The sequence below is a fragment of the Tatumella terrea genome, assembly GCF_039523755.1.
Classification (GTDB): domain Bacteria; phylum Pseudomonadota; class Gammaproteobacteria; order Enterobacterales; family Enterobacteriaceae; genus Tatumella; species Tatumella terrea.
Genome location: NZ_BAAAFX010000011.1, coordinates 1 through 57,671 on the forward strand (window position 1 = coordinate 1; position 57,671 = coordinate 57,671).

The 57,671-nt window shown below is 51.2% G+C and carries 47 protein-coding genes; 46 read left to right on the top strand and 1 reads right to left on the bottom strand.

The genetic code is table 11. From position 1 onward, the window contains the following. Positions 1 to 358 precede the first annotated feature (358 nt). On the top strand, positions 359 to 1,762 hold the full coding sequence (mdtD, locus tag ABD035_RS06720; RefSeq protein WP_343868774.1) for a multidrug transporter subunit MdtD: 1,404 nt from the start codon (positions 359 to 361) through the stop codon (positions 1,760 to 1,762). Between the two features lie 153 nt (positions 1,763 to 1,915). On the opposite strand, the gene kup is transcribed toward mdtD, so the two are convergent. Beyond that, positions 1,916 to 3,784 carry a low affinity potassium transporter Kup gene (gene kup, locus ABD035_RS06725; RefSeq protein ID WP_343868776.1) on the bottom strand — a complete coding sequence of 623 codons (1,869 nt, stop codon included), beginning with the start codon at positions 3,782 to 3,784 and terminating at the stop codon, positions 1,916 to 1,918. Between the two features lie 265 nt (positions 3,785 to 4,049). On the opposite strand from kup, the gene ravA reads away from it, so the two are divergent. From ravA to ABD035_RS06950, 45 genes are all read left to right on the top strand, one after another. Beyond that, positions 4,050 to 5,546, top strand: coding sequence for an ATPase RavA (ravA, locus tag ABD035_RS06730; protein WP_343868778.1), 1,497 nt, complete (start codon positions 4,050 to 4,052; stop codon positions 5,544 to 5,546). Beyond that, on the top strand, positions 5,543 to 7,003 hold the full coding sequence (gene viaA / locus ABD035_RS06735; protein WP_343868780.1) for an ATPase RavA stimulator ViaA: 1,461 nt from the start codon (positions 5,543 to 5,545) through the stop codon (positions 7,001 to 7,003). The genes ravA and viaA overlap by 4 nt, the downstream gene beginning before the upstream one ends. A gap of 61 nt (positions 7,004 to 7,064) precedes the next feature. Further along, on the top strand, positions 7,065 to 9,197 hold the full coding sequence (ovoA, locus tag ABD035_RS06740; RefSeq protein WP_343868782.1) for a 5-histidylcysteine sulfoxide synthase: 2,133 nt from the start codon (positions 7,065 to 7,067) through the stop codon (positions 9,195 to 9,197). A 105-nt stretch (positions 9,198 to 9,302) separates the two neighbouring features. Further along, positions 9,303 to 9,764: a transcriptional regulator AsnC gene (gene asnC / locus ABD035_RS06745; RefSeq protein WP_025901637.1), complete on the top strand. Its 462-nt coding sequence runs from the start codon at positions 9,303 to 9,305 to the stop codon at positions 9,762 to 9,764. Positions 9,765 to 9,917: 153 nt separating this feature from the next. Next, on the top strand, positions 9,918 to 10,358 hold the full coding sequence (gene mioC / locus ABD035_RS06750; protein WP_343868784.1) for an FMN-binding protein MioC: 441 nt from the start codon (positions 9,918 to 9,920) through the stop codon (positions 10,356 to 10,358). Between the two features lie 440 nt (positions 10,359 to 10,798). Then, on the top strand, positions 10,799 to 12,688 hold the full coding sequence (gene mnmG / locus ABD035_RS06755) for a tRNA uridine-5-carboxymethylaminomethyl(34) synthesis enzyme MnmG (RefSeq protein WP_343868786.1): 1,890 nt from the start codon (positions 10,799 to 10,801) through the stop codon (positions 12,686 to 12,688). Positions 12,689 to 12,745: 57 nt separating this feature from the next. Then, positions 12,746 to 13,366 (top strand): 16S rRNA (guanine(527)-N(7))-methyltransferase RsmG, encoded by a 621-nt coding sequence (rsmG, locus tag ABD035_RS06760; RefSeq protein WP_212713644.1) that lies wholly within the window; start codon positions 12,746 to 12,748, stop codon positions 13,364 to 13,366. A 621-nt stretch (positions 13,367 to 13,987) separates the two neighbouring features. Further along, positions 13,988 to 14,278: a hypothetical protein gene (locus tag ABD035_RS06765; protein WP_212713643.1), complete on the top strand. Its 291-nt coding sequence runs from the start codon at positions 13,988 to 13,990 to the stop codon at positions 14,276 to 14,278. A gap of 623 nt (positions 14,279 to 14,901) precedes the next feature. Next, entirely contained in the window at positions 14,902 to 15,282 is a 381-nt protein-coding gene (gene atpI, locus ABD035_RS06770) for a F0F1 ATP synthase subunit I (protein WP_212713642.1), read from the top strand. 8 nt (positions 15,283 to 15,290) lie between these two features. Next, complete coding sequence (atpB, locus tag ABD035_RS06775) at positions 15,291 to 16,109, top strand: F0F1 ATP synthase subunit A (RefSeq protein ID WP_212713641.1); 819 nt, start codon at positions 15,291 to 15,293, stop codon at positions 16,107 to 16,109. A 50-nt stretch (positions 16,110 to 16,159) separates the two neighbouring features. Further along, positions 16,160 to 16,399, top strand: coding sequence for a F0F1 ATP synthase subunit C (gene atpE, locus ABD035_RS06780; protein WP_212709097.1), 240 nt, complete (start codon positions 16,160 to 16,162; stop codon positions 16,397 to 16,399). Between the two features lie 116 nt (positions 16,400 to 16,515). Beyond that, complete coding sequence (gene atpF, locus ABD035_RS06785) at positions 16,516 to 16,986, top strand: F0F1 ATP synthase subunit B (RefSeq protein WP_025901629.1); 471 nt, start codon at positions 16,516 to 16,518, stop codon at positions 16,984 to 16,986. A 14-nt stretch (positions 16,987 to 17,000) separates the two neighbouring features. Continuing rightward, on the top strand, positions 17,001 to 17,534 hold the full coding sequence (gene atpH, locus ABD035_RS06790) for a F0F1 ATP synthase subunit delta (protein WP_212713640.1): 534 nt from the start codon (positions 17,001 to 17,003) through the stop codon (positions 17,532 to 17,534). A gap of 14 nt (positions 17,535 to 17,548) precedes the next feature. Next, positions 17,549 to 19,090: a F0F1 ATP synthase subunit alpha gene (gene atpA / locus ABD035_RS06795; RefSeq protein WP_212713639.1), complete on the top strand. Its 1,542-nt coding sequence runs from the start codon at positions 17,549 to 17,551 to the stop codon at positions 19,088 to 19,090. A 52-nt stretch (positions 19,091 to 19,142) separates the two neighbouring features. Further along, positions 19,143 to 20,009 carry a F0F1 ATP synthase subunit gamma gene (gene atpG / locus ABD035_RS06800; protein ID WP_212713638.1) on the top strand — a complete coding sequence of 289 codons (867 nt, stop codon included), beginning with the start codon at positions 19,143 to 19,145 and terminating at the stop codon, positions 20,007 to 20,009. Positions 20,010 to 20,039: 30 nt separating this feature from the next. Then, positions 20,040 to 21,437: a F0F1 ATP synthase subunit beta gene (atpD, locus tag ABD035_RS06805; protein ID WP_025901625.1), complete on the top strand. Its 1,398-nt coding sequence runs from the start codon at positions 20,040 to 20,042 to the stop codon at positions 21,435 to 21,437. Positions 21,438 to 21,461: 24 nt separating this feature from the next. Further along, positions 21,462 to 21,881, top strand: coding sequence for a F0F1 ATP synthase subunit epsilon (locus ABD035_RS06810; RefSeq protein ID WP_212713637.1), 420 nt, complete (start codon positions 21,462 to 21,464; stop codon positions 21,879 to 21,881). Between the two features lie 293 nt (positions 21,882 to 22,174). After that, entirely contained in the window at positions 22,175 to 23,542 is a 1,368-nt protein-coding gene (gene glmU, locus ABD035_RS06815) for a bifunctional UDP-N-acetylglucosamine diphosphorylase/glucosamine-1-phosphate N-acetyltransferase GlmU (RefSeq protein ID WP_212713670.1), read from the top strand. Positions 23,543 to 23,704: 162 nt separating this feature from the next. Beyond that, positions 23,705 to 25,531, top strand: a complete 1,827-nt coding sequence (gene glmS, locus ABD035_RS06820; RefSeq protein ID WP_212713636.1) for a glutamine--fructose-6-phosphate transaminase (isomerizing) — start codon at positions 23,705 to 23,707, stop codon at positions 25,529 to 25,531. Positions 25,532 to 26,542: 1,011 nt separating this feature from the next. After that, on the top strand, positions 26,543 to 27,700 hold the full coding sequence (locus ABD035_RS06825) for an amine dehydrogenase large subunit (protein WP_212713635.1): 1,158 nt from the start codon (positions 26,543 to 26,545) through the stop codon (positions 27,698 to 27,700). A 1-nt stretch (position 27,701) separates the two neighbouring features. Beyond that, positions 27,702 to 28,259 carry a MauE/DoxX family redox-associated membrane protein gene (locus tag ABD035_RS06830; RefSeq protein ID WP_343868798.1) on the top strand — a complete coding sequence of 186 codons (558 nt, stop codon included), beginning with the start codon at positions 27,702 to 27,704 and terminating at the stop codon, positions 28,257 to 28,259. Next, entirely contained in the window at positions 28,256 to 28,855 is a 600-nt protein-coding gene (locus tag ABD035_RS06835) for a thioredoxin domain-containing protein (protein WP_249213523.1), read from the top strand. Before ABD035_RS06830 ends, ABD035_RS06835 begins: the two co-directional genes overlap by 4 nt. 25 nt (positions 28,856 to 28,880) lie before the next feature. Beyond that, a complete protein-coding gene (locus ABD035_RS06840) occupies positions 28,881 to 29,417 on the top strand; it encodes a methylamine dehydrogenase light chain (protein ID WP_212713633.1) in 537 nt (178 codons plus the stop codon). Then, positions 29,410 to 29,853 (top strand): c-type cytochrome, encoded by a 444-nt coding sequence (locus ABD035_RS06845; RefSeq protein WP_212713632.1) that lies wholly within the window; start codon positions 29,410 to 29,412, stop codon positions 29,851 to 29,853. The genes ABD035_RS06840 and ABD035_RS06845 overlap by 8 nt, the downstream gene beginning before the upstream one ends. Next, positions 29,853 to 30,302 carry a c-type cytochrome gene (locus ABD035_RS06850; RefSeq protein ID WP_343868803.1) on the top strand — a complete coding sequence of 150 codons (450 nt, stop codon included), beginning with the start codon at positions 29,853 to 29,855 and terminating at the stop codon, positions 30,300 to 30,302. Before ABD035_RS06845 ends, ABD035_RS06850 begins: the two co-directional genes overlap by 1 nt. Positions 30,303 to 30,320: 18 nt before the next feature. After that, positions 30,321 to 31,802: a multicopper oxidase family protein gene (locus tag ABD035_RS06855; protein ID WP_343868805.1), complete on the top strand. Its 1,482-nt coding sequence runs from the start codon at positions 30,321 to 30,323 to the stop codon at positions 31,800 to 31,802. Between the two features lie 287 nt (positions 31,803 to 32,089). Next, positions 32,090 to 33,271, top strand: coding sequence for a voltage-gated potassium channel protein (kch, locus tag ABD035_RS06860; protein ID WP_343868807.1), 1,182 nt, complete (start codon positions 32,090 to 32,092; stop codon positions 33,269 to 33,271). 196 nt (positions 33,272 to 33,467) lie between these two features. Then, complete coding sequence (locus ABD035_RS06865) at positions 33,468 to 34,001, top strand: phospholipase D family nuclease (RefSeq protein WP_343868809.1); 534 nt, start codon at positions 33,468 to 33,470, stop codon at positions 33,999 to 34,001. 715 nt (positions 34,002 to 34,716) lie between these two features. Further along, positions 34,717 to 35,289, top strand: a complete 573-nt coding sequence (fimA, locus tag ABD035_RS06870) for a type 1 fimbrial major subunit FimA (RefSeq protein WP_343868811.1) — start codon at positions 34,717 to 34,719, stop codon at positions 35,287 to 35,289. 76 nt (positions 35,290 to 35,365) lie between these two features. Beyond that, complete coding sequence (locus ABD035_RS06875) at positions 35,366 to 35,902, top strand: fimbrial protein (protein WP_343868814.1); 537 nt, start codon at positions 35,366 to 35,368, stop codon at positions 35,900 to 35,902. Between the two features lie 21 nt (positions 35,903 to 35,923). Further along, complete coding sequence (locus ABD035_RS06880) at positions 35,924 to 36,661, top strand: fimbria/pilus periplasmic chaperone (protein WP_343869001.1); 738 nt, start codon at positions 35,924 to 35,926, stop codon at positions 36,659 to 36,661. Positions 36,662 to 36,734: 73 nt separating this feature from the next. Then, entirely contained in the window at positions 36,735 to 39,344 is a 2,610-nt protein-coding gene (locus ABD035_RS06885; protein ID WP_425579714.1) for a fimbrial biogenesis usher protein, read from the top strand. A 12-nt stretch (positions 39,345 to 39,356) separates the two neighbouring features. Continuing rightward, a complete protein-coding gene (gene fimF, locus ABD035_RS06890) occupies positions 39,357 to 39,890 on the top strand; it encodes a type 1 fimbrial adaptor subunit FimF (protein ID WP_343868818.1) in 534 nt (177 codons plus the stop codon). A 12-nt stretch (positions 39,891 to 39,902) separates the two neighbouring features. Continuing rightward, entirely contained in the window at positions 39,903 to 40,406 is a 504-nt protein-coding gene (fimG, locus tag ABD035_RS06895; protein ID WP_343868820.1) for a type 1 fimbrial minor subunit FimG, read from the top strand. Positions 40,407 to 40,487: 81 nt separating this feature from the next. Next, on the top strand, positions 40,488 to 41,393 hold the full coding sequence (locus tag ABD035_RS06900) for a fimbrial protein (RefSeq protein WP_343868822.1): 906 nt from the start codon (positions 40,488 to 40,490) through the stop codon (positions 41,391 to 41,393). A 419-nt stretch (positions 41,394 to 41,812) separates the two neighbouring features. Then, positions 41,813 to 42,727: a fimbrial protein gene (locus tag ABD035_RS06905; RefSeq protein ID WP_343868824.1), complete on the top strand. Its 915-nt coding sequence runs from the start codon at positions 41,813 to 41,815 to the stop codon at positions 42,725 to 42,727. A gap of 106 nt (positions 42,728 to 42,833) precedes the next feature. After that, a complete protein-coding gene (locus tag ABD035_RS06910; protein WP_343868826.1) occupies positions 42,834 to 44,135 on the top strand; it encodes a nitrate- and nitrite sensing domain-containing protein in 1,302 nt (433 codons plus the stop codon). Between the two features lie 355 nt (positions 44,136 to 44,490). Beyond that, a complete protein-coding gene (locus ABD035_RS06915; protein WP_343868828.1) occupies positions 44,491 to 45,750 on the top strand; it encodes a CmpA/NrtA family ABC transporter substrate-binding protein in 1,260 nt (419 codons plus the stop codon). An 11-nt stretch (positions 45,751 to 45,761) separates the two neighbouring features. Further along, complete coding sequence (gene ntrB / locus ABD035_RS06920) at positions 45,762 to 46,640, top strand: nitrate ABC transporter permease (RefSeq protein ID WP_343868830.1); 879 nt, start codon at positions 45,762 to 45,764, stop codon at positions 46,638 to 46,640. Positions 46,641 to 46,650: 10 nt separating this feature from the next. Beyond that, positions 46,651 to 47,445: an ABC transporter ATP-binding protein gene (locus ABD035_RS06925; protein ID WP_212713618.1), complete on the top strand. Its 795-nt coding sequence runs from the start codon at positions 46,651 to 46,653 to the stop codon at positions 47,443 to 47,445. A gap of 53 nt (positions 47,446 to 47,498) precedes the next feature. Next, on the top strand, positions 47,499 to 50,408 hold the full coding sequence (gene nirB / locus ABD035_RS06930) for a nitrite reductase large subunit NirB (protein WP_343868833.1): 2,910 nt from the start codon (positions 47,499 to 47,501) through the stop codon (positions 50,406 to 50,408). A gap of 24 nt (positions 50,409 to 50,432) precedes the next feature. Then, positions 50,433 to 51,269: a uroporphyrinogen-III C-methyltransferase gene (gene cobA, locus ABD035_RS06935; RefSeq protein WP_343868835.1), complete on the top strand. Its 837-nt coding sequence runs from the start codon at positions 50,433 to 50,435 to the stop codon at positions 51,267 to 51,269. 29 nt (positions 51,270 to 51,298) lie between these two features. Beyond that, the gene (locus tag ABD035_RS06940) at positions 51,299 to 55,417 is read left to right on the top strand and encodes a bifunctional nitrate reductase/sulfite reductase flavoprotein subunit alpha (RefSeq protein WP_343868837.1); all 4,119 of its coding nucleotides are present in this window, start codon (positions 51,299 to 51,301) and stop codon (positions 55,415 to 55,417) included. A 289-nt stretch (positions 55,418 to 55,706) separates the two neighbouring features. Continuing rightward, positions 55,707 to 56,597 carry a TauD/TfdA dioxygenase family protein gene (locus tag ABD035_RS06945; RefSeq protein ID WP_343868839.1) on the top strand — a complete coding sequence of 297 codons (891 nt, stop codon included), beginning with the start codon at positions 55,707 to 55,709 and terminating at the stop codon, positions 56,595 to 56,597. Positions 56,598 to 56,845: 248 nt separating this feature from the next. Continuing rightward, positions 56,846 to 57,646, top strand: coding sequence for a MetQ/NlpA family ABC transporter substrate-binding protein (locus ABD035_RS06950; protein WP_212713613.1), 801 nt, complete (start codon positions 56,846 to 56,848; stop codon positions 57,644 to 57,646). Positions 57,647 to 57,671 lie beyond the last annotated feature (25 nt).

The window sequence follows — 57,671 nt, forward strand, 5'->3', positions numbered from 1 at the left end:
GGCGTATATTACGCTTTTCACCTCAGGAGTCAACCACTATTTCGTGATTTTTTCTCCCGGACCGAATCACTTCAGTCCCTGTCACGCCGCTGCGCATCGCGCTTTGCCGTGTCAGTGGGAGCGCATTATAGGGAGATAATTTTTTCTGACAAGGGTTTATTTCAAATAAATTGCCGAGTGTCGCTTTTTTGCCCACTTTGCTAATTTATGTGCTGTTTTGAGTAAAAAAGACACTAATAAACGCTATTTTTTCTACATACTTATTACTCTTTCCGGAATCAGCACTGAATAATGGCTGTATGCTCAGCCTGAGACTAAGGTAAATGCCGCAGCTTATCTGAAAATAAAAGGATACTTAATGGTTCGCTCTGCACGCAGTATGTCTGGCCTGCCCTGGATAGCAGCGATGGCTTTCTTTATGCAGTCTCTGGACGCCACGATTCTGAATACCGCCCTGCCAGCTATCGCACACAGTATGGTTCGCCCTCCGTTAGCCATGCAGTCGGCGGTCATCAGTTATACATTAACCGTAGCCATGCTTATTCCGGTGAGCGGCTGGCTGGCTGATCGCTTCGGTACACGGCGGATTTTTATTCTGGCCGTCAGTCTGTTTGCCTTAGGTTCCTTAACCTGTGCCCTTTCCGGCACACTGCCTATGCTGGTGGTTTCCCGGGTCATCCAGGGGATAGGGGGTGCCATGATGATGCCCGTCGCCCGACTTGCGTTACTGAGAGCCTATCCCCGCAGTGAATTACTGCCTATCCTGAACTTTGTCACGATGCCCGGATTAATCGGCCCGGTGCTGGGCCCGGTGCTGGGTGGGATACTGGTTACCTATGCAACATGGCACTGGATATTTCTTATTAATATCCCGATAGCGTTAGCCGGTGTCTTTTTTGCCCGGAAATATATGCCTGATTTCACAACCCCGAAACGGCGGTTTGATGCGCCAGGCTTTTTACTGTTTGGTCTCGGGCTGGTGCTGATCTCTGTCGGTATTGAGTTGTTTGGTGAACAACTGGTACGTAGTTCACTGGCCGCTGCTATTCTGATTAGCGGGGTCGTCCTGCTATTACTCTATATAAAGCATGCCAGAAATCACCGCGCACCTCTGATAGGTCTGCCGATGTTTAAGACGAGAACCTTTTCTATCGGGATCATCGGCAATATAGCCTCACGGTTAGGGACAGGCTCGGTTCCTTTCCTGATGCCACTGATGCTTCAGGTAGGCTTTGGGTATTCCGCTCTGCTTGCTGGCTGTATTATGGTACCGACGGCACTGGGCTCTATCCTCGCAAAATCACTTGTGACCCGGGTACTCAGAAGCCTGGGCTATCGCCGGACCCTGGTGATTGTTACCGGTGTCATCGGGCTGTTCGTCGCAAGCTTCTCACTACAATCACCGACTCTCCCCTTCTGGGTACTGCTGGTACCGCTGTTTATCATGGGGATGTTTATGTCAATGCAATTTACTTCCATGAACACCATTACCCTGGCCGATCTCACGGATGACAATGCCAGCTCAGGGAACAGTGTACTGGCCGTGACTCAGCAACTGGCCATCAGCTTTGGTGTTGCAGTCAGTGCAGCCGTCTTACGTTTCTGGCAAAACATTTCCGGCGAGGCTCTCTGGGACTTTCATGCCACCTTTCTGAGTATGGGGATCGTGACGCTGTTATCCGCCCTGATCTTCCTGCTACTGAAACCGGAGGATGGTAAACACCTGATTCACGACCGCGTGAAGAAAAAAGCGAAAACTTAACCTCTGCCAACAGAAGCACGCTCCATCAGCTCCGGTGTCAGACAGCAAGTAATCACAGCTATCGGTAGCAGTAAGAAGAGCGAGTCCTGTGCCTTCGGTGACCAGATAGCGGGCCGATACAAAAAGGGGGGCAGATAACCTGCCCCCCTTTTCTCAGAACTCTACCTGGGTTCCCAGTTCAATGACCCGGTTAGGCGGGATTTCAAACTGATCCGGAGCCCGTAACGCGTTACGTTGCAGAGCCATAAATAACTTACCGCGCAATCGCAGATACCATGGACGTTTCCCCAGAATCAGCGACTCTCGTGACATAAAGAACGAAGTATCCATCATTCTGCAGTTCAGACCTTCCAGTCCGCACCGATGAAAGATTTCTTCTACGTTTGGCGTTTCACGCCAGCCATAGCTGGCGACCACCCGCCAGAAGGTCGGAGAGAGTTGTTCTATAGTGACACGACGTACATTATGAACATACGGGGCATCTTCAGTACGTAACGTCAGCAACACTACCCGCTCGTGTAATATCTTGTTGTGTTTGAGGTTATGCAGCATCGCGAATGGAATGACATTCAGCACTCTGGACATAAATACGGCCGTTCCGGGCACCCGCAGTGGCGGGTTTTTCTCCAGTGAGGCGATCATCGCTTCCAGAGAATTACCGTGTTCATGCATCCGGCGCAGGACCCGGAATCGTTCGCTTTTCCAGGTCGTCATAATAATAAACATAACCAGTGCCAGACACAGTGGCAGCCAGCCACCTGAGAAGATTTTTATCAGGTTTGCACTGAATAAAGGCACATCAATACACAGCAGGACGATGAAAATCATTCCCACCAGGAATATATTCCAGTGCCAGTTCTTGCGTGCCACCGTACAGGACAAAATGGTGGTCAGGATCATCGTGCCGGTGACGGCAATACCATACGCTGCGGCAAGATTGCTGGAATGTTTGAAACAGATAATCACCACCAGCACCGCCGAATACAGTAACCAGTTGATCATAGGGATATAGATCTGGCCGGATTCCATTTCAGACGTATGGATGATTCTCATTGGCGACAAATACCCGAGACGTACCGCCTGCCGGGTCAGTGAAAATACCCCGGAGATCACTGCCTGCGAGGCAATCACGGTGGCCAGGGTCGCCAGCAATAACATCGGGATCAGCGCCCAGTCCGGAGCCAGCAGAAAGAACGGGTTTTTAATGGCTTCAGGATGAGCAAGCAGCAAAGCCCCCTGTCCAAAATAGTTAAGTACCAGTGAAGGCAGAACAACACTAAACCAGGCAATACGTATCGGCAATTTCCCGAAATGTCCCATATCGGCATATAAGGCTTCAACCCCGGTGATCGACAGAACCACCGCCCCCAGGGCAAAAAAGGACACCGTCTTGTAATGCAGGAAAAATTCCACGGCATGCCAGGGATTCAGCGCCTGTAATACGACAGGGTTCCGGATAATACTGTTAACACCCAGGACCGCCAGTACCAGAAACCAGATGAGCATGACGGGGGCAAACATTTTCCCCACCAGCCCGGTACCATGTTTCTGGATCAGAAAGAGGAGTGTCAGAACAGCAATAGAAAGAGGAACAATATAGGCATCCAGCGAAGGGGCCGCAATTTCCAGACCTTCCATTGCAGACATCACCGAGATGGCTGGCGTAATGACGACCTCGCCATAGAAGAAACTCCCGCCCACCAGCCCCATGATAAGCAGGATGGCCGTCGCCCGGGCACCGGTATTTCGTCCGGCAAGCGACATCAGCGTCAGTATTCCACCCTCACCGGCATTATCCGCCCGCATGACGTAGCTGATGTACTTCAGAGAAACGACAAGGATTAATAACCAGAAAATCAATGACAGAAAGCCAAACACGGACTCCTGCTCGATGCCAAAACCAAATTGCCCCGAAAGGCACTCACGTAGTGTATACAGCGGGCTGGTTCCTATATCACCATAAACCACACCGATAGCTGCTAGCGTCAATGCGCCGGTTGATTGTTTGTTATTTGAGCTCATATCATTTTATCTTGTTTTTAACCAATCCCGTAAAAACGTGCCTTATTAACCGCCAAAGTGGCACAGTATGCACTTATTCATCAGAAAACCCACCCGGTTATCGATAAAAGGTATCTAAAATTGATTATTAACCCGTTGCAGAACCCTGCGGTGATGGGACAATCTTAAAGATTATCATTTCGCGCCTCCTCTGCCGGTTTATCATGGCAGGATGCCGGAAAGACAGCAGCATCCCGACGGTTATTACAAGGACTCAATTATTATTATGGCATTGACTCATCTTTTAGCTGACAGAATTACGCGCCTCAGCGATATGCTGGAAAAAGGGCTGTATGAAAGACACCACACTATCCGGTTGTGTCTGCTGGCTGCTCTTTGTGGTGAAAGCGTATTCCTGATGGGTCCGCCGGGGATTGCCAAAAGTCTGATTGCCCGCCGGCTGAAGTATGCATTTCAGGATGCCCGGGCTTTTGAATACCTGATGACCCGCTTTTCAACACCGGAAGAGGTCTTCGGTCCGCTCTCTATTCAGGCGCTAAAAGATGAAGGACGTTATCAGCGCCTGACCCGTGGCTATCTTCCTGAAGCCGAAATAGTGTTCCTGGATGAAATATGGAAAGCCGGACCGGCCATCCTGAATACATTACTCACCGCCATTAATGAACGCCGGTTCCGCAACGGTGACAGTGAAACCACTATTCCTATGCGATTACTGATCACCGCATCCAATGAGTTCCCGGAAGAAGACAGCGGGCTGACAGCCCTCTATGACCGTATGCTGATACGACTATGCCTTGATAATGTCAGTAGTAAAAACAATTTCCGCAATATGCTGACCGCATCAGGAGAAGAGCCCGTCACTCCGTCGGGGGAGTCTTTGCGTATTACCCATGACGAATATCAGCAATGGCAAAAAAATATTCCCCGCATCGCCCTGCCGGATACCGTCTTTGAACTGATTTACCGGTTACGTCATCAGCTGGAAAATCAGGCTGATGCTCCCTATATCTCAGACCGCCGCTGGAAGAAAGCCACCCGGCTACTGCAGGCCAGTGCCTTCTTCAGTGGCCGTGATGCGATTGCACCGGTAGACCTGATATTACTGAAAGACTGTTTATGGCACGACACAGCTTCTATGCAACTGATTGAGCAGGAAATTCAGTCACTGGTCACCGGTTACGGATGGGAGCAACAGGCTATTTTACTCAAACTGCGCCAGCTGCAAGCCCGTAAAGTAACGCTGCAACGACAGATGAATGAGCAACAAATATTAACGCTGGACAAACAAAGCACATTGTTTGGCCGTAAGGCTCATCCGGCTTTACCTAAGGATCTGACAGAGGAACAGCTGACGCTGATTTTGCTCTCCCCGCTGACACTGCATAATTTAAACGTATCGCATCTGGTGATCAGCAGAGAAGACCTGAGCCAATGGCTTCAGAAAGGCGGAGAGATTAAAGGAAAGCTCAACGGCATGGGCTTTGCACAATCGCTGGATTTGTATATTGATGACCGGAACCGGTTGAACATCCGGGATATCAGTCTGCAATCCTCCGGGCTGAGCGCCTCCGTCCGCAGTCCGCAAACGCCATTACCCGAAGAAATCACCCTCGGCCTGCAGGCGCTTAAGGAGCAGCTACAGACACAACGTTTACTTTTCCGTCAGCATCAGCACTGCCTTTTCATCGATGATAAGTGGCTGGCACTTATTGAACACAGTCTGCAGGATGTGGCGGATCAGATAGAACAGGCAATGCAATGATTTCTATCGATACGCTGTTAAGTCTGCTGACATTTAATGATTACGACTCACTTAATGACTTTCTGACGACACTCCTGGCAGCCCCGCAGCTGGTGATGTTTCTGGAGAAAAGCCCTGCGTTGAAAAAGGCTCTGCTGCGTGATTTACCTGCGATTAAAGCCGCCATCAACGAAGAGCAGAAAAATACACCGGTACCGGCTGCGCTGGCTCAGGAATTTTCACTCTATACGCGACAAAAAGGACTCAGCCTGTATACCTTCAGTCAGCAGTTACCTGAAACCCTGCAGGCACTGGAACAGCTCAACTCTCCGTTTACCGAAGAAGCAGAAAATCTGAAGAGGCAGGCCGATGACACTCTGTTTACTCCGGCACAACAGAGTCTTTTTTTTCAACGCTGGCGGCTGAACCTGACATTACAGACGGCGACCCTGAATGAAGACCTGCTGGAACAGCACAGAGAACGCATAATCAATGAATTACAGCAGCGGATTTCCTTAGCCGGTCAACTGTCCCCCTTACTGGAAGAAGACGAGGAGGCCGCCGCCGGCCATTTATGGGATTGGAGTAAAGCGCCGTTACAAAAGGGGGATGCGGATTTAATCGTGGAATACAGCGAATTCCTGAAAACACATCCTGAGCTTTCTTCTCTGGCTGCACAATTAGGGCGTAGCCGCGAATCTGCGGCAGAACCTGCCGAAAATACCGCCACGGGTATACAAAAGGTCCGGGTTCCCCATACGGAGTCCGTTCCTGAAGAGGTCAGCGGCATCCACCAAAGCGATGATATTTTACGTCTGCTGCCTCCGGAACTGGCCGCGCTGAGCATCACGGAACTTGAACTGGAATTTTATCGCCGGCTGGTGGAGAAACGTCTGCTGACCTATCAGCTCCAGGGGGAGTCGTATCACGAAGAACTACGGCACCACCCCGTGACCGGACATAAGAAAGATCCAACCCCGGCAGGCCCTTTTATTGTCTGTGTGGATACATCCGGCTCGATGGGCGGGTTTAACGAACGCTGCGCCAAAGGATTCTGCCTCGCTTTACTTAAAATCGCGCTCACCGGAAAGCGCCGTTGCCACGTGATGTTATTTGCCAGCGAAGTTATCCACTATGAACTGACCGCGGAAGATGGTCTGCAGCAGGCTACCCGTTTTCTGAGTCAGCGTTTCCGGGGCGGAACCGACCTGGCGCAGTGCCTGAATACCGTCGCTGATCAGCTGGAAACAGAGGCCTGGCGGGATGCCGATGCCGTCATTATCTCCGATTTTATCGCCCAGCGGTTGCCGGGAGAGTTGATCCAGCGGCTGGAGAAGATCCGCCAGCAACGGCAACAGCGGTTCCATGCCGTGACGCTTTCCCCGCACGGTAAACCCGGGATCCTGAGACTCTTTGATCATATCTGGAAATTTGATACCCGGTTACGGATGCGATTACTGCGACGTCTGAAGAGGTAAGGCTATGATTCTCTGCTATAGTCAGTACATACCGGCCTAAGCATAGCGGAGCCCTTCAGTAATGATACCCGACCGTCAGCCACATCTCCCTTTACCGTCTTATACGGTTCCTTTAACCGGCGAAAATGTCTCAGAAAAACGTCAACAGATCCTGGAGTATTTTCTCCACAGCTGGGAACTGTATGAGAGTCTGTTTGAATGTCTGGACAGTGCGGATGCCTGGACGACAAAGGCAATTTCTCTGCGCCATCCGCTTATTTTCTATTATGCCCATACGGCGACCTTTTATATTAATAAGCTGATGGCTGGCGGATACCTGGACACCCGTATTGATGCCACCATCGAATCGATGATGGCTATCGGTGTGGATGAAATGAGCTGGGATGACCTGGATGACCAGCACTACTCATGGCCACCGGTCAGCGATGTCAGAGCGTACCGTCAGAAAGTAAAGCAGCAGGTACTTCATTTTATTGAAGAGATGCCGCTGGAACTGCCAATCCACTGGGATAGCCCGGCATGGGTTATCCTGATGGGGATCGAACATGAAAGGATCCACCTTGAAACCTCCAGTGTGCTTATTCGCCAGCTTCCCCTCAGCCAGGTAAAGCCCTCGCCGTTCTGGCCCCATAGCCCTCAGGCAAGACACCATCGTTCACAGGTTCCTGAAAATAGCCTGGTGGCGATTGAAGGAAGCAGGGTGTCACTGGGTAAAGAAGACGAGACGTATGGCTGGGATAATGAATATGGCTTTCAGCAAACCGAAGTCAGTCCCTTTCAGGCCAGTAAAATGCTGGTCAGTCATGGGGAGTTTCTGACATTCGTGCAGGCCGGCGGCTACCACACCCGCCGTTTCTGGGACGAGGAAGGCTGGCAATGGCGTGAGTTTGCCGGTGCCGAACATCCGACCTTCTGGGTCGGTGATGTATTGCACCCCGATCAGCTTAAATTACGACTGATGACGGAAGAAGTCCCGATGCCCTGGGACTGGCCCGCCGAAGTGAATCAGCTTGAAGCTGCCGCATTTTGTCGCTGGAAAGCAGAAGTCCTGGGGGAACCGGTCCAGCTCCCTTCTGAAACGGAGTGGTACCTGTTACGTCAGCGGATAGAGGAGCCTGCGGCAGGTGAACCTCTGCCGGCGAATATCAATCTGAGCTACGCAGCCTCGCCGTGTCCGGTCGATCTTTTTCCGCAGGCGGGGCTATACGATATCGTCGGGAATGTCTGGCAATGGACGACGACACCTATCAGTGGTTTTCCGGGCTTCAAGGTGCATCCGCTCTATGATGATTTTTCGACACCGACATTTGACGGAAAACATAATCTGATCAAAGGCGGTAGCTTCATTTCAACAGGAAATGAGACACTGAAATCGGCCCGTTATGCCTTTCGACGACATTTCTTTCAGCATGCCGGCTTCCGGTATGTGATCTCATCTCACCAGGAAACGCAGAAAGTGAATCCTTATGAAACAGACCTGATGGTCTCACAATATCTGGATTTCCAGTACGGGCCGGATAAATTCGGTATCGCCAATTATGCGAAGGTACTGGCAGAGAAAGTACTGCCCTGGTGTGAGTCACGGGCGCATGCCCTGGATATCGGTTGTGCGACTGGCCGCGCAACATTTGAGCTGTCACGTTATTTCTCTCAGGTGACCGGCATGGATTATTCGGCACGTTTTATTGATGTGGCGGAAAAGCTTTCTGCGGGAGAAGAATTACGCTACCAGCTCCCGAGTGAGGGTGAGCTGGTGGATTACCGGACATTAAGGCTGACCGATGCCTTAGCAGACTATGCTGCACAGGGGCCGGTACATTTTACACAGGGTGATGCCTGTAACCTGAAGGCCCGGACGGGCATGTTTGACCTTGTTTTCGCCTCAAACCTGCTGGACAGACTGCGTGAACCTCGCCGTTTTCTGCAGGACATCACGCCGATGCTGCGTACAGGAGGCGTCTTACTACTCTCATCACCTTATACATGGCTTGAAGAATATACACCTAAAGATAACTGGCTGGGCGGGCTCCGTGAAAACGGAGAAGCCGTAACAACCTTACAGGCATTACGGCGCATTCTGCAGGCCGATTTTGAGGAAATCGCGCCGCCGGAAGATGTCCCCTTTGTGATCAGGGAAACGTCCCGCAAATATCAGCATACGGTGGCCCAGCTGACGCTGTGGCGTAAAAAATAATCCCCCCGGCAGGAATAGCTGTCGCAGGTCAGCTATTCCTTGCCAGCCTGCGCGCAGGAGATTACTGTCACTGTTTACCTTACACCTGACAGATAAGGAAACAGGATGGCTGATACACTGCAACTCGATCAACTTGATCGCGATATCCTCAACGCCCTGCTGAATAACGCCAAAACGGCCTATGCTGAGCTCGCAAAGCAGTTCAGTGTCAGTGCCGGTACGATCCATGTTCGTGTCGAAAAAATGCGTCAGGCCGGGATTATCCTCGGTACCCGTATTGACGTTGATCCGAAAAAACTCGGATTTGATGTCTGCTGTTTTATCGGCATTATTCTAAAAAGTGCCCGTGATTATCCTGCCGCCCTGAGCAAGCTGGAAGCACTCGACGAAGTTGTGGAAGCCTGGTACACCACCGGCCATTACAGTGTGTTTATCAAAGTAATGTGCCGCTCCATCGATGCGCTTCAACAGGTGCTTATCAATAAGATACAGACCATTGATGAAATTCAGTCTACCGAAACGCTTATCTCTTTACAGAACCCGATCATGAGAACCATCAAGCCCTGATCCCCGGGGCATTGTGGATAACCTTATTCATCACTCTCTCCTGTGCTGGCAGCCCCTTCCGAAGAAAATAAAAAATGAATAACCTTGTTGTCCACAGGTGGATCACTGCTTGATCACAGCGTACAATGCTCGCCTTTAACAGAGGGAAGATCGATGGCGGATATTACGTTTATCACAGGCAGTACCCTGGGCAGTGCCGAATACGTCGCTGAAGACCTGGCTGAAATTGCAGAGGCAAAAGGGCTTTCTGCCGAAATTCTGCACGGACCTGCTTATGATGACGTCCCGGCAACAGGGATCTGGCTACTGATCAGCTCAACGCATGGCGCCGGTGAAATTCCGGACAACCTGTTACCGTTTTATCAGACGCTTTCAGAGACACAACCGGATCTTTCTGCCGTCCGTTACGGTGCCATCGGTATCGGTAACCATGAATATGACCTGTTCTGCGGTGCGATCCGAACCCTGGATCAACAATTACAGACTCTGGGCGCGACACGGATCGGCGATCGGCTGGAAATAGATGTCCTGGAACACGATGTCCCTGAGGATCCGGCCACAGAATGGTTTCAACAGTGGATATCACTGATTTAGATCCCCTCAGCCACGGTGATTGATCGTTTATTTCTAATGATCCGTGGTGATTAGTCCTGTTTTGTGATCTTTTTTTCCGGTTTTTCTGTGTATAACTCACCCTGAAACGTGCGTATAACCGGTAGTTATCCAATGAATAACCCCGGATGCTTTTTTGACCTGTGTATAAGTCCTTATTTTGATCTCAGCTTATACGTGAAAGGATCACCGATCATTCACAGCATACGATCCTCATTAGATCTCTGTTAAGTAACAGGAAAAATCCCTTATCCACAAGATCAGTGGATCCTAATAAGAGATCTAACAGAAAGATCATACATAAAATAAAGATCTTTCTTTTAAACCCCTAACGATCCTGCCACTTTCGCCGGTCAGGGAATTTAAGTAGAATCCTCCACCGGGATAGACTCCCAACCGTTAATCTACTGAGGTACTGCTCCATGTTTTATCCAGATCCTTTTGACGTCATCATCATCGGTGGTGGTCATGCAGGGACAGAAGCAGCAATGGCTGCTGCCCGAATGGGTCAGCAAACCCTGCTACTGACACACAATATCGATACGCTGGGACAAATGTCATGTAACCCGGCGATTGGTGGTATCGGAAAAGGACATCTGGTTAAAGAAGTCGATGCAATGGGCGGCCTGATGGCGCAGGCCATCGACAAAGCAGGGATCCAGTTTAGAATACTAAACAGCAGTAAAGGTCCTGCGGTCAGAGCAACCCGTGCACAGGCGGATCGCGTACTCTATCGGCAGGCAGTACGTACTGCTCTTGAAAACCAGCCTAACCTGATGATCTTCCAGCAGGCTGTGGATGATCTTATCGTCGAAAACGATCAGGTCGTGGGTGCAGTGACTCAGATGGGCTTACGCTTTCGTGCAAAGGCCGTGGTACTGACTGTCGGAACCTTCCTTGACGGTAAAATTCATATTGGCCTGGATAACTACAGCGGTGGCCGTGCCGGTGATCCCCCTTCGGTTCCGCTGGCTCGTCGCTTACGTGAGCTTCCGCTGCGTGTGGACCGCCTGAAAACCGGAACACCTCCCCGTATCGATGCCAGAACGATCGATTTTTCGGTGCTGACGCCGCAACACGGTGATACACCGATGCCGGTCTTTTCGTTCATGGGGAAAGCCAGCGATCATCCGCAGCAGATGGCGTGTTACATCACCCATACCAATGAAAAAACGCATGACGTGATCCGTAATAACCTCGATCGCAGCCCGATGTATGCCGGGGTGATCGAAGGGATCGGCCCCCGTTACTGTCCGTCGATTGAAGACAAGGTGATGCGCTTTGCCGATCGCAATGCTCATCAGATCTTTCTGGAGCCGGAAGGGCTGACCAGTAACGAAATTTATCCGAACGGAATATCGACCAGCTTACCGTTTGATGTACAGATGCAGATTGTCCGCTCGATGAACGGACTGGAAAATGCCAAAATTATCCGTCCGGGATATGCCATTGAGTACGATTTCTTTGACCCACGGGATCTGAAACCGACGCTGGAGAGTAAATACATCAGCGGATTGTTCTTTGCCGGACAAATTAACGGCACCACCGGATATGAAGAAGCCGCTGCTCAGGGATTACTGGCCGGCCTGAATGCCGGACGTTTCTCTGCCGATAAAGAAGGCTGGACCCCGCGCAGGGATAATGCTTACCTCGGTGTTCTGGTCGATGACCTGTGCACTCTGGGAACCAAAGAACCGTACCGGATGTTTACCTCCCGTGCCGAATATCGTCTGATGTTACGTGAAGACAATGCGGATCTTCGTCTGACTGCTATCGGTCGTGAACTGGGGCTGGTGGATGATGAGCGCTGGGCCCATTTCAACCGGAAGCTGGAATCGGTGGAACAGGAGCGTCAGCGCTTACGTGATATTCATGTACATCCCAAGTCCGGGAATGTGGAAGAGATCAATGCGGTACTGAGTGCCTCGCTCACCAAAGAAGCGAACGGGGAAGATCTGCTGCGCCGACCGGAACTGACGTACGAAAAATTAATGACATTACCCGGCTTTGGTCCGTCGCTTGCTGATCCGTCAGCCGCTGAGCAGGTGGAAGTTCAGGTAAAATATGAAGGCTATATTGCCCGTCAGCTGGAAGAGATCTCCCGCCAGCAGCGTAATGAAAATACGGTATTACCTGCCGACCTCGATTACCGTAACGTGAACGGGCTTTCAAATGAGGTGATCGCGAAGCTTAACGATCATAAACCCTCTTCCATCGGTCAGGCTTCACGTATTTCCGGTATTACCCCCGCAGCCATCTCTATCTTACTTATTTACCTGAAAAAGCAGGGTTTGCTTCGTAAAAGCGCCTGAGTCTTCAGTAACTGCAGGGGAAACCATTCGGTTTCCCCGCTAACAGGAATGTCCTTCGTGATAAATACACTTTCCTCGCTACTTCAACGGGCTGGTATTTCGCTCTCCGATCAGCAAAAACATCAACTGGTCAGTTATGTCGGTATGCTGGACAAATGGAACAAAGCTTATAACCTGACATCGGTTCGTGACCCTCAGCAGATGCTGATCCGCCATATTATGGACAGTATTGTGGTTGCCCCTTATCTGGAAGGTAATAAATTTATTGATGTCGGTACCGGGCCCGGATTACCGGGGATTCCGCTCTCGATTGTTTGTCCGCACGCACATTTCACCCTGCTGGACAGTCTGGGTAAACGCGTCCGTTTTTTACGTCAGGTACAGCACGAACTGAAACTGGAAAATATCACCCCGGTGCAGAGCCGTGTTGAAGCCTTTACTGATGAGCCACTGTTTGACGGGGTCATCAGCCGTGCATTTGCGTCTTTGCAGGATATGGTGAGCTGGTGTCATCACCTGCCGGCGGCGGGGCAGGGCCGTTTTTATGCACTGAAAGGCCAGATACCGGATGAAGAGCTCTCGGCACTTCCTGAACATCTGAGTCTGGAGTCCGTCATATCATTACAGGTGCCCGATCTGGAAGGTGAGCGTCATCTGGTGATTCTGAAGCAGAAATAAGATCTGAACTCTCATACCGGCAACCCTTGCCGGTAATGTTCCTTCCCCGATGCTGACTATCCTATTTTCACTTTTTTATGTGATATCTATCACATAAAAAAGGTTGTTAAGTCCTGACTGACGCCGTCAGGATAGTAAAACTCTCAAAAAACCACCGCTCCTGCAGGTTAACTCTTTATGAACTTTCAACAGATAGTGTGCTATCGGTGATGGCGCTGATTATCGATACTGGAGTATTTGTCATAATCACCGGGTCGGATAACTTCAGGGCCAATGAGTAAATCTCTTTTACAGAATTTCTGACGGAAGTCTTAACAGTAAATAGCGTTACTCTGATGATTGCATTGAGGTTTTAGTTAAATTTCACGGTTCAGTTTTTGTTTATTTTTACAGGGAAGGGTTCTTTAGTTTTTTAAAGTATTTATTTTTCTTATTTGATTCTTCCCTGACGGTATGTTGTTAAGTAAATGATTTAGTTGTATATACCCTGTTGTTTACTAAGGTTTTTTTTTGATGTAGATTAAAGATGTGGTGTATTTATTACACCTGGTCCTGGCTTCCCTTCGGGAAATTGTCGGGAAATGTCATCAAAATATAGCAGCTTATATATAAGGATATATTATGAAAGAGCTTTCAGTGATCGAAACAAATCAGGTCAGCGGGGGTCTGTTCACTTTCTTCACGGGCCCTATCGGCGCAACGATGGGTTTTGCCATCGGTTCAGTGGTTGATGCCGGATGTGCGAGCCTGAACCTGAAATCTAACTTTAAACTGTCAGGGGCTCTGTTAGGGGGAGGGATCGCCGCTATCGTCGGATTCTCACCCATTCTGGCTACCGCCGGAATAGGCATGGGCGTGACGGGCATTGTACAAAATGCGCTCAGCATTATCAGCCAGCGCAAGTCCGCCTGATAAGCCGTTTTAAGTGTTATTAATCCCTTTTGTCACACACTGACGGTTATTCAGTCTTTGGGGGGAGTTCGCACAATCCCCCTTTTTAATCGTCCCTGCATTCCCAATGATCAATTCTATTTATCCCCGCAAATCTGCGCAATACCATTCCGGGCCCCTGGCATTCGGGGTCGAATAAATTACAGCGTTTTTTTATAAATTCTTCTTCTTTTTTAACCGGCATCGGCGGCGCTTATTTTTTATATTTATCCAGTTTGTAAAATAATTGATAAAAAAATGAAATAACAGAAGCTTAATTAACAACACTAAATGTGAGGTTAAAGGTCTTTTTCGGGAGTACTATTCGCTTTACCGCAAAAATAGTGGCGGTCTCCGGAGAAAAAGACTGACGTGAAGCGAACTGAAAAGCGGTAGTTCCGCGATTTTTAGCGAAGATTATCGGGAAAAACTCCTTTTCAGAAAGAATTTTAAATAATTGTTCACCTTTTCTCTACTTACAGATTGAAATCGTAGGAGTGCCCCGTATAATTTGCACGGCTTTTGCTGTTCACTCCTTTGGAGTGGTAACAGTAGTTTGTGTAACACACGATATACCCAACTTAAGTAAGGGAGAGTAAGCCGTCATGTCTGTATCTCTTTATAGTTTGAGATTAGCGCGGACAGTGCTGCTTATTCAACTGGTGACTTTTTTGCTCGTCAGTTGTTTCTTTACTTTGAAAAGCATTCACTGGGGAGCTTCTGCTCTGGCAGGAGGGATAGCGGCATGGCTGCCGGCTGTCCTGTTTACGTTTCTGGCCTGGCGCCTGCAAGGGCAATTCCCGGCTAAAGGGCGTGTTGCCTGGAGTTTTGCCTTAGGTGAAGTCCTGAAAGTCTTCATCACCATCGGATTGCTTGTTGTGGCGTTGGGTGTGTTCGGGGCGGTGTTTTGGCCTCTTGGACTGAGCTGGTTATCGGTGCTGGTGGTGCAAATCATTGCACCGGTTGTAATTAACAAAAAAGGGTAAGATGCATCATGGCCGCAGGAGAAATCTCAACCCCACAGGAATATATAAGTCATCACCTGCAGCATTTGCAGCTTGATTTACGTACATTCCAGTTGGTGAATGCGCACGACGCTCCGGCAACTTTCTGGACGTTAAACCTGGATTCCATGTTTTTCTCTGTCGTACTGGGTCTGGTCTTTCTGGTACTGTTCCGCAAAGTAGCTAAACAAGTTACCAGCGGTGTCCCGGGAAAACTGCAGGCGGCTATTGAACTGGTTGTTGGTTTCGTCGATAGCAATGTTCGTGATATGTATCACGGCAAAAGCAAACTTATCGCCCCGCTGGCACTGACAATTTTTGTCTGGGTCTTTTTAATGAACCTGATGGATCTGTTGCCAATCGATCTGCTGCCTTACCTGGGTGAGCATGTCCTTGGTTTGCCGGCATTGCGTGTTGTGCCGTCTGCAGATGTGAATGTGACATTATCTATGGCGCTGGGCGTATTTATTTTGATTCTGTTCTACAGCATCAAAATGAAAGGCGTAGGTGGTTTTGCTAAGGAACTGACTTTACAGCCTTTCAATCACCCGATCTTCATCCCCATCAACCTGATTCTTGAAGGTGTTAGCTTACTGTCTAAGCCGGTTTCTCTTGGCTTGCGACTGTTCGGTAACATGTATGCGGGTGAACTGATCTTTATCCTGATTGCGGGTCTGTTACCGTGGTGGTCACAGTGGGTTCTGAATGTGCCATGGGCCATTTTCCACATTCTGATCATCTCGTTACAGGCTTTCATTTTCATGGTCCTCACGATTGTCTATCTCTCGATGGCATCTGAAGAACATTGATATTTTTATCTCAACACTACTGATTTAATTGAAACAAACTGGAGACTGTCATGGAAAACGTGAGTATGGATCTGCTGTACATGGCTGCCGCTGTGATGATGGGTCTGGCGGCAATCGGTGCTGCGATCGGTATCGGCATCCTCGGGGGTAAATTTTTGGAAGGTGCTGCTCGTCAGCCTGACCTGATTCCTCTGCTGCGCACACAGTTCTTTGTCGTAATGGGTCTGGTGGATGCTATCCCTATGATCGCTGTAGGTCTGGGTCTCTACGTGATGTTTGCTGTCGCCTAGTAACGCCTGGTAATACGGTTGTTTGTTCGGTGATTTTCAGCGAATAAACGAACTCTGCCGTTTATCACCTCTGTGATGACGGCAGATCAAGCTAACTTAATAAGAGGCATTGTGCTGTGAATATTAATGCAACAATCCTCGGCCAGGCCATCGCGTTTATCCTGTTCGTTGCGTTTTGTATGAAGTATGTATGGCCGCCGATCATGGCTGCTATCGAGAAGCGTCAGAAAGAAGTTGCTGATAGCCTCGCTTCTGCAGAACTTGCTAAAAAAGAGCTGGATATCGCTCAGGCTAATGCGTCCGACGAGCTGAAAAAAGCCAAAGAAAACGCTCAGGTTATTATTGAGCAGGCTAACAAGCGTCGTGGCCAGATTCTGGATGAAGCGAAAGCGGAAGCGGAAACTGAACGTAACAAAATCATTGCACAGGCTTACTCTGAAATTGATGCCGAGCGTAAACGTGCACGTGAAGAACTGCGTAAGCAGGTTGCGTTGCTGGCTGTTGCGGGTGCCGAGAAGATTATTGAGCGTTCCGTGGATGAAGCTGCTAATAGCGACATCGTTGATAAACTGGTCGCTGAACTGTAAGGAGGGAGGGGCTGATGTCTGAATTTACCACTGTAGCTCGCCCCTACGCCAAAGCAGCTTTTGACTTTGCTGTTGAGCATCAAAGTATTGATCGCTGGCAGAATATGCTGGCTTTTACCGCTGAAGTCGCAAGTGATAAGCAGGTTTCAGGGATCCTTTCCGGTGCTCAGGCACCTGAGACCGTTTCCGCTGCTTTCATTGCTCTCTGCGGTGATCAACTCGATGAGAACGGCCAGAACCTGATTAAGGTGATGGCAGGATATAAACGTTTGAAAGCGCTTCCGGCTGTGCTGGAGCAGTTCATTCAATTACGTGACGCTTATGAAGCGATTGCCGAAGTTGACGTTACTTCCGCCAACGAGTTGAGTGAAGAGCAGCTGAATAAAATCAGCGCGGCGATGGAAAAACGTTTGTCACGCAAAGTTAAGCTGAATTGCAAAATCGATAAGTCTGTCATTGCAGGCGTAGTCATCCAGGCTGGTGACATGGTTATTGACGGCAGCGTCCGCGGCCGTCTGGATCGTCTGGCAGACGACTTGCAGTCTTAAGGGGACTGGAGCATATGCAACTGAATTCCACCGAAATCAGCGAACTGATCAAGCAGCGCATTGCTCAGTTCAATGTCGTGAGCGAAGCTCACAATGAAGGTACTATTGTTTCTGTAAGTGACGGTATCATCCGCGTCAACGGCCTGGCCGATGTGATGCAGGGTGAGATGATTGCCCTGCCGGGTAACCGTTACGCGATTGCACTGAACCTGGAGCGTGACTCTGTAGGTGCCGTCGTTATGGGCCCATACATGGATCTTGCCGAAGGCATGAAAGTGAAATGTACTGGCCGTATTCTGGAAGTGCCGGTTGGTCGTGGTTTACTGGGGCGTGTTGTTAACACCCTGGGTGAGCCTATTGATGGCAAAGGCCCGGTTGAAAACGACGGCTTCTCTCCTGTAGAAGTTATCGCACCGGGTGTTATCGATCGTCAGTCTGTTGATCAGCCTGTGCAGATCGGTTACAAAGCGGTTGATGCCATGATCCCTGTCGGTCGTGGTCAGCGTGAGCTGATCATCGGTGACCGTCAGACTGGTAAAACTGCGATGGCTATCGATGCTATCATCAACCAGCGCGATTCAGGCATTAAATGTGTCTACGTAGCGATCGGCCAGAAAGCGTCAACGATTTCTAACGTTGTGCGTAAACTGGAAGAGCACGGTGCACTGGCAAATACCATTGTCGTTGTTGCCTCTGCTTCTGAGTCTGCTGCCCTGCAATACCTGGCGCCTTATGCCGGTTGTGCGATGGGTGAATACTTCCGTGACCGTGGTGAAGATGCTCTGATCGTTTATGATGACCTGTCCAAACAGGCCGTTGCTTACCGTCAGATTTCACTGCTGCTGCGTCGTCCGCCGGGCCGTGAAGCCTTCCCTGGTGACGTTTTCTACCTCCACTCCCGTCTGCTGGAGCGTGCATCTCGCGTCAATGCTGAGTATGTTGAAGCATTCACCAAAGGTGCAGTGAAAGGTAAAACCGGTTCTCTGACAGCTCTGCCTATCATTGAAACTCAGGCAGGTGACGTTTCTGCGTTCGTTCCGACTAACGTAATCTCGATTACTGATGGTCAGATCTTCCTGGAATCTAACCTGTTCAACTCCGGTATCCGTCCTGCGGTTAACCCTGGGATCTCTGTATCCCGTGTGGGTGGTGCAGCACAGACTAAGATCGTCAAGAAACTGTCCGGCGGTATCCGTACTGCTCTGGCACAGTACCGTGAACTGGCAGCTTTCTCTCAGTTCGCGTCTGACCTTGATGATGCGACCCGTAAACAGCTGGAACACGGACAGAAAGTAACTGAACTGCTGAAGCAGAAACAGTACGCTCCAATGTCTGTTGCACAGCAAGGCCTGGTCCTGTTTGCGGTTGAGCGCGGTTACCTGGGTGATGTTGAGGTTTCTAAAATCCTCAGCTTTGAGTCTTCTCTGCTGGCATTCGCGGATCGCGAACATGCTGAACTGATGCAGGAAATCAACCAAGCGGGTAACTTTAACGGCGAAATCGAAGCGAAGCTTACCGCTCTGCTCGATTCGTTTAAAGCAACTCAGTCCTGGTAATGTCTTGCGGCTTGCCTGACCTGGCAAGCCGCCTGACTTTGAGGAGAAGCTCATGGCCGGCGCAAAAGAAATACGTAGTAAGATCGGAAGCGTAAAGAATACGCAGAAGATCACCAAAGCGATGGAAATGGTCGCCGCCTCCAAAATGCGTAAAACGCAGGAACGCATGGCGGCCAGCCGTCCGTATGCAGATGCTATTCGCAAAGTGATTGGTCACTTGGCGTTAGGGAATCTGGAATACAAGCACCCTTACCTGGAAGAGCGTGACGTTAAGCGCGTCGGCTATCTGGTCGTTTCTACCGACCGCGGGCTTTGTGGTGGTCTGAACATTAACTTGTTCAAAAAATTGCTGGCAGATATGAAAGCCTGGTCCGAAAAAGGGGTTCAGAGCGATCTGGCCATTATCGGATCGAAAGGCCTGTCTTTCTTTGGATCTGCAGGTGCTAATATTGTGGCTCAGGCGACAGGCTTAGGTGATAAACCGGAACTGTCCGATCTGATTGGCCCGGTAAAAGTCATGCTGCAAGCCTACGATGAAGGCCGCATCGACAAACTTTATGTCGTTAGCAATAAATTTAACAACACCATGTCCCAGACTCCGGTCCTCAATCAGCTGTTACCGTTACCGGCAACAGACAATGATGAAGAACTGAAGACAAAAACATGGGATTACCTGTACGAACCCGATCCAAAAGCGCTGCTGGATACTCTGCTGCGTCGTTATGTCGAGTCTCAGGTTTATCAGGGTGTTGTAGAAAACCTGGCCAGCGAGCAGGCAGCCCGTATGGTGGCAATGAAAGCTGCAACCGACAACGGTGGCGAGCTGATCAAAGAGCTTCAGTTGGTTTACAACAAAGCCCGCCAGGCCAGCATCACCCAGGAACTTACCGAGATTGTCTCGGGAGCCTCCGCGGTTTAACCAGGTAACGAATTAGGTAGAGGATTCAAGATGGCAGCTGGAAAGATTGTCCAGATTATCGGCGCCGTAGTTGACGTCGAGTTCCCTCAGGACGCTGTACCACAGGTGTACAACGCTCTCGAGGTTGAAAATGGTGATACCCGTCTGGTGCTGGAAGTTCAGCAGCAGCTGGGCGGTGGTGTCGTTCGTACGATTGCAATGGGAACCTCTGACGGCCTGAAACGTGGCCTTAAGGTGACCGATCTGCAAAAACCGATTCAGGTACCGGTCGGTAAAGCGACTCTGGGCCGTATCATGAACGTACTGGGTCAGCCAATCGATATGAAAGGCGACCTGAAGAACGAAGATGGCAGCAATGTTGAGGTGAACTCAATTCACCGTGCAGCACCAAGCTACGAAGAACTGGCTAACTCTACTGAGCTGCTGGAAACGGGTATCAAGGTTATCGACCTGATCTGTCCGTTTGCAAAAGGCGGTAAAGTCGGTCTGTTCGGTGGTGCGGGTGTGGGTAAAACCGTCAACATGATGGAACTGATCCGTAACATCGCTATCGAGCACTCCGGTTACTCTGTATTTGCAGGGGTAGGTGAGCGTACCCGTGAAGGTAACGACTTCTACCACGAAATGACCGAGTCTAACGTTCTGGATAAAGTTGCTCTGGTTTATGGCCAGATGAACGAGCCACCAGGAAACCGTCTGCGCGTTGCGCTGACCGGTCTGACTATGGCTGAAAAATTCCGTGACGAAGGCCGTGATGTACTGCTGTTCGTTGATAACATCTATCGTTATACCCTGGCCGGTACTGAAGTATCAGCACTGCTGGGTCGTATGCCTTCTGCGGTAGGTTATCAGCCAACACTGGCCGAAGAAATGGGTGTTCTTCAGGAACGTATCACGTCAACCAAAACCGGTTCAATCACTTCCGTACAGGCAGTGTATGTTCCTGCGGATGACCTGACTGACCCGTCTCCGGCAACGACCTTTGCTCACCTGGACTCAACAGTCACCCTGAGCCGTCAGATTGCATCCCTGGGTATTTACCCGGCCGTTGACCCGCTGGATTCCACCAGCCGTCAGCTGGATCCAATGGTTGTTGGTCAGGAGCACTATGATATTGCCCGTGGCGTGCAGTCTATTCTGCAACGTTATCAGGAACTGAAAGATATCATTGCTATTCTGGGTATGGACGAACTGTCTGAAGACGACAAACTGCTGGTTTCACGTGCACGTAAAATTCAGCGCTTCCTGTCTCAGCCATTCTTCGTTGCAGAGATCTTTACCGGTGCGCCTGGTAAGTACGTTTCTCTGAAAGACACCATCCGTGGCTTCAAAGGTATTATGGACGGTGAGTTTGACCATATGCCTGAGCAGGCTTTCTACATGGTTGGTTCTATTGACGAAGCGGTAGAAAAAGCTAAGAAACTGTAATTACAGTTTCCCGGGAGGATTGATATGGCTAAGACTTATCACCTGGACGTTGTCAGCGCTGAACAGCAGATGTTCAGCGGTGAAGTACAACATATCCAGGTGTCAGGTAGTGAAGGTGAACTGGGAATTTTTCACGGTCACGCCCCGCTCCTGACTGCCATCAAACCTGGTATGGTTCGTATCGTCAAAGAGAATAACAGCGAAGAGTTTATTTATCTCTCCGGTGGCATTCTGGAAGTTCAGCCAACTGCTGTCACAGTCATGGCTGATACCGCCATCCGTGGCGACGATCTGGACGAAGCTCGTGCACTGGAAGCAAAACGTAAAGCAGAAGAACACATGAACAAAAGTCACGGCGACGTGGACTATGCTCAGGCCTCTGCTGAACTGGCGAAAGCCATTGCTAAACTGCGCGTGATCGAACTGACCAGGAAAGCGATGTAAGCAATGTAGCTCGATGGCATTGCATAAAGCCGGTAAGTGAAAACTTACCGGCTTTTTTACGTTTTAGTCTTCCTGTTGCCGCATCGTCGGTGACCTTGTTCTGAACCACCGTTGCGGTCAGTGAGTGATGAGGCCCCCGCAACAATGTGGCCGGAGTGGGGACGGGATCACAGTTAAGGATTTTGATAATAAAAACAGAGAGGATTCTGACTGTAGATAATCGGGTCAGGTATCATTATCCTTATGCGTTATACTGTGTTTTTTTCGAATTTAAAGAAAAGCGATGGCTGATGATGGCAGATAATGAAATGAGTGTGGTTATCCTTGCAGCAGGTAAGGGAACCCGAATGTATTCGGATCTTCCGAAAGTCCTCCATCAGCTGGCTGGAAAACCCATGGTGCAGCATGTGATTGATGCTGCGAAAGGTCTGGGTGCCGCGAATATCCATCTGGTCTACGGGCACGGTGGGGAACTATTGCAGTCAGCCCTGAAGGATCCTTCTTTACACTGGGTTGAGCAGTCCCAACAGTTGGGCACCGGGCATGCGATGCAGCAGGCCGCTCCGTGGTTTTCTGATGATGAAGATATTCTGATGCTGTATGGCGATGTGCCACTGATCTCTCAACAGACCTTACAGCGTCTACGCGATAACAAACCGGCAGGCGGGATTGGTCTGTTAACCGTGGTGCTGGACAATCCGTTCGGCTATGGCCGTATTGTCCGTGAGAACGGGGAAGTGACCGGTATTATCGAACAAAAAGATGCCAGTGAGGCACAGCTAACCATCAACGAGATCAATACCGGTATTCTGATCGCCAATGGCAAAGATTTGAAACGCTGGTTATCGCAACTGACGAATAATAATGCCCAAAAAGAGTATTATATTACTGATATTATTGCGATGGCTCATCAGGAAGGCCAGCGCATAGAGGCGGTACACCCGCACAGCAGTAGTGAGACCGAAGGGGTCAATAACCGGCAACAACTGGCCGCACTGGAACGTGTTTATCAGCGTCAGCAGGCCTGTAAATTATTACTGGCAGGAGTGATGCTACGGGATCCTGAACGGTTTGATTTGCGGGGTGAATTAACACACGGGCGTGACGTGGATATCGATATTAACGTCATCCTGGAAGGGAACGTGGTGCTGGGGCACGGTGTCCGGATCGGTGCCGGTTGTATTATCCGCAACAGTGTTATTGGCGAGGGGTGTGAGATAAGTCCTTATTCTGTGATAGAGGATGCACACCTTGAGCAAGCCTGTACGGTCGGGCCATTTGCCCGACTGAGGCCGGGAACGGCTCTGGCAGAAGCGGTCCATGTGGGTAATTTTGTAGAAATTAAAAAAGCGACCCTTGGAAAAGGCTCTAAAGCCGGCCATTTAAGTTATCTCGGCGATGCGACGATCGGGGCCGGGGTGAATATCGGTGCCGGAACCATCACCTGTAACTATGATGGTCAGAATAAATCGCAGACGATCATTGGTGATAACGTATTTGTGGGCTCCGACAGCCAGTTTATTGCACCGGTCAGTGTCGCCGACAATGTTACTATTGCTGCAGGCACGACAGTGATGCACGACGTAGACGAAGAGTCACTGGTTTATAATCGTAAGCAACAGACTGAAAAAACCGGATGGTCACGCCCGGTAAAAAAATAAGTTATCTGTCATTTTCCGGAGCACCGGCAGCGATCTATGCCCGGACAAGCCGTGACTATAATGCCCCCTCATTTTTTGAGTCCCGGGGGATCTGCTGTGTCGGTCAGCCCGAACAGATGACAATTTCTATGGTGGAGACACCATAACCTCAGGATTAAATATATGTGTGGAATAGTAGGTGCAGTTGCACAACGTGATATCGCTGAAATATTACTGGAAGGTTTACGCCGCCTGGAATACCGCGGCTATGACTCTGCCGGACTGGCGGTGGTGGATAAGCCGGGAGAGATGACCCGCTTACGTCGCCTCGGGAAAGTTCAGGCACTGGTGGATGCTGCAGAGCAACACCCCCTGCCCGGAGGTACCGGTATCGCGCATACCCGTTGGGCAACGCACGGCGAACCTTCAGAAGAGAATGCTCATCCGCATGTGTCCGGGAATATCGTCCTCGTACACAATGGTATCATTGAAAACCATGAAGAATTACGGGCACAGGTCCGCGCACTGGGTTATCAGTTTACTTCGGAGACGGATACTGAAGTCGTCGCTCATTTAATTCATCATGAGCAAAAGCAGGGCGGTAGCCTGTGTGAGGTTGTTCAGCGGGTGATCAAACAACTGCGCGGTGCTTACGGAATGGTCATTATGGACAGTAATGATCCTTCGGTGCTGGTGGCTGCCCGTTCCGGGAGTCCGCTGGTGATTGGCTGCGGGGTCGGGGAAAACTTTATTGCATCGGATCAGCTGGCTTTATTACCGGTCACCCGCCGCTTTATCTACCTTGAAGAAGGTGATGTTGCAGAAGTGACCCGCCGTTCTGTGACGATTTTTGCCGACGGTGAGCGGGTCTTCCGTCCCGAGATCGAATCTTCTGCCCGTTATGACGCCGGTGATAAAGGGACCTATCGGCATTACATGCAGAAAGAAATTTATGAACAGCCGATGGCCATAAAAAGTACACTGCAGGGCCGTTTTCATCAGGGCATCATTGACCTGAGTGAGCTGGGGCCGGAAGCTGAGTCTCTGTTAGGGCAGGCGGAACATATTCAGATCGTTGCCTGCGGGACATCTTATAATTCCGGACTGGTCTCCCGGTACTGGTTTGAATCGTTGGCCGGTATTCCCTGTGATGTGGAGATCGCTTCTGAGTTTCGTTACCGTAAGTCTGTGGTCCGGAAAAACAGCCTGTTGATCACGCTGTCACAATCCGGGGAAACCGCAGATACGCTGGGTGCGTTGCGTCTTTCTAAGAAACTGGGATATCTGGGCTCGCTGGCGATCTGTAACGTCCCGGGCTCTTCTCTGGTACGCGAATCGGATCTGGCGCTGATGACAAAAGCCGGGGTAGAGATCGGTGTTGCCTCCACCAAAGCTTTCACCACACAACTGACGGTCCTGCTGATGCTGGTGGCGAAAATGGCAAGGCTGAATGGCCAGCCGGAAGAGGTGGAGCATCAGATTGTTCATGCGTTACAGGCGTTGCCAAGCCGCATCGAGCAGATTCTGGCGCATGATAAGCAGATTGAAGCGCTGGCAGAAGGTTTCTCCGATAAGCATCATGCATTGTTCCTCGGCCGCGGTGATCAGTACCCGATCGCGATGGAAGGTGCGCTCAAGCTGAAAGAGATCTCTTATATTCATGCGGAAGCTTACGCGGCAGGTGAACTGAAACACGGTCCGCTGGCACTGATTGATGCGGATATGCCGGTGATCATCATTGCCCCGAATAATGAGTTACTGGAAAAGCTGAAGTCGAACATTGAAGAAGTCCGCGCCCGCGGGGGATTACTGTATGTATTCGCCGATCAGGATGCCGGCTTTACCGACAGTGAGAATATGAAAATCATTCCGTTACCCCATGTTGAAGAGGTACTGGCGCCGATTTTCTACACTATCCCGTTACAGCTGCTCTCTTACCATATTGCCCTGATCAAAGGCACGGATGTTGACCAGCCTCGAAACCTGGCGAAGTCTGTCACCGTAGAATAAGCCTGTTGCGCGGCAATTCGCGCTTATCAGTAATAAACACCGGCAGTGCTGAATAACAGCCTGCCGGTTTTTTTATGGGGAAACCGATACGACGCTTCCAAAGCCGGCTGGTTCTCGTGATGTACCACCAAAAATGAAACTTCCGGCAGTGCCTGGGTGCTGCAGACATCGGTCAGCAATACAAAAGGCCGCCCCATTACAGGCGAAATCCTTTGCCGGGATCCGGGAAAGGAGTCACGCATAGTCCTGAATAAAGGGACCAGGCCAGTGAAATAATGCGTCTGTAGAGGGGCAGGATCCTTTGTGGCCGGTGATTTTCGGCAAATCTGTCATCGCCCACAGGCTAAGGATACGGCTGCCTCTGCTGATAACAAAAGAGTATTTTTATCAGACAGGTATATTTCTGATCCCCCTGAAATATCTGTCCGCAAATGATGGATATGAAAATTATCCGTGCTCCGGAGCAACAGGCATAAGGAGTACGGTTCCGGACAAAAGCATTTTATTCTTTGTGCCCATCGTGCCCGGAAAGATGTCCGTTGACATCCTTTATTGGCCATAAAATTGTTTCAGCCTTTCTTATCCTTACCCCACTCAGTTACGCCTGCGATGGCAGAATCTCATACCGGTCAGGCTGTTTATTTACTGAGAATAAAGGGTTGTGAATGTGCAGGCGGGTGGCAGATTTTACGGTATTTCAGATCGCTGAGGTTCCTCGCGTAAATCTCTCCTCCTTCTATGACACCTTAAAAATCAGAGGGTTCTCTGACCCCGGTCAGAAGCTTAGCTTATCGCTGACGGGATTCCGGGCGGCGCATACTCCTACGGCCCTGTGTTGACATGCTCTTTTTTGGTGATGATCGCACTGCCTGAGTGCAGTTCACTGACGGACTCAGCAGGGAAAGGTTTGCCAGGGGGCATTCTGCTTCAGGTGGCTGATAAACCGTATTTTTAATTAATTGGCACACATTATGCTAAGGGATGTATGTTTTTATAATCAAGGGTAACCATATGAAAAAGATGTTGCTATGTCTTTCAGTGCTGACGGCGCTTGGCTATACCTGCGCTTCACAGGCTGATGAAACGTTCCGTCCGGAACGGATTGGTGTTGAGAAAACTATAAAGCCCGGTCCGAATGTGTTTGTGATGGATCAGAGCTGGAGCGGTGCAACGAATATTACTTTCCTGTCAGGGGATACGTTACAAACCCAGGGAAGCTTGTCGACCGGCCTTATTGCCCAGATGGATTTATCCGCAGACCGTAAGTCACTCTATACAGCTTCGGTCTATCCGAAACGGATTGTCTGGGGACCTGCTGATGCAGTCGTTCAGAAATTTGATATTCAGACCGCGGCCCTGAATAAAGAGATGGAAACCTCACCGAAAATGGCTCAGGTGAGTGCCAACATTAATACCTTCAAATTATCCCGCAATAATCTCTATGCCTTTGTACAAAATGCAACGCCCGCCGCGTCGGTCAGTGTTATTGAGCTCAGTACCGGTAAAAACCTGTTAGAGGTGCCGACACCAGGCTGCTGGGCTATTTATCCGTCCGCTGATGACAAGCGATTCAGTTCATTATGCGGGGATGGAACCGTTACCAGTTACCAGCTTTCCGATGATCTGAAAAGTTACACCGCGACCAAGAGCGATAAGATCTTTGATGCGGTCAAAGACCCCCTGTTTATCAGCGCTCAACGGGACGGTAAAAATACCTACTTCACCTCGTTCAACGGCAATATCTATGTTCTGGATGATCAGAATGCCAAAGTCACCCTGGTGAATAAGTTCAGCTATACGCAGGGAATCAAGGGGCATTGGGCTCCCGGTGGTTTTGAGGTACTGGCATTCAACAAACCGTCGAATCTTCTGTTTGTCGCCATGCATCCTGGCGCCCATGAAGGAAGCCATAAAGACGGGGCGAAAGAAGTCTGGGGTATCAATATGAGCACCCACAAAGTGGCGACCCGGATTAAAGTCAAAGACCCGATATCTATCGCTGTTTCCGGCACTCCTTCGCCGGTGTTATTTACGCTGAGCGAAGGTGAAAATAATGAAGGAGGTACCGTCGAGCGCTATACCCTGACAGGGCCTCATTTTACCGCCAGACATGCCGGAGAAGCTAAGGGACTGGGTACCTTTAATCAGATCCTGATGGTGGACTACTGATATGGAAACTGACCTGTTATCACAGATACATTTCGCCCTGCTGACTTTTCTGGTGCTGCTGTTCAGCCAGTCGTTACTACATAAGCGGCAAGGACTGCTCCGTTTTTCCGGTTATATCGCTAACTACCATCCGGTGTTCAGCCGGCATAGTTACCGTATCGCTCAGGGGCTGGCCCTCGCTGAGGCACTGGTTTTGCTGATGAGCCTGATCCCTCACACCACATTATTGGGTCAGTCGGGAATGTTCGCGCTGCTGCTTATCTATCTGTCAGCGATTGGCTATGCGTTGATAACAGGTAAAACTGCGGTTGAATGCGGTTGCGGTGACACTCCTCTGCGGGTTTCCGGGCGATTGCTGCTGCGTAATATCCTCCTTTTACTGTCAGCAACGGGGCTGCTGTGCCTGCCCATGCAAACGACGGGTGTTCTGTCACTGACCGCTTCTGTCTGTGCGGGCGGCTTGTTATGGGTCTGCTATCAGTTATTTGAACAACTGATACGTAATAGCGATCTGCAGCATCAGCTCACCGCAAAATCATCTTCCCGGGAGGGCCTATGAATACTTTCCTTATCTTTGCCGTCATTTTTCTGAGTCTGCTCGTCGCCATGCTGATCATCGCTTTCTTTGCCTTGTCACGGCAGGTGGGGGTGTTATTTGAACGTATTACTCCGGTCGGAGCCATGATGAACAATAGTGGCCCGGCGATTGGTGACACTACGCCGTCTTTATCCGTGTCATCCATGCATCATGGAGAAATGGTGATCGGGGGGCAGCGCCAGGGATATCAGCTGATCCTGTTTGTGGCTCCGGGGTGTCCTATCTGTAAAGCCCTTTTCCCTGTCGTGCGTAATTTACGTAAAAGCGAAGGTCATTGGTTATCAGTGGTACTGGCCAGTGACGGGGATGTCCGACAGCATCAAAATTTTATCGTGCAGGAAGCACTGACCGCTATCCCTTATGTCCTGTCCCGGGAGCTGGGTATGACCTGGAAAGTTGCCAGGCTGCCGTTCTCTGTCCTGCTGGATGAAAACGGAACCGTAGTTTCCAAAGGGTTAATCAATAATCGTGAGCAACTCGAAAGCCTGTTTAACGCAAAAGAAAGCGGATTTGATTCGTTGCAATCCTGGGCTCAGAGCACCTCTGCCGGACACTAACAAAATATATGCAGGAGAGTTATTAATGAAATTATTCAATAAGCTGTTCGGAGCTATGGATTCCTTTTCTGAAACCCGCCTCCGTAAATCGGCCCGAAATATTGGCCGCCGCCATTTTCTGGCGAAGACCGGTGTTTTGCTGGTGGGGACCGGGGTGATGCCGCTATTACCCTTTAACCGCGGCATGAGTAACGCCTATGCGGCCGAAAAAGCGACAACAGACGATACCGATTGCAGCTACTGGCGATACTGCGCGCTGGACGGAAATTTGTGTTCTTCTTCCGGGGGCACGGTAACGACCTGTCCGGCAGGCTCTGAAGCGTCTAAAGTTTCATGGGTCGGTACCTGCCTGAATCCCCACGATAATAAAAACTACCTGGTTTCTTACAATGACTGCTGCGGTAAAGCCACGGTAAGTAATTCTGTTAACTGCTTCACCAGTCAGGGGGAGCGTCCCGGTTACCGTATGGGCCTGCACAATGACATCAACTGGTGCATGGCAAATACCAACAAAGGGTATTACTGCACGGTGGCAACGCTGGTGGGGATCGCCAATGAATAAACTCTCATCAGTGATCTTCGCTTCTGCGATCAGTCTTTTTGTATCACAGACACAAGCGTCGCCAGGGGGCGATAAGTTTGTGGCGAACTGTTCCGGATGTCATGGGGAGGATGCCGCCGGTATTCCGGGCATGGCCCCGCCGTTGAAAGATGCCCCGTTATGGCAGGGGCTCGGTGATAAACGTTCTGAATATATTGCGGGGGTTGTCACCGGCGGAATGGGCGGAACATTGCATACGCCGGCCGGGGATACGGAAGGGATGGTGATGCCGCCTCAGGACTTTATTGATACCGCCGATCTCGTTGATATCACCGCCTACGTACTCCGGGAAGTGAATCACGTCCCCGGGGGCCCGGATGCTGCCATGATCGATAAATACAAGAAGTCACCGTTATCGCATGAGGAGCTTCTGAAGATCCGTAACGGAGGTAAGTGATGCTGCAGCATGCTGTCAGAGCAGTGAAGACGGTAGCGCTGTTACTGCTTTTCTGTTCTGCCTCCGCCATGGCTCTTCCCAATACGCCTCAGCAGAACTACCTGCTTAAATGTTCCGGTTGCCATGATATTGATGGTTCCGGAACGGTGGCAGGGGGGATCCCCCCCCTGCCCGGGTATATCGGTTCTTTCCTCGATGATCCGCAAGGTCGTGTGTATGTGCTCCATGTGCCGGGCGTTATTTCAGCCGGTCTGGATGATACCGAGCTCGCGGATTTACTGAATTATGTCAATCACAAGTGGGGCGATGTGAAAGCCCGACCGTTTACGGCCGCGGAAGTTAAAATGAACCGCGAGCACTCGGTCGCGGATGTCGTGAAATTACGGCGGGAGATTGTCAGTCGTTTCGTCAGGGATGGTGTGAAAGCCGGCACGTATCCCTGGCCGTAAATCTGGAAGGGTGTTTTTATGCATAGACGTCGTTTTCTAAAATATTCCTTATCTGCGTGCTTACCTGCAGGTCTTGTCCGGCAGACGGTGTCGGCCGCAGAGCCTCAGCATCAGGCCACCGATGCTGCGCTGTTGCCGGAGCCCCGGTTACCGGTCGGTTCCGCCTTACCGTCGCTGTCAGTACTGAAAAATGAATCGTCCCATGCCGGTGAGTTTCAGGGCACCCTGATTGCCCGGGAGTGTGATATCCAGCTTACCCGGGACACCGGGCCGACCCGGTGTCAGGTGTATAACAATCAGTTACCGGGGCCGCTGATTGAGCTGGAAGCCGGAATGAAAGTAACAATAACTTTTATTAATCAGCTGAAAGAAGCAACCACTGTGCACTGGCATGGCCTGCCGGTACCTTCCTCGCAGGATGGTGGCCCGGAAGATCCTATTGCGCCCGGCGAAACGCGGGTTTACCGCTTTACGTTACCGGAGGATATCTCCGGAAGTTACTGGTATCACCCGCACCCGCTGACCGGGGCATCGGCGCAGATTGCGAAAGGGCTGGCGGGACCTATTATCATCCGTCACCCGGACGAGGCGCTAAAAAAACTTCCCGAACAGCATTGGGTGATCAGTGACTTACGTCTCGACTCTCAGGGGCAGATTCCGGAAAATACTTACAGTGACTGGGTGGATGGTCGTGAAGGGGAGCAGGTACTGATCAATGGTAAGCGGCAGCCGCGCATTCACCTTACCGGGCAGCATCGTCTCCGGGTCTGGAATTTGTGCAGTGCCCGTTATCTGCAACTATCGCTACCGGGAGCACAGTGGCTGGTGGTCGGCAGTGATGGCGGTCTGACCGAAAAAGTCTCTCAGCCTCAGACATCAGTATTGCTGGCGCCCGGCGAACGGCTTGAATTACTCGTCCAGGGGGAAAGCCAGCATTATGCATTGAATTTACTGCCTTATAACCGCCATCGTATGATGAGCCCGCCCGCCGAAGTCGCCTCCGTTATCGCCGATATTGATTTCACGCCACAGTCAGCACCGGTGAAACCGGGACAGGAATTACGCCGGATTGAAGCACTACCGCCCGGAAATAACCCACTGAGAGCCATGATGAGCGAGAAAATGGCAGACATCATGAAGAATAAAGCCAGTGGTATACCGCCGAAAGGGGCATTTCTGATCAATGGTAAGTCATTTGATGTTAACAGGATGGACTTACATAGCATTGCGGAGCAGGTGGATAACTGGCAGATCATTAATGCGACGACGATGGATCATCCTTTCCATATTCATGGCGGGCAGTTTCAGGTGGTACAGCGTTCATTGCGTGGGGTTAAAAGTTCGCCTGATTACCTTATCTGGAAAGATACGATTAACCTCCAGCCAGGAGAGGTGGTAATGCTGCGTATGAGGCAAACCTCCCCGGGAATGCGTATGTATCATTGTCATATTATTGAACATGAAGAGCTGGGGATGATGGGGAATCTGATGGTGAGTTAATTCTGCCAGGGGGTATCTGTCTTGTTTCTTTTGCCGGGGCCTCCCGGCTTTTTTATCCCATTTTTCTGTCGCCGGCGTCTTCCTGCCGATATATTTCAACCTTCTTCCGGCACCGCCTTGCCCGGGAGTAAAGAGCGTACCTGCCAGGTGACAGAAGCGTCCGGGCTTTACGGAATGGCAGTGAGTGATTAGTCTTATTTATAACAACAGGGGAGTATTTTGTCGTATATCTGTCAACACTTCGATGCAGGAAGACAGCAACGACTGGATAAATAAGGTAAAAATGGATGAAGCTGGTTAAGTTGTTCAGAAACCCTAAACTGGTGATCTATTGCCTGGTGTTAATGGTGGCCCATAACGGGTATCTGATGTTAAGCCCTGTGCTGCACCGGGTCATCTATAATGCGCCGCAGAGACTGGATAATTTCCATTCGTGGAGTGATGCACTGGGCTTTCTGGAAGCGATGGATATACCACGCTTTATGATAGGCCTGGTGTTGTCGTGTATGGCGTTTACGTTACTGATGCGCACCCGGATTGCCTGGTTCAGTTCTGTCTTACTGTTAATTTGTATTGCTGTGGCGAATGCGTTTATTTTAAAAGCGCACCACACCGAGGTGGTTTACTCCCTGATCACCATCGGTGCCTTACTTTTTCACTGGCGTCATTTTGATAAACACAGCCTGGGCAGTACCACCATTTTCGCGATGATTAGTATCTTATCGCTGCTGGGGTATGGAATGCTGGGTACGCTTTATCTGGGTGACCAGTTTACCCCGCCGGTGAAAGATCTCTCTACCGCGTTTTATTTTGTTATGGTCTGTATGTCTACGGTGGGGTTTGGTGATATTTCTCCGCATACCACGGTCGCCAGAATGTTTACACTGACCGTGATTATCCTCGGGATTACTATTTTTGCGGCATCGGTGGCCTCAATCGCCGGCTCTCTAATCAGTCATAATATTCAGCGAATTTTTAAAGGCAGATTCTCAAACGTGGAACGTAAAAATCATTATATTGTGGCCGGCTCATCGTCACTGGCTCAGAGCGTCAGTCAGGGGCTGACGGATACCGGAGGCATTGTTACGGTGGTCTGTAATCCGGGGCAACGGAGCTCGTTTTCTGCCGATACCGATGTTATTGAAGGCGATCCCTCTTCGACGCCGGTACTTGAGCGAGCGGGTGCGGCGAAAGCCCGGTACATTGTGGCACTGATGGATAATGATGCGGATAACGCATTTGTGGTCCTGGCGGCTAAAGAGGCGGGTGGTGAAGATACCCGAACTATCGCACTGGTACATGACAGTCAGAATATGAGTAAAATTAAACGCGTTCATCCTGACGGTGTACTTTCATTACAACAACTCGGTAGTGACATCCTGGTACGGACGCTTAACGGTGATACCGTCGGCGACAGCCTTCACCCTGATATCTTTTTCAGCAGTACCCGGCCTGCTGACACTCCCTGATCTTCCTTTCAGTACAAAAACTTAGCGTCCGCCGTTCTTTTCAGGAATGGCGGATTTTTTATTGTGTCCGCAAATGATAGGGTGACGTTTTTTTGCGGTCCTCCACACAATTATAAGCGGGGGACAACGATAGTCAGGGCAAGCCGCCCGGGATGAGATCGCCGGGGCTGAAGAATAAAGGGAAGAGTATTCACTCATGAGAAAAACGATTTTGTGTATAGCGGGGCTCCTGTGCAGTTCGGTTACCTTTTCCGTATCCGCCGCCGGGCCGTCTGTTGATGTCGGTTTTTCACCGGAAGGAAGTGCCCGGACACTGGTGCTGGAGACTATTGCCTCAGCCCACAGCAGCATCCGTATGCTTTCCTACTCCTTTACTGCGCCGGATATTATACGGGCACTGGCTGATGCCAGAAAGCGCGGGGTCGATGTGAAGATAGTGGTCGATGAGCGAGGGAACCGGAGCAAATCCAGCATTGCTGCAATGAATTTCATTGTGAACAATGGCATTCCTCTGAGAACCGATCACCATTACCCGATACAGCACGACAAGGTCATTATTGTCGACGGGAAGACGGTGGAGACAGGCTCATTTAATTACACGGCCAGTGCCGAACGACGTAATTCTGAAAACGTGGTGGTTATTCGTGATCTCCCGTCTCTGGCGAGGACGTATCTGCTGCACTGGCAGGAACGCTGGGATTACGGTCAGGATTATCAGTCGGCGTACTAATATTCAGGCAGGTATATTAATTGCTTTTTTTAATTATTTTAATTTAAATATTAACAACATGTGATTATTGATTAGTCCGGGGATTTTCGGGAGGAACTTGTATTTTATTTCATTTATCTTCTTTTTTTTACGTTCCCATTACATAAGCCCGCTCCGGAAATGATAATAACCAGGGTTATTTAATAGTTTTTATCATTTTTTTTTTCTTCTTTGATAGCCTGATGTGATGGTGTTGCACCAATCATTCAGTAAATATTAAATAAATCATCACTGAATTTTAAATTATCTATTGCTTATTTCTATCATTGAAAATGAATAAATAGGTAAAAGGTATCACAATTTCATTGTTAAATTTTTTTTACTGTGATTTCTATTGGTTTTTATAGTTACGATAGTGATTGTAACGTCATAACTGTTTGATTATTAATGGTTTTGATTTTTTTTCTCTTTTTTCTTGATCTGTTTATTTTATGTTAAATGTAAGAAAAGAATTCAAAGTGCTGCAATGAAAAAATATTAGTTTTAGTTAACTGTATGTTTGCCTTTTACTCAGATAAGTCCTACTCTGAATTCGTTCGCGGAATGGCACTTTTTGCACATTTCCCGGAACAGGTGGTCCTACAGGAAGGTTATAAATGAACTTCATTGCACTGAACCGGATAGCTGGCCGCCAATTTTAATTTTAATTTTAATTTGGATAAATAAGGCAAACTGTATGCAAATCAAATCACTGGTAGTTGGCGTCCTTTCTGCTCTGTCTCTGACTGTATCCATGGCACACGCAGCCACTACTACCGTTAACGGTGGTACTGTTCATTTCGTAGGTCAGGTTGTTGATGCAGCTTGTGCGGTAGATGCTGGTTCTGTTGATCAAACTGTACAGCTGGGTCAGGTTAAGGCCAGCACCCTGGCTGCTACTGGTGATACCAGCAGCGCTGTTGGTTTTAATATCCAGTTAGATGACTGCGATACTTCAACTGCAACTAAAGCTTCTATCGCTTTTGCGGGCGTTCAGGCGACCAGCACAAGCTCAACGGGTACTTCAACTTCTTACCCGGCTGTATTAGCCCTGCAGAGCTCTTCAGCAGGTTCAGCCTCTAACGTAGGTATCCAGATCCTGGACAGCACTGGTACAGCGCTGGCTCTGGACGGTGCAACTTTCAGCACCACGAAAACTCTGGTATCTGGTACTAATACCCTGCCATTCCAGGCGCGTTACTATGCACTGGGCGCAGCTACTGCCGGTACAGCTAATGCTGATGCCACTTTCCAGGTTCAGTATCAGTAAGAATGAATAGCGGGTATATCTATACCCGGGACCAGGGAGGGTCCGACTTTTATTTTCCTGATACAGAGAATATGCTATGTGGAAAACCGGATTTTTTTTCCTGCTGGTAGCCATGGGGCAGGCAATAGCCTCGCCATTGGATAGTGTGACACTGGCTGGCGGGTTAATGAGGTTTCAGGGAGAGATTTTATCTGATACCTGTATTGTTGATGATGGTGAACAATATCTGACCGTACCTATGGGGCAGGTAAGTAATAATAAATTTACCCATGCCGGCGATGATTCTGATCCCGTTTTATTTTCTCTGTATTTCAAGCATTGTAGCCAACTTGTAAAACGGAATATGAATATTGTATTTCGTGGCGTCGCTGATCAACAGAACCCTGATTTGCTGGCGATTGAACAAGGAAATAATGTTGCCCATGGCGTCGGCATTGCTCTTTTTGATGAACAAGGTCATTTAATACCGATTAATAGCGGGCTTCTTTCCCTCAGGGATATCCATTCCGGTCCGCTTATCCTTAATTTAATCGCCAAATACCGTTCGACCTCAAGCGAGGTAACCGGTGGTCTTGCTAATGCACAGGCCTGGTTTTCTTTAACTTATCAGTAATAAAAAAACGAACAACAACATCTGATTAACAAAAATTTATTGGTGAAGGAGAAAATAATGATTCAAGGTATCCGTAAGAAAATGCTGGCCATCGGTTTTATGGCTGTAACCTCTTTAGGTATAGCAGGTCAGGCGCAAGCTGGTGTTGCTCTTGGTGCTACCCGGGTCGTTTATCCTTCTAACCAAAAACAGGTCTCATTAGGCATCACTAATAACGATGATAAAAGTACCTATCTGATCCAGTCATGGATAGAAAATGCGGCAGGTCAACGTGAAGAACGTTTTGTTGTCACTCCACCGCTATTTGTGATTAAAGGTAAAAGAGAAAATACCTTACGTATTATTGACGGAACCAATCAGACCTTGCCGAAGGATCGTGAAACATTATTCTGGATGAATGTTAAAGCGATTCCGTCAATGAATGCCTCTCAGGAAAAGCAAAATACCCTGCAATTAGCGATTATCAGCCGTATTAAGCTCTTTTATCGTCCGGTAGGATTAAGTATGCCTCCGGAAGCCGCACCTCAGAAATTACGTTTCCGGAAATCCGGTTCACAGCTGATGCTGATTAATCCGACCCCTTATTATCTGACCGTAACGTCATTGAAGGCTGGTAATAAAGAACTGGCGAATACCATGGTACCACCAATGGGGAATACTTCAGTGCCATTACTGCCGGGGTCGGGAAATCAAATCACTTACCAGACAATTAATGATTTCGGTGCATTAACTCCGGTGAGTAACGGGATTTTTGAGTAAATATCGTACTTCCCTGAAATGATACCGGTAATATCTTTTTATTGCCGGGTCACTAAATGCCATTCTATACGGGATGACTTTACTAATGGCCTTATCAGCAAAATACATTTCTTCTCGAAATCTGGCAATTACACCATTGGCAGTCTTTTTGGCTTTGACATGTCAATCCGCTGCCCATGCGGATGTCTATTTTAACCCCCGTTTTTTATCAAACGACCCAGGGGCTGTTGCTGATTTATCCCAGTTTGAAAGTGGTCTTGAGGCTCCTCCAGGGAAATACCGGGTCGATATTTATCTGAATGATGGTTATTACACTACCCGGACGGTAGATTTCAGATTAAGTCCGGATAAAAAGTCCCTGGATCCCTGCATTACCCGGGGACAGCTGTCTGATATGGGAGTGGATGTCCTGGCCATCCCGGGCATCGCCGCACTGGCAAATCAGTCCTGCATCCCCTTCAGTATGATCAGTAAAGACGCATCGAGCCGTTTTGATGCCGGCACCCAGCGTCTCTCTCTGAGTATTCCGCAGGCCATGATGCACAATCAGGCTCAGGGCTATATTCCTCCTGAGTTATGGGACAACGGGATCACCGCCGGGCTGCTGAACTATAATTTTACCGGAAATAAAGCACGTACCCCGAATGGCGGGAGTAGCTCTTATGCCTATCTTAATCTGCAGAGTGGCTTTAACCTCGGAGCCTGGCGGTTAAGAGATACCTCGACGTGGAGTTACGATGACAATAGCAACGGGTATACTCAAAATACCTGGAAGCATGTTAATACGTATCTGGAACGCGATGTTGTTCCGTTGCGTAGTCGTCTGACGGTCGGGGACAGTTATACCAGCGGCGATATCTTTGACAGTCTGAACTTCAGAGGCATTCAGCTTGCCTCTGATGACAATATGCTGCCGAACAGCCAGCAGGGATTCGCTCCGGTGATCCATGGTATTGCTACCGGAACCGCCAAAGTCACGGTCCGCCAGAATGGCTATAATATTTATCAGATAACGGTTCCGCCGGGGCCGTTTACCATTAATGATCTGAATGCGAATGGCAGTAGCGGTGATTTACAGGTAACGATCACTGAAGCCAACGGGTCTACGCAATCTTTCACCGTACCTTACTCTTCTGTACCGCTGTTACAACGTGAGGGACGGGTGAAATATGGTCTGACCGCCGGTGAGTTCCGTAGTGGTAACAGCGAACAGACCAGCCCTAAATTTGCACAGGGAACCGCTATGTGGGGGTTACCGGCCGGGTTTACGCTGTATGGCGGGACCCAGCAGTCGGATAACTACCATTCTTATAACCTGGGGCTGGGTAAGAACCTTGGCATCCTGGGGGCGGTATCCGTGGATGCGACTCAGGCTAACTCCACGCTGACCGACAACACTCGTCATCAGGGCCAGTCCTTCCGTTTCCTTTATAACAAGTCACTGCAGGATACACACACAAACTTCCAGCTGGTAGGCTACCGCTATTCCACCAAAGGCTTTTACTCGCTGGCCGATACCACCTGGAATCAAATGAGTGGCTATTCGGTGGTGACTCAGGACGGCGAGCTTCAGGTGAAGCCGACCTATACCGATTACTATAACCTGGCATACAGTAAGCGCGGACGCCTTCAGGCGACCATTACTCAGCAGGTCGGTAAGACATCTACACTCTATCTGACCGGAAGTCAGCAGACCTACTGGGGAACCAGCAAGGATGATCTGCAGCTACAGGCAGGTTACAGCAGTTCCATCCGCGACATTACGTTTAGCGTCAACTACAGCGTGAACAGAAATGCATGGGCGGAAGGCACGGACAAGGTATTGTCACTGAATGTGAATATTCCGTTCAGCCACTGGATGCGTTCAGATGATACCAGCGTGTTCCGTCACTCAAGTGTTAGTTATAACAGTTCCAGTAATTTCAAAGGACAATCGACTAACCAGGTGGGCGTCTACGGAACATTGCTGCAGGATAACAACCTCAGCTATAACGTACAGACAGGGTATACCTCTGGTGGCGAATCCTCCTCAGACTCATCCAACAACACCGCCTCGCTGTATTACCGGGGGGCTTATGGCAACGCTAACGTTGGTTATAGCGGCAGCGACGGTTACAACCAGGTTTACTATGGTGTCAGCGGGGGTGTTCTGGCACATGCTAACGGCGTCACCCTCAGCCAGCCACTGAATGACACGGTGGTACTGATTAAAGCACCAGGTGCTGCACATGTGTCGGTGGAAAACCAGACCGGTGTCAGGACTGACTGGCGCGGGTATGCTGTCCAGCCTTATGCGTTAAACTATCGTGAAAACCGCGTTGCGCTGGATACGAATACCTTAGCGAATAACGTTGATATGGACGATGCCGTTATCAATGTGGTGCCGACTTATGGTGCCGTGGTCCGTGCTGACTTTAAAACGCATATCGGACTGAAAGTGATTATGACTATTACCCATAACGGCAAACCTATTCCTTTCGGAGCGACCGCATCGCTGGCTGCCAGCCAGTCTTCAGGTATTGTCGGCGACGGAGGTCAGGTGTATCTGTCCGGTTTACCTCTGAGCGGAAAAATCAATGTTAAATGGGGTAATAGTGCGGCAGAGCAATGTGTTGCCAGCTATCAGTTGCCTGTTTCCAGTAAAAAACAGGTATTGAGCTATACCTCTGCTGACTGTCAGTAACCGGGGATTATTATGAAATTATATTTATCACTGATGTTATCCCTGCTGTCCTTTTCGATGGTCGGTAGTTGTCTGGCGGCGGACAGTGTTATCAATATCACCGGGACGGTTCAGGACAATACCTGCGTTGTCTCCACGGCCTCAAAGACAATGACGGTGAATCTTATGAACTATTCGTCCAAGACGTTTTATAAAACGGGGGCGGTTTCACCGATGGCGTCTTTCTCTCTGGATTTCTCATCCTGTGGCAGTGCGGCCAGCGGCGTCAAAGTCGGTTTTACCGGTGTAGCAGACACGACGAACAGTACCTTACTGGCAATTGATAGCGGTGCCAGTACTGATGCTCAGGGGATAGGCGTTGAGATCCTTGATAGCGATAAGACGGTTATCCCCATCAATCAGAGTGAGAGTGATATGAGCTGGCACTCACTGACAGCGGGTCAGGCTAACAGCCTGACGTTTTATGCACGGATGATGTCGACCGTCTATCCGGTCACTGCCGGAGCAGTGACTGCCTCCGCGACCATCACTCTGGAATTTGAATAGACAGGGGCAGAGATGAAAACAATATATTCAGGTGCTATCTGTGCAGTACTCTGTCTGGCAGCGGCTACTGCGCAGGCAGCAGATGTCACGATTACCATTAACGGCCAGGTTGTCGCTAAACCCTGTACGATCAGCACGACCACCGCCAACGTCAGTCTGGGGACATTATCGACATCGACTCTGCAGAGTGCAGGGTCCGTTTCTGACTGGAAAGCCGTGGCGCTTAATCTGACAAATTGCCCCGTCGGTACCAGTAGTGTGAAGGCGACGTTTACCGGCACGTCGGATTCTACCGGCACTTATTTCTTAAACCAGGGAACGGCGGGAAAGATTGCCGTACAACTGGCAGACAGCAGTGGGAATAATGTGACTAATGGCGGTACGCTGACGTCAGCGGTCAGTGATTCCACACTGTCCACAACGTTTAATCTTGAAGTCCGGGCAATTACGTCTTCAGGAAGTGCCACTCAGGGCTCTATACAGTCGGTTGTCAATGTCACCTATACATGGCAGTAGATTTTTTTATTAACAACTGACATACGCCAGAGACCGGGACTGTCTTTGGTATGTTAACTCCCGTTGATAACGAGATTTCAAATGAAAAAGAATCTGTGGTTAGTGGTGGTTATTTTTCTTTTTTCATTCATGTCATCCAGTGCATGGTCGTTTACCTGTAAAACGGCAGCGGGAGTTACGGTACCTGCCGGGGGGGGGAATGCCAATGTTTACGTTACCCTGACCCCTTCCATTGGCGCAAACAGCAACCTTGTGGTGGATCTGTCACAAAGCATTACCTGTAATGACGAATATCCGCCCACTTATATCGACTATGTATCGCTGCAATCAGGATCGGCCTTCGGCGGGTTACTGAGTTCGTTTAGCGGTACGGTGGATTATAACGGAACGTCTTATGCGTTTCCGACCACATCAGAAACGGCAAAAGTAACTTATAACTCAAAGACGTATAAGGCATGGCCGGTACAGCTTAACCTGACGCCAATCAGCACCGCCGGAGGAGTGGTTATCAGCAGTGGTTCGTTAATTGCCAGCCTGGTGTTGCACCAGACGAACAACTTCAATAGTTCGGCATCGTATGTCTGGAACATCTATGCGAACAATAATGTAACGATCCCGACGGGGGGATGTGATGTATCTTCCAGGAGTGTCACTGTCGCGCTGCCGGATTACCCGGGAACCCAGACCGTTCCTCTGACAGTCCATTGCGCAACCACGAAGGCACTGTCCTATTATCTGACCGGAACCACTTCAGATACTGCATCCACGATATTCACCAATACCGCCTCGACCTCACCGGCAACGGGGGTCGGGATACAGTTATCCAACAGTAGCGGAGTGCTTGCCACTAACCAGACGGTCTCGCTGGGGAATGTCGGTACGACCCCGGTCAGTCTGGGATTAACCGCTTCTTACGCCCGGACCAGTGGTCAGGTTGTCGCGGGGAGTGTTCAGTCAGTCGTCGGTGTCACGTTTGTTTACCAATAGTGCTCGCTCCGGGGATATTTTGATCTCTTCGGCGGAGTGGTTTTTTACCCGGCATAAAAGCCGGTGCGTAAGTTATCTCAATGAGTTTTTACAGGGGATAACGCAGATTGCTAGAGTATCTCTGAAGATTCTGTTGTCTTCCTGACTCCGGGTGATGGGGAATTAACGGAGATACGGAATTAACCGGCAAGAGGTACCTGAAACAGATGTTCCCGGGGCTGAGATCTTAAATCAGAGTATACCGGAATAATATCGTTAAGTGGGTAGTCAGTCGTGAACATATGACGGAATAGCGATTCTGACAGGGGTTTCAGGAGTTAAATCAAAAGTGATCGTAATCACTCCGTCAGGGGTGTGACTTAAAGAGTTATCCGATTAACTATCAATATTACATAGACCAGGCAAAAGAGAGAGTGACAATGAAAGCAGTACCCGTAATCGCGTCAAAAATAATCACTCTGATAATATTTATATTATTATATTCAGTGAATGCGCAGGCATTTACGTGCCAGGCGAGTGGTAAAGCAATCAATGGTTCAGGTACGGTCAATGTTAATGTAACGTTGAATCCGAGCCTGGAGCCTAATCAGAATATGGTTGTCAACCTCGGGGACAGTATTAAATGTAAAAATGATGATCCTGTACATTACAAAGACCCGATCAGGATCGGTGCGTCTTCAGTATATAACGGGGTGTTGAATAATTTTACCGGGAGTCTGGGGTATTTCGGCGTTACTTATCCTTTCCCGACTACCACCGCAACAGCCTGGGTGCCGCATAGCTGGGGAACCTATCAGCCGTGGCAGGCGGTGCTGTATCTGACTGCAACCGGTGCTGCCGGTGGGGTTGTTATCCAGCAGGGAACGTTATTCGCAACTCTGCGTCTTGAAAAAAGTCAGACTGAATCGACAGTCCAGCAGACGATCATCTGGAATTTATATGCAGCGAATACGGTGACGGTCCCTACCGGTGGATGTGACGTGTCCTCTCGCAGTGTCACCGTGGCACTGCCTGATTATCCGGGAACGGCCAGTGTGCCTCTGACAGTCCATTGCGCGTCAACCAAAGCCCTGTCTTATTATCTTACCGGCACAACCAGTAATAGCGCTGCCACGACATTCGCGAATACCTCCTCCTCCTCTGCGGCGACAGGGGTTGGGGTACAGTTATCTAACAGCAGTGGTGTACTGGCGACTAACCAGACGGTCTCGCTGGGCAATGTCGGTACCACCCCGGTGAGTCTGGGACTCACTGCCTCTTATGCCCGGACCAGTGGTCAGGTGGTGGCGGGGAATGTACAGTCAGTCGTCGGTGTTACCTTCGTTTATCAATAGGTATCGCTGGTGTTAGTTATAATCCCTGTCATCTGACGGGGATTTTTTTGTCAGCGTAAAAGCTGGCGTGTCGTTTGCATTAATATTGTTTTCTACGGGGGTAACCATGGTGTCTGAAGAAACCATGACGATCCGTTTTCTGCTGGCATCCCGGCAATGTGAATTAGCGGGTCTGCGGGATTTACTGGAAAGCGGTGAACTGACCGGAAAACTGAGCGTGTTAATTCATCATCTGCAGCGTGAGCGCGGTGCGGTTAATCTTTATTTGTGTAATGAAGGACAGCAGACGGCAGAAGAGTTACGTCAGCGAGAGCAGGACTCTCTGAGTTCACAGCGGAGATTATTAGCATACCTTGAACAGCCGGGGGCATTAACGCCAGCAAAATCACAGGCGAGCCGTTTATTGAGTTGTGCGGCCAGGGTGGTTTATGCGCTGAGCGTATTACCGGAAGTCCGCAGGAAGATCGCCGGGCGAAGTCTCCCTTTGGTTAATGCGGTAGAAATTTTTAATGACACCATCCGCCATTTATTATCACTGGTATTTGCCGTGTCAGATACGTCTGCGGACCCGGTCATTTCCCGTGCTCTGATTGCCCTGTTCAGTTTTATGCAGGGGAAAGAACTTGCCGGTCAGGAGCGGGCTATCGGTGTGCAGGTGTTCAGTGCACAGGTTCCCGGGGAGAACGGTGGGCATTATGCGGATACGATGATCGATCTGATTGAACGTCAGGAGCAGTGCTTTGAAACGTTCACCGCCTTCAGCGACCCGAAAAATAATCAATACTGGTCAGCAATAATCACCGACAGCGAGTTTGAACGCCTGCGTCGTCTCGCCTGCACCCGGGCGGCGGCCACAGGTACGCCAGGCAGCAGCCAGCACTGGTTTATGTTGGCCACTCAACGTATTGATGAAATGAAACGACAGGAAGACCGGTTACAGCAAACCCTGATGCAATTATGTCAGGAACGTATCACGGCGACCGAACAAGCCTGCCATGAGCAACAGGCGGATATTGAGAGTCTGAGAGAGGCCGTCTCGCAAGGGGACAGCGGATTTTCTGTCTTTATGGGAGACCCGGCCACCGGCAAACTACCCCCTCAGCGTGCCGGCTGGTTAAACAGCGAAGGGATCCAGCCAAAACTGGGACAATCGCTGCTGTCCCTGCTCCGGCAACAGTCCCGGCGTATGGAGGCTCAGGCACAGGAACTTTCGGACCTGCGCGAGACTCTTCATCAGCGTAAAACCATCGATAGCGCGAAGAAATTATTGATGCAGTATCGTCAACTCTCTGAAGATGAAGCGTATAAGACCCTGCGCCAGATGGCGATGGATCAGAATAAAAAAATGGCCGAAATCGCGACAGCCATTTTATCAGTCGCCGGAGCCTTCGGTTCTCACGGGGAATGACAGTCTGCACACTTAAGGTGCGTGTATTGAGCACTTCCGGTGCAGTTCACCCGTGCTCATTCCGATGGGGGCATTTGCGACACGGCCTGTTAGCCGTGGGTGATCTACCGCTACGGAATGTTATTCCCTGATAACAGAAAGGTTTTATACGATGCACTTCACGGAAATGTAAAGCAGCTGCAGGACTGGCACGGCGATTGCTTCTTCAGTAGTGAAAAACATTTAACCTGTGCTTCCGGCCAACGGCGGTTGTCAGCTCAGGTTCAGGACAATGGCGTCCATCACTGCGTATTTATAACGCAGGGGTGGGCGTTTTTTTTTGCCCGGAAATCGCCGGAGACTGAAAGGGGTGTGAATGAGCCAGCAGCCAAAACCAGACAGAGCATTCTCCCGCCGGGCACTATTACAGGGCGCGGCAGCACTGACCGGCAGTCTGTTGTTGCCGGGACTGATGAACAGCGTCTATGCGGCGGGGTCCGACGCGCCGGAATTAACTACGCTTCGGGTCGGTTTTATCCCCCTGACCGATTGTGCATCTGTAGTGATGGCTGCGGCAAAAGGGTTCGATAAAAAATATGGTATCCGGATTGTGCCGGAGAAGCAGGCCAGCTGGGCCACCGTCCGGGACAAAATCCTGTCCGGTGAGCTGGATGCTGCCCATATTCTGTATGGTGAGTTATACGGTTTGCATATGGGCCTGGCCGGGCCCGCTACCCCGATGGCTTGCCTGATGACGCTGAACCAGAATGGTCAGGGGATCACCCTGTCGAATCAGTTGAGGGATGCCGGTATTACTGATCTAACTGCACTGCAGCGGCACATGACTACCCGCCCGCCAGGCACTTACACCTTTGCCCAGACATTTCCCACCGGTAACCATGCAATGTGGCTCTATTACTGGCTGGCGAGTGCCGGGATCCATCCGTTACAGAAAATCCGTAGTCTGGTCGTTCCGCCACCGCAAATGGTCGTCAATATGAAGATTGGCAATATGCAGGGCTGCTGTGTCGGTGAACCCTGGAACCAGCGCGCCATCAGTGAAAATATTGGTTTTACTGCTGCCACCTCTCAGCATATCTGGCCCGATCATCCGGAAAAAATACTGGGCACCCGCGCCGATTGGGTCAATGCCCATCCTCATACTGCCCGGGCGCTTACCGCGGCTATCCTGGAGGCAGCCCGCTGGATAGATGCCAGTGACGATAACCGGCGCGAAACGGCCCGGGTCATTGCCGGACGGGCGGTGATCAATACCAATGTGAATATCATTACCGGACGCATGCTGGGTCAGTATGAAAACGGCCTCGGGCAGCGCTGGCAGGATGCACATGCCATGCGTTTCTATCGTGACGGGGAAGTCAGCTATCCGTGGCTGTCCGACGGCATGTGGTTCCTGACGCAACACCGTCGCTGGGGACTCCTGAAAACCGATCCTGATTATCTTGCCGTTGCACAACAAATCAATCGTATCGATATCTACAAACAGGCTGCGGCTGCGGCCGGAAATGTGCCGTTACCCGCCAGTGATATGCGCAGCAGCGTACTGATGGACGGAAAACGCTGGGACGGGAGCGATCCTGTCGGTTATCTCAATAGCTTTAGTGTTAAACAATGAGTGAGGCAACGATGAAACATCAGGCTGAAGTGCCCCCGGGCGTTGCTGCGCTGCCAGCGACCGCCGTCTCTGAAAGCATCACCCCGGTGCTGACGCGCCCCCGTGGCCGTCTTCCGGTGGCCGCCCGCCTCTTCAGGCGTCTGTTTGCCGGGGCCGTGGGAATTCTATTGTTGCTCTGTGGCTGGCAAGTCGTCGCATTGAACAGTCATGATTTTCCGACTCCCTGGCAAACCTGGCAGGCCGCGATACCGGTCTTCGCACACCCCTTTTACATCGCCGGACCGAATGACCAGGGGATCGGCTGGAATGTGCTGGCATCGTTAAAACGCGTGGCGATCGGGTTTGGTCTTGCGGCGCTGGTGGGGATCCCGGTCGGGTTTCTGATCGGCCGTTTTCGCTTTATCGCTGACATGTTAAATCCGGTCATTTCACTGTTACGCCCTGTCAGTCCGCTGGCCTGGCTGCCTATCGGTTTACTGATTTTTCAGCGCGCTGACCCGGCCTCTTACTGGACCATTTTCATCTGTTCGGTCTGGCCGATGATCCTGAATACCGCCGAAGGTGTCCGGATGATCCCGGATGACTATCTGAACGTTGCCAGGGTCCTGCGGCTTTCTGAACTGACGGTCATGCGCAAAATTTTATTTCCGGCGGTGTTACCGAACATCCTGACGGGGATGCGCCTCTCTATCGGCATTGCCTGGCTGGTCATTGTCGCCGCCGAAATGCTGACCGGTGGAATGGGGATTGGGTTCTGGATCTGGAACGAATGGAACAACCTGAATGTGGAACACATTATCATCGCCATTTTCATTATCGGGCTGGTCGGGTTACTGCTCGAGCAGTGTCTGATGTGGGTCGCGCGTCGTTTCAGTTATGAAAAGCGTTAAGGAGAAGAATATGCCTGCTAATCCGATCATTCAGGTCCAGCAAGTCAGCCAGCAGTTTTCAACCGCCAGCGGTGATTTTCTGGCGCTGGATAATGTGAGTTTTGATATCGCCGCCGGCGAGTGTGTCAGTCTGATCGGTCATTCAGGTTGCGGTAAATCGACGTTACTCAACCTGATTGCCGGCCTGACCTTTCCCACGCTGGGAGGGCTGCTCTGTCATAACCGCGAAATAGAAGGGCCTGGCCCGGAACGGGCTGTGGTCTTCCAGAACCATTCATTACTGCCCTGGCTGACTGCCTACGAGAATGTTGCGTTGGCCGTGCAACAGGTCTTTCGTGGGCAGATGAGTAAAGCCGAAATGAAAGCATGGATCCTCCATAATTTGCGGCTGGTTCATATGGATCATGCGGCAGACAAACGGCCGGATGAAATCTCAGGGGGGATGAAGCAACGGGTCGGGATTGCCCGGGCCCTGGCGATGAAACCTTCAGTATTACTGATGGATGAACCTTTCGGTGCACTGGATGCACTGACGCGTGCCCATCTGCAGGATGCTGTGATGGATATTCAGCGGCAACTGCGTACCACCATTGTGCTGATTACGCACGATGTTGATGAAGCCGTTCTGCTGTCCGATCGGGTATTTATGATGACCAACGGTCCTGCCGCGACGGTCGGGGAAGTCATGACGGTTGATCTGGAGCGGCCCCGTTCCCGGGTGTCACTGGCGAACGACCCCCGGTATCAGCAATACCGCCAGCAGGTGTTGCAATTCCTGTATGAAAAACAACCTAAGGCTGCCTGAGTTCCGGCAGTAAACCGTGTCAAGCAACAGCCTGTCGCTGTGGGAGTAGGGTTATGAATCAACCGGTATTAGTGGTCATCGGGCATGGTATGGTCAGCCACTATTTTCTGGAGCAACTGGCAGAGCGTCAATTGCATACTCAGTATCAGATTATTGTATTCGGGGAAGAAGAATACCCGGCCTATGATCGCGTCCACCTGTCGGAGTATTTTTCCGGTCGTACTGCCGGGTCATTGTCTCTGGCAGAAGAGGGATTTTTCACCCGCACCGGCATTGAATTACGCACAGGTCACCAGATAACGGCTATCGATCTGCAGGAAAAAACCGTGACGGATGCTGCCGGAAATAGCCTTCACTACGATCAACTGGTCCTGGCGACAGGTTCTTATGCCTTTGTCCCCCCCATCCCGGGTCATGACCGGCCCGGTTGTCTGGTCTACCGCACGCTCAGCGACCTGGATGCCATCAGCCGTCAGGCGAGCCGGTCGACGGTCGGGGTCGTGATTGGTGGCGGACTGCTGGGACTGGAAGCCGCCAATGCGTTATTACAATCCGGTCTGGAAACCCACGTGGTTGAGTTTTCACCGCGCCTGATGGCGGTACAGCTGGATGATGACGGTGCCTCAATGTTGCAGAAGAAAATTGCTGCCCTGGGCGTCCGGGTACATACCGCCCGGCAGACCGTCGAAATTACCGACGGTGAGCAGTTGCAACATAAACTCTGTTTTACCGATGGCACCGAGCTGGAAACCGACCTGGTGCTGTTTTCTGCGGGGATCCGTCCGCGTGATGAGCTTGCCGCGAGTGCGGGACTGGAAAAAGGTCCTCGTGGCGGCATCATCATTGACGATTACTGTCTGACCTCAGACCCGTCGGTTTCGGCCATTGGTGAGTGTGCTCTCTGGCAGGGTAAAATTTTTGGTCTGGTCGCGCCAGGATATCAGATGGCTCGTTGTCTGGCCGACCGGCTGGCAGAGAAAGCCACAGCCTTTACCGGCGCGGATATGAGTACCAAACTGAAACTGTTAGGTGTGGAGGTTGCCTCTGTCGGTGATGCCCATGGAGCGACGCCGGGGAGCCAGAGTTATCAGTGGATTGATGGTCCGGCGCGGATTTATAAGAAAATTGTGGTCTCTGAAGACGGCAAAACATTGCTGGGTGCGGTACTGGTCGGCGACAGTTCAGATTATAGCGATTTATTACAGCGGATGCTGAATGCCATCCCTCTGCCGGCGAATCCGGAAAGTCTGATTTTACCGGTATCGGAAGGCGGAGCGCCGGCGGGTGTCGGCGTGGCATTATTGCCGGAAAGTGCACAGATTTGTTCCTGCCACAATGTCTCTAAAGGCGATATTTCTGACGCTGTCCGTGGCGGATGCACCGATATGAACGCGCTGAAAAGCTGTACCCGGGCCGGCACCGGGTGTGGTGGCTGTGTTCCTTTACTGAAGCAGGTGATGGAACATGAACTGGAAGCCCTGGGTGTGGAAGTTAAGAAGGATGTCTGTAGCCACTTTGCCTGGTCGCGCCAGGAACTCTATCACCTGATCCGGGTCAATAATATCCGCACTTTTGATGCGCTGATCCGGCAATACGGGCACGGACGGGGGTGTGAGATTTGCCGGCCTCTGGCGGGTTCGCTGCTGGCCTCCTGCTGGAATGACTATGTCTTACAGCCGCAGCATGTGTCGCTGCAGGATACCAATGACCGTTTCCTGGGGAATATCCAGAAAGACGGCACCTATTCCGTCGTACCGCGCATACCGGCCGGTGAAATTACCCCGGAAGGATTAATCACCCTCGGTCAGGTGGCCCGGCGCTATAACCTGTACACCAAAATTACCGGCGGACAGCGCGTTGATCTGTTCGGTGCGCGTCTTGAGCAACTGCCTGCTATCTGGCAGGAATTGCTGGAAGCCGGATTTGAGACCGGTCATGCCTACGGTAAGTCTCTGCGTACCGTCAAATCCTGCGTCGGATCGACCTGGTGCCGTTATGGCGTACAGGATTCCACCGCGCTCGCCATCCGGCTGGAGAATCGCTACAAGGGCTTGCGTTCGCCCCACAAAATAAAAATGGCCGTTTCCGGGTGTACCCGGGAGTGTGCGGAGGCGCAGGGAAAAGATATCGGAGTGATTGCTACCGATAAAGGCTGGAACCTCTATGTCTGCGGCAATGGCGGAATGAAACCCCGGCATGCCGATCTCTTTGCTTCCGACCTGGACACTGACACGTTGATCCGCGTGATTGACCGGACCCTGATGTTTTATCTCCGCACGGCCGATCGCCTGCAGCGAACCAGCAACTGGCTGGATAATCTGGACGGCGGGGTGGCCTATCTGCGTCAGGTCATCCTTGACGACAGTCTGGGCCTGGCGGACACGCTGGACCAGGAAATGCAGCAGATTGTCGACACCTACCAGTGCGAGTGGCAGACCACTCTCGACGATCCCCGGTCACGGCAACTGTTCCGTGCCTTTATTAACAGTGATCAGCCGGACGAAGCGGTGGTGATGGTGCCGGAGCGTGGACAGATGCGCCCGGCGGCACCTTCAGAAAAGCCAGGGTTAGCGATAAGCGAAGAGCCGGCAGATGAATGGGTCACCGTCGGGCGGCTTGACGATATTCCGCCGGATACCGGGAGGGCAGCACGTCTGGGCCGCCAGCAGATTGCGGTTTTCCGTCTGGGGGAAGAACAACCGGAAGTGTATGCACTGGATAATCTTGAGCCAGGCAGCGGGGCAAATGTGCTGGCCCGCGGCATTCTTGGCGACGATGACGGTATCCCGCTGGTGATTTCGCCGTTATACAAAAAACGACTGCGGTTAACCGATGGTATCAGTCCGGATGACAGTACCGTCCGGGTCCGCTGCTGGCCGGTACGCGTTGAGAACGGGATGATCAGCGTACAACGCCGGCCGGTCTCCGAATCACTGCCACAAACCGCGCTTCCGGTTTCCTGAGCTTCTGACAGCGGAGATTTTCTGATGAAAAAACTTAATGATTTTATCAGGGCGGCAGATAGCCGGCAGCCGGTGGAAAAAGGCACGGTCTGGCTGACCGGCGCAGGCCCGGGGGATGCAGAGCTGCTGACGCTGAAAGCGTTACGTGTCATTCAGCAGGCGGATGTGGTGGTGTATGACCGCCTGGTGTCTGCAGAAATAATGGCGCTGGTGCCTGAGACGGCGTTATGTATCGATGCGGGGAAATCCCCGGGCGATCACCGCCTCAGTCAGGCACAAATCAATCAGTTACTGGCGGATCTGGCGTTGGCGGGACAAAAGGTGGTACGGCTGAAAGGCGGCGACCCGTTTATTTTTGGCCGTGGCGGCGAGGAAATGGTCTTCCTGCAACAGGCCGGGATCCGCTGCCATATTATTCCCGGGATCACGGCTGCGACAGGGTGTGCCGCCGCCGCAGGTCTGCCGTTAACCCACCGTGATTGTGCGCAGTCGCTGCATTTTATCACCGGATTTACCCGGTCGGCCGGGGATATTGCGGAGACCGCAGCGCTGACCCGTGCAGGACAGACACTGGTTTTTTATATGGGGCTCAGTCATAGCCTGCATTTTTGCCAGCGCCTGATCACCTCAGGGCTGGCGGGAACAACGCCACTGGCGATTATTGAAAATGGGACACGGCCGGAACAACGTTTGCTGGTAGCCACGCTGGCAACCCTGCCTGAACTGCTGGCCCGTTATCAGCCCCGGTCACCCGGGTTACTGATTATTGGTGACGTGGTCAATTATTGCCGTGAACCTGCGCTGCGGGTGGATAACACGGTGGCGGCCGGAAAGCATGCGGTAAGCGATGCGGCTGCCTGATAGCAGCTCAGTAATCGGGGAAGATACGCATGAGTCATGACGTAAAGCAGGTTAAAAGCGTCTGCCCTTATTGCGGGGTGGGCTGCGGTATTGTGATGCAGGTCGAAAATGACCGGATTATTAACGTCACCGGCGATAAATCCCATCCGGCGAACCGGGGGAAACTCTGTACCAAAGGGCTGACCTGCGCCGGTGCAGTCACCGCACCCGGTCGCCTGCAGCAGGCTTTTATACGTGATCACCGGCAGCACGAGCCGGTGCAGACGACCCTGGACCTTGCGCTCCGGGAAACGGGCCGCCGTTTACGGCAGATGATTGATACCCATGGACCGGATGCGGTATCCCTGTATGTTTCCGGGCAGATGTCGCTGGAAGCCCAGTATCTGGCCAATAAACTGGCGAAAGGATTTATTACGACCCGGCATATCGAGTCTAACTCCCGGTTATGTATGGCCAGTGCCGGGAGCGGTTACAAACAGTCACTGGGGGCCGATGGCCCGCCAGGATCTTATGACGATTTCGAACAGGCCGATCTGTTCCTGGTGATGGGTTCAAATATGGCAGACTGCCATCCGATTCTGTTCTTACGCATGATGGCCCGGGTCAAGGCCGGTGCCAGACTGATTGTGGTCGATACCCGGCGTACCGCGACGGCAGAGAAAGCCTCGCTTTTTCTGCAAATCAAGCCAGGTCAGGATCTGGTGCTGCTTAACGGCTTACTTAATCTTCTGCACTGTCATGGTCATATCGATAACGACTTTATTGAGCGCTATACAGAAGGCTGGCACGACATGCCGGAATACCTTTCAGCGTTTCCGCCGGACCGGGTGGCCGGGGTAACCGGATTGCCTGAAGACGCTATTCGCCAGGCGGCACAGTGGATAGCTGAAGCCGGTGCCTGGATGAGTTGCTGGACGATGGGCCTGAACCAGAGTGTGCAGGGAACGCAGAATACCAGCGCACTCTGTAACCTGCATCTGGCGACCGGCGCATTGTGCCGTCCGGGATGCGGCCCTTTCTCGCTGACGGGGCAGCCTAATGCGATGGGGGGCAGGGAAATGGGCTATATGGGGCCGGGATTGCCGGGGCAGCGCTCCTTACTGACAGAAAATGATCGCCGTTTTACGGAAAATATCTGGCGGTTAGCCCCGGGGACATTACGTCCGCTGGGCGGCGAGGGCACGGTGGAGATGTTTAAGCAAATGGCAGCCGGGGAGATCAAGGCCTGCTGGATCATCTGTACCAACCCTGTCGCCAGTATGGCCGATCGCCGGCATGTGATTCAGGCGTTAGAACGCGCTGAACTGGTGATCACACAGGATGCCTTCCTGGACACAGAAACCAACCGCTATGCAGATATTCTGCTACCGGGGGCGCTCTGGGCGGAGGGAGAAGGTGTGATGATTAATTCAGAGCGCAATCTGACGCTGATGCAGAAAGCCGTGTCTCCTCCCGGAGAGTCTCTGCCTGACTGGCAGATTATCGCCCGGGTCGCCTGTGAGATGGGATACCAACAGGACTTCGATTATCAGTCTGCGGAAGAGGTTTTTTGCGAGCTTCAGCAGTTTGCCAATCCGGTGACCGGGTACACCCTGCAGGGGGTGAGCTATCCACGCCTCAGTGACAGTCCTGTCCAGTGGCCGTCCCCGGCCGGAGACAGCGTCACACGCCATCCTGTCCGTTACCTGAGGGGTGACGTGGCGGTCGCTGATCTTTCTGCCGCCCCCGCAATATTTTTCCCGACGCCTTCCGGTAAAGCCAGGTTCCACTGCTTCCGGGATCTTATGGTCCCCGAGCAGGCAGACAGTGAGTTTCCGTTCATCCTGAATACCGGCCGGTTACAGCATCAGTGGCATACGATGACCAAAACAGGCCGTATTCCGGCACTGAATCAGCTGAACCCGGCACCTTTTATCGAAATTCATCCTCAGGATGCGGAACGCCTGCAGATCCGTCCTCAGCAGCCGGTAGAAATCCGTTCCCGGCGGGGATATGCCCGACTCCCGGCGAGCATCAGTCGCCGGGTCTTACCGGGACACTGTTTCGCACCGTTTCACTGGAATGACCTTTTCGGCGAACACTGCGCGATCAATGCCGTCACCAGCGACAGTGTCGATCCGTTGTCCTTACAGCCGGCACTGAAACAATGCGCAGTATCGTTAGTTCCTGTGGCAGAAGAGAACCATAGGGTTGATGACAGCAACACCGCAGAAGCAGAACCGGCCGGAAACGTTACCCGTTCCGTCAGTGATCTCACCGCAGAACTTTTTGCCGGTGAGCTGGGCTTATCCCGCGCACCGGCCATTGACTGGGACCCCGATGAACAGCGTTATCTGCAGGGGTTCCTGGCGGGTCTGCAACTGGCCCCGGCAGACGCCGGGGGAAGTATCCCGTATCTGCCCGCCGGTTCACCGCTGGCTCCCGGAAAACGACAGTGGGTAAATGGCCTGCTGGCGGGGTTATATTCACGGACCGCAGAGCCGCCGCAACCCTGTACCTCCGCCAGCCAGCGTGCCGAAGTAAGGGTGTTGTGGTGTTCGACGACCGGCAATGCGGAGTCTCTGGCGGCACGTTGCGTCCGGCAACTGACGGACGCCGGGATCCCGGCCGAAGCCAGCTGTATGGCTGGTACGGAAGTGTCGCAGTTAGTCGTGGCAGAACATGTGTTGCTGGTGGCCAGTACCTTCGGGGATGGAGATCCTCCCGAAAATGGTTCGGCTTTCTGGCAGGCTCTTGCCTCGGAGTCGGCGCCACGGCTGGAATCTCTGCATTTTTCGGTGCTGGCTTTAGGCGACAGCAGTTATGATCAGTTCTGCGGGTTCGGCCGTTTACTGGATGAGCGATTATCAGCTCTGGGGGCGACACGGCTTCTGCCTCATGCTGAGTGTGACGGGGCCGATCTGGCACCGGCCAGTCAATGGCTCTCGGGGATCTGTGACCGTCTTATCAGGCCCGGAGAGCCGCAGGCCGCGGTAGCTGAGGTACCGGTAAATCCGGTGAACACGGTGAACACGGTGAACACGGTCGCGGAGAAATATCACCGGCATCATCCTTATCCGGCCAGAGTGATCGCTAACCGCTTACTGAGCGGTGAGGGGTCCGGCAAGGAGACCCGGCAGCTGATTTTTTCTGTCGATGACGCAGAATTCAGCTATCAGGCCGGAGATGCTCTGGGCGTATGGCCACAAAACAGCGAGCCACTGGTCGATGCCGTGATGCTGGCGCTGCAGGCCGCACCTGACACTCCGGTGAATACGGAGCGCGGGGGCCGTGTCACGCTTAAGACGGCGCTGACATGCCACACAGACTTATCGGTCGTCAGTCGTGAACTGGCGCAGGCTGCCGGTGAACATACGCTGGCTGACCGGTTCCCGGACTCATTACAGCAACTCCTGTCTGCCGGATTCAGTGACTGGCAGAAACAGCACCGCGTTATCGATCTGCTGCGTGCGTTTCCGGCCAGGATACCACCCGAACAATTTGTCGCGCGACTCAGTCCGTTACGTCCGCGTCTGTACTCCATCTCGTCCTCTCCGGACTATTGCCCGGGAGAGGTACACCTGACGGTATCGGTGGTCCGTGCTACGACGGACCCCCTGAATAACGGGGTCTGCTCGACATTTCTGGCGGACATACCGGCTGGCGGTGAAGTCCCGGTCTTTATTCAGAAATCGGCCTGGTTCCGTCCGCCGACGGATAACCGTTTGCCTTTGATCATGATCGGGCCGGGCACCGGGATCGCCCCTTTCCGTGCTTTCTTACAACACCGGCAGGCACTGGGGGCGGAGGGTAAAAACTGGCTGTTTTTTGGTGAGCAGCATGAAGAAAGTGACTTCTATTATCGTCAGGAGCTGGAAGCATTTCAGCGTGCGGGCATTCTTCACAGGCTGGATACGGCATTTTCGCGGGATCAACCGGAAAAGATCTATGTACAACAACGAATACTGGAACGGGGTGAGGAATTCTGGGACTGGTTACAGGCGGGGGCCAGCATCTGTGTCTGCGGGGATGCCAGCCGAATGGCGAAAGATGTCCATCAGGCCTTGCTGCAGATTATCGCCACGCATGGAAAGATGAGTGCCGCGGAGGCAACAGAGTGGCTGGCAAAAATGACCCGGGAAAAACGTTATCTGCGTGATATTTACTGAGCCACAGACTGCCGGCAGCCCGTCTCTGTCCGGCGGCTCACCGGAGCAGGAACGGCTTTTCCTGCGGAAATAATATCTCTTTTTCAGCTTATCTTTTGCGAATAAATAATTTCATCTTTCGCCCCGCAGGCCCCAGGATGAACCGGTCAATATACATTGCCGGGACTTCATATTCGCGCTTCCATGGCTCAGCCGCAGGCCGTTAACGCCCGCACGCGGAGGGCTCAGGAAAGGCATCGTCGTCTCCGGCCTACCCCTTGGTTACACACCGACGCAGGGAGATCGGTTTATGGCTGAACTTAGCGGAATAGCGCCGCACACGGTCCGGCGGCAGGCGTTTGATATTCGCCCGTTACCCGGGGCCGGGGCCGAGATTATGGGGCTGGATTTAAGCCAGCCTTTGAGTACGGCCGACTTTTATCGTATTCATCAGGCACATCTTCAGTATCATGTGCTGGTATTCCGTCAGCAGACCCTGACACCTCAGCAGCACATCGACTTCAGCCGGCGTTTCGGGCCATTGCAGATCCATGTCCTCAAACAGTTTTTGCTTGCCGGTCATCCTGAAATTCTGATCGTTTCCAATATCCTCAGAGAGGGTGAACCGGTGGGCCTCGGGGATGCGGGTAAGTACTGGCACTCTGATCTCTCTTACAAAGAAACGCCCAGCCTGGGTTCCATGCTGTACGCCAGAATTTTACCGGCTATCGGCGGCGATACAAAATTTGCCAATATGCATCGTGCATGGGAAACCTTGCCTGATGCGCTGCGTCAGGCCGTGGAAGGGCGACGCGCTGTGCATTCCTATACAGCCACCTACAGTCAGCCTAAATTCGGTGCCGGATGGCGTCCGGCGCTGACGGAAAAACAACTCAGCGAAGTAAAATCGGTCAGCCACCCGATCATCAGAACGCATCCGGAAACCGGCAGGAAGGCATTATTTGTCAGCGAGGGATTCACGACACATATTGAGGGAATACCTGCGGATGAGAGCCGGGATATTCTGCAGGCTTTGTATCAACACAGCATACGTGAAGAAAATATCTACACCCACCGCTGGCAACCGAATGACCTGCTGTTCTGGGATAATCGTTCGCTGATCCATCTGGCGACCGGCTGTCCGGCGGACTGCCCGCGGCAACTGTATCGTACGACGATTCAGGGAGATATTCCTTTCTGAGCCGGACACCGGAGCTGCCGCGAGAGAAGGGCCGCTAACCGCGTTCTCGCGGCAGCTCCTGCAGGCAACGGACCCCTGATATTTTAGCGGCTGAATATCGATCAGCCCGCAGGTTTTTACCCTGACCAGCCGCGGGTGGCCGGGAGAAATGAGGAACCGTCAGAGCAAAAAGCGCAGTTAATTTTTAGATGTACAGACGTCCAGACTTCCTTTATAGTGCCGTTAAACTGACACAGGGAGAGTTTCCAATGAAAAAAATATTACTGTCTTCGGCCATCGTTTTGTCCGCTTTATTACTGAGTGCCTGTAAGCAAAGCGATCAGGACAGCGTAAAAGTCGCGATTAACACCGGGCCGGATCAGCAACTCTGGGACACCGTTAAACAGGTGGCGAAAGACAAGTATCATCTTGATGTGAAGGTGATTGCATTCAATGATTATGTACAGCCGAATGAAGCCCTGCTGAATAAAGATGTGGATGCCAATGCGTTCCAGAGTGTGCCTTATCTGGAAATGCAGGAAAAAGAGCGCGGTTATCCTTTCGAAATTTTAGGTAAGACTTTTATCTTCCCAATCGCGGCGTATTCTAAAAAGATCAAAAATATCAGTCAGCTTCCTGATGGCGCGACGATCACGCTGTCGAATGAAGCCACCACTCTGGGACGCAGCCTGCTGCTGTTACAGGCTCAGGGATTGCTGAAGGTGAAACCGGAAGCCGGTTTACTGCCGACGGTACTGGACATCACGTCTAACCCGAAACATCTGAATATCCTGCAGGTGGATACGCCACAGCTTGCCCGTACACTGGATGACCCGAAAGTCTATCTGTCGGTAATTAACAATAACTTTGCCTCGCTGGCGGGATTATCCGCGTCGCGTGATGGTCTGTTTATGGAAGGCAAAGCCTCGCCGTATCTGAATGTGCTGGTGGCACGTAAGGATAATATTAACGACAAAAAACTTCAGGAGCTGAAAGAGGCTTTCCAGTCTCAGGAAGTCCTGGATAAAGCGAATGAAATTTATAAAGGTGATGTGATTAAAGCCTGGTAATCCCTGCGTTACCCCTGCGTACCCC

Excerpts from the sequence above, each read along its gene's own strand:
- glmU (WP_212713670.1), top strand. The coding sequence starts at position 22,175 with ATGGCAGATAATGAAATGAGTGTGGTTATCCTTGCAGCAGGTAAGGGA.
- fimF (WP_343868818.1), top strand. The coding sequence starts at position 39,357 with ATGAAATTATATTTATCACTGATGTTATCCCTGCTGTCCTTTTCGATG.
- viaA (WP_343868780.1), top strand. The coding sequence starts at position 5,543 with ATGATTTCTATCGATACGCTGTTAAGTCTGCTGACATTTAATGATTAC.
- fimG (WP_343868820.1), top strand. The coding sequence starts at position 39,903 with ATGAAAACAATATATTCAGGTGCTATCTGTGCAGTACTCTGTCTGGCA.
- ABD035_RS06845 (WP_212713632.1), top strand. The coding sequence starts at position 29,410 with ATGAATAAACTCTCATCAGTGATCTTCGCTTCTGCGATCAGTCTTTTT.
- ABD035_RS06855 (WP_343868805.1), top strand. The coding sequence starts at position 30,321 with ATGCATAGACGTCGTTTTCTAAAATATTCCTTATCTGCGTGCTTACCT.
- ABD035_RS06875 (WP_343868814.1), top strand. The coding sequence starts at position 35,366 with ATGTGGAAAACCGGATTTTTTTTCCTGCTGGTAGCCATGGGGCAGGCA.
- ABD035_RS06945 (WP_343868839.1), top strand. The coding sequence starts at position 55,707 with ATGGCTGAACTTAGCGGAATAGCGCCGCACACGGTCCGGCGGCAGGCG.
- asnC (WP_025901637.1), top strand. The coding sequence starts at position 9,303 with ATGGCTGATACACTGCAACTCGATCAACTTGATCGCGATATCCTCAAC.
- mnmG (WP_343868786.1), top strand. The coding sequence starts at position 10,799 with ATGTTTTATCCAGATCCTTTTGACGTCATCATCATCGGTGGTGGTCAT.
- ABD035_RS06950 (WP_212713613.1), top strand. The coding sequence starts at position 56,846 with ATGAAAAAAATATTACTGTCTTCGGCCATCGTTTTGTCCGCTTTATTA.
- ABD035_RS06765 (WP_212713643.1), top strand. The coding sequence starts at position 13,988 with ATGAAAGAGCTTTCAGTGATCGAAACAAATCAGGTCAGCGGGGGTCTG.
- kch (WP_343868807.1), top strand. The coding sequence starts at position 32,090 with ATGAAGCTGGTTAAGTTGTTCAGAAACCCTAAACTGGTGATCTATTGC.
- cobA (WP_343868835.1), top strand. The coding sequence starts at position 50,433 with ATGAAAAAACTTAATGATTTTATCAGGGCGGCAGATAGCCGGCAGCCG.
- nirB (WP_343868833.1), top strand. The coding sequence starts at position 47,499 with ATGAATCAACCGGTATTAGTGGTCATCGGGCATGGTATGGTCAGCCAC.
- ABD035_RS06915 (WP_343868828.1), top strand. The coding sequence starts at position 44,491 with ATGAGCCAGCAGCCAAAACCAGACAGAGCATTCTCCCGCCGGGCACTA.
- fimA (WP_343868811.1), top strand. The coding sequence starts at position 34,717 with ATGCAAATCAAATCACTGGTAGTTGGCGTCCTTTCTGCTCTGTCTCTG.
- ABD035_RS06850 (WP_343868803.1), top strand. The coding sequence starts at position 29,853 with ATGCTGCAGCATGCTGTCAGAGCAGTGAAGACGGTAGCGCTGTTACTG.
- ABD035_RS06810 (WP_212713637.1), top strand. The coding sequence starts at position 21,462 with ATGGCTAAGACTTATCACCTGGACGTTGTCAGCGCTGAACAGCAGATG.
- ABD035_RS06865 (WP_343868809.1), top strand. The coding sequence starts at position 33,468 with ATGAGAAAAACGATTTTGTGTATAGCGGGGCTCCTGTGCAGTTCGGTT.
- atpB (WP_212713641.1), top strand. The coding sequence starts at position 15,291 with ATGGCCGCAGGAGAAATCTCAACCCCACAGGAATATATAAGTCATCAC.
- ABD035_RS06910 (WP_343868826.1), top strand. The coding sequence starts at position 42,834 with ATGGTGTCTGAAGAAACCATGACGATCCGTTTTCTGCTGGCATCCCGG.
- ravA (WP_343868778.1), top strand. The coding sequence starts at position 4,050 with ATGGCATTGACTCATCTTTTAGCTGACAGAATTACGCGCCTCAGCGAT.
- mioC (WP_343868784.1), top strand. The coding sequence starts at position 9,918 with ATGGCGGATATTACGTTTATCACAGGCAGTACCCTGGGCAGTGCCGAA.
- atpA (WP_212713639.1), top strand. The coding sequence starts at position 17,549 with ATGCAACTGAATTCCACCGAAATCAGCGAACTGATCAAGCAGCGCATT.
- atpE (WP_212709097.1), top strand. The coding sequence starts at position 16,160 with ATGGAAAACGTGAGTATGGATCTGCTGTACATGGCTGCCGCTGTGATG.
- ABD035_RS06940 (WP_343868837.1), top strand. The coding sequence starts at position 51,299 with ATGAGTCATGACGTAAAGCAGGTTAAAAGCGTCTGCCCTTATTGCGGG.
- atpI (WP_212713642.1), top strand. The coding sequence starts at position 14,902 with ATGTCTGTATCTCTTTATAGTTTGAGATTAGCGCGGACAGTGCTGCTT.
- atpH (WP_212713640.1), top strand. The coding sequence starts at position 17,001 with ATGTCTGAATTTACCACTGTAGCTCGCCCCTACGCCAAAGCAGCTTTT.
- ABD035_RS06905 (WP_343868824.1), top strand. The coding sequence starts at position 41,813 with ATGAAAGCAGTACCCGTAATCGCGTCAAAAATAATCACTCTGATAATA.
- atpD (WP_025901625.1), top strand. The coding sequence starts at position 20,040 with ATGGCAGCTGGAAAGATTGTCCAGATTATCGGCGCCGTAGTTGACGTC.
- ABD035_RS06835 (WP_249213523.1), top strand. The coding sequence starts at position 28,256 with ATGAATACTTTCCTTATCTTTGCCGTCATTTTTCTGAGTCTGCTCGTC.
- ntrB (WP_343868830.1), top strand. The coding sequence starts at position 45,762 with ATGAAACATCAGGCTGAAGTGCCCCCGGGCGTTGCTGCGCTGCCAGCG.
- ABD035_RS06825 (WP_212713635.1), top strand. The coding sequence starts at position 26,543 with ATGAAAAAGATGTTGCTATGTCTTTCAGTGCTGACGGCGCTTGGCTAT.
- ovoA (WP_343868782.1), top strand. The coding sequence starts at position 7,065 with ATGATACCCGACCGTCAGCCACATCTCCCTTTACCGTCTTATACGGTT.
- glmS (WP_212713636.1), top strand. The coding sequence starts at position 23,705 with ATGTGTGGAATAGTAGGTGCAGTTGCACAACGTGATATCGCTGAAATA.
- ABD035_RS06830 (WP_343868798.1), top strand. The coding sequence starts at position 27,702 with ATGGAAACTGACCTGTTATCACAGATACATTTCGCCCTGCTGACTTTT.
- ABD035_RS06925 (WP_212713618.1), top strand. The coding sequence starts at position 46,651 with ATGCCTGCTAATCCGATCATTCAGGTCCAGCAAGTCAGCCAGCAGTTT.
- ABD035_RS06900 (WP_343868822.1), top strand. The coding sequence starts at position 40,488 with ATGAAAAAGAATCTGTGGTTAGTGGTGGTTATTTTTCTTTTTTCATTC.
- mdtD (WP_343868774.1), top strand. The coding sequence starts at position 359 with ATGGTTCGCTCTGCACGCAGTATGTCTGGCCTGCCCTGGATAGCAGCG.
- ABD035_RS06885 (WP_425579714.1), top strand. The coding sequence starts at position 36,735 with ATGACTTTACTAATGGCCTTATCAGCAAAATACATTTCTTCTCGAAAT.
- ABD035_RS06840 (WP_212713633.1), top strand. The coding sequence starts at position 28,881 with ATGAAATTATTCAATAAGCTGTTCGGAGCTATGGATTCCTTTTCTGAA.
- kup (WP_343868776.1), bottom strand. The coding sequence starts at position 3,784 with ATGAGCTCAAATAACAAACAATCAACCGGCGCATTGACGCTAGCAGCT.
- atpG (WP_212713638.1), top strand. The coding sequence starts at position 19,143 with ATGGCCGGCGCAAAAGAAATACGTAGTAAGATCGGAAGCGTAAAGAAT.